This window comes from Bradyrhizobium sp. SZCCHNRI3043, assembly GCF_032377735.1.
Taxonomy (GTDB): Bacteria; Pseudomonadota; Alphaproteobacteria; order Rhizobiales; family Xanthobacteraceae; genus Bradyrhizobium.
The window spans coordinates 57672-107218 of record NZ_JAUHID010000019.1 but is presented as its reverse complement, the minus strand read 5'-3'; the positions used below and the strand labels follow the sequence as shown (position 1 = coordinate 107218).

Below are 49547 nucleotides of genomic sequence, written 5' to 3'. Positions count from 1 at the left end.
TCGATTCCCTTCGTCGTCGCCGCGCAGTCGCGCAAGACCGCGCTCTCGGTCGGCCTCGACGATCGCGGCCTGCTCGCGCCAGGCTACAAGGCGGATATCAACGTCATCGACTACGACCGGCTGCACCTGCATCCGCCCAAGGTGCATTACGACCTGCCGGTCGGCGGTCGCCGCCTGATGCAGGATGTCGACGGCTATGAGGCGACGATCGTGTCGGGCGTGGTGACGCGCAGGCAGGGCGAGGCGACGGGCGCGCGGCCGGGTCGACTGGTCAGGGGTGCGCGAAGCGGGGTGCAATAAGGGGAAAGCCAACCTGGACTTGCGCCGCATGACCCCAATGCGCGCCTCACATTCGGTGTCGTCCCGGGCAAGTCCCGACAATGCGCAGCATTGGCGGACGCCGACCCGGGACCCATACGCCGCGGCGGACGTGCTGGGCGAAAATGATTGACGATCGTGCCTCGAACAACTCCCTGGGGTTATGGATCCCGGATCTGCGCGCGCGTTCCGCGCGCTTGTCCGGGACGACAGCGAGGATTGATCGGCACGGCCTTGCCATAGCCAAACGACACTCGCAGCCGTCATGCCCCGCATAGGCGGGGCATCCAGCATCCGGCGGCTTATCGGCCCATGCACAACCGCCTCTGCATACTGAGTCCCCCGGTCAGGCCGGGGGACGACAGTCGAGATCATAGCAACCTGTGTTGCGCAAGGCCGCGTTAAGGCCGAGTTCTAAGGCAGCGCTCACGCAAATTCCGGCGCGACAGCCTGATGCGCCTGCAGGCGGGCGCGTTCGCTGTTCGGCCAGAGCAGGGCCAGGCCGAGGAGGCCGGAGATCACCATGATCACCGCGTTGATGGTGAAGCCCGACATGTAGCCTTCGAGCAGGCTGCCGGAGGCCTGGATCATCTTGCCCATCACGAGGGGCGCAACGATGCCGGCGAGCGTATAGAGCGCGCCGTAGATCGCCATGGCGGCGCCGCGCTGCGTGACCGGGGTGAATTCGCCGATCATCGGCGGGCAGACGACGTAGATCGAGCCGCACAATCCCGATCCGACCACGAGCAGTGCGATCTTTGCCGAAGCGGCGTCGACATGCGGCATCATCGCCATCAGCCCGCCGCCGATCACGAGCGGCGTCGCGCCGAGCACGCCACGGGCCATGCGCGTGGAGACGCCACGCGCCATCAGCGTCTGCGACACAAAGCCGGTGGTCAGCACCACGCACGCGCCGAAGATCCAGGGCAGGATCGAGATGAAGCCGGCCTGCTGCTGCGAGAAGCCGAGGCCTTTCACCAGAAACGGCGTGAACCAGGTCAGCCCGAGCGACAGCGCCCAATAGGCGCCGAAGGTCGCGGCGACGCAGCCGACGAAGGTCCGCGACGTCAGCAGTTGCAGATAGGGAACGCGCCGCTCGCGCAATCCGGCGAGCTCGACCTCCGCCAGCGGCCCTTCCTTGCCCAGCCACAGCCACGCCACGCTCCACATCAGCCCGACCACGCCGAGTGCGCCGAAGGCATAGTGCCAGCCGTGATTCACGATGATCCAGTTCAGCGCCGGCACCGCGAGAATGACGCCGAAGGCCGAGCCTTGCGACAGGATCGCCGTGGGCATCGCACGTTTCTCGTCGGGGAACCATTTGTAGACGGCGTGCACGGCGACCGACGCCGCGGGACCTTCGCCGGCGCCGAGAATGATGCGGCAGATCAGCAGCGTGGTGAAGCCGACGGTGCCGACCATCGGGAATTGCGCCAGCGCCCAGATCAGCGCCAGCACCAGCAGCACCCAGCGCGTCGGAACCCGGTTGACGACGAAGCCGACGACGATGGCCGAGATCGAGAACAGGAAGAAGAAGGACGAGCCCAGCAGGCCGAACTCCTCGGCGTTCAGATTAAGCTCGGTCATGATCGGCACGCCGGCGAGCCCGACCACGATCTTGTCGGCGAAGTTCACCAGCATGAACAGGAACAGCAGGAAGGTGATCTTCCAGGCGCCTTTCGGCGTCGCGCTTGCGCGGGATGTGCCCTTCAGCGTCGTTGGCGCGGCCATGGTCCTTCCCCATTCTGTCATGATCCGCCCCTGTCGTCCGGGCGTTTTGACGATGCTACCCACGAAGCGGCTTTGCAGGCAACCGGCTGGCGAGCTAACTTATTGCTGCAACGCGGGAATCCGCCCCCCTTGGGCTGCATCGCGATACCCTCGCAACCTGATTGCGCGCGGCCGGCATCACATCGGGGGCGTCACGAAGAACGAGCGCGTGATGTTCGCGTTGGCCCTTGTTATGTTGTGACGCAACAACCTCGATCATGCTCGTGCTCAGCGTCCGTCATCTCACCAAGTCCTATCGATCCGGCGGCGAGCCGATCCACGTCCTGCGTGGCGTCGACCTCGACGTCTCCTCCGGCGAGCGCGTCGCGCTGACCGGTGAATCCGGCTCCGGCAAGAGCACGCTGCTGCATCTCATCGCCGGGCTCGATGCCGCCGACGGCGGCGACATCCTGCTCGACGGCGCTTCGGTCGGCACGCTCGACGATGCTGGACGCGCGGCGGTCCGGCGCGAGCGGCTCGGCCTCGTGTTCCAGCAGTTCAATCTGGTGCCGAGCCTGTCGGTTCAGGACAATCTCAGTTTCCAGGCGCGGCTGGCCGGTCGACATGACCCGGCGTGGCACACCGAGCTTGTCGAGCGGCTCGGGCTGAAGTCGCTGCTCAAGCGCTATCCGGAGCAATTGTCGGGCGGACAGCAGCAGCGCGTCGCGATCGGCCGCGCGCTGGCCGTCAAGCCGGTCCTGCTGCTCGCGGACGAGCCGACCGGCAATCTCGACGAGGACACCGCCGACGAGGTGATGGCGCTGACGCGCGACCTCGTCGCGCGCACCGGCTGCGGCTTCCTGATGGTGACGCACAGCACCAGGCTCGCCGCAATGCTCGACCGCCATGTGCATCTGCATGCCGGACGCGTCGCATGAGACGCGCGCTCTGGATTCTGGCGGTGCTGCTCAGCCACTGGCGGCGGCATCCGATGCAGCTCGCGACCCTGCTGATCGGGCTGATCTCGGCCACGGCGCTGTGGAGCGGCGTGCAGGCGCTGAACCAGCAGGCGCGCAGCTCCTATGACCGCGCCGCCGCGGTCTTCGGCGGCGCGCGCACGCCGATGCTGGTCGCGACCGACGGCAAGATGCTGCCGCAGAGCGTGTTCGCGGAATTGCGCCGCGCCGGCTGGCCGGTGTCGCCGGTGCTCGAAGGCCGCGTGCAGATCGACGGCCGCTCGATCAGACTACTCGGCATCGAGCCGTTCAGCATTCCCAGGGAGGTCGGCGAAGCGCCGATGGTCGGCCGCAGCGAGCTCGAGGCGTTTCTGACACCACCGCATCGCACGCTGATCTCGCCGGAGACACTGGCCGATCTCGGACTCAAAGACGGCGCGATGCCGCGGCTCAGCAACGACGCCATGCTGCCGCCTTTGATGGCGCAGCAGCAGCTCGCACCCGGCGTGCTCGTGGTCGATATCAGCGACGCGCAGCGGCTGCTCGGCAAGCCCGGCCAGATTTCGCGGCTGCTGGTCGGCAAGACGCAAGGCCAGCGACAGCCGTTGCAGTCGTTGGCGGACGGCCGGCTGCAGCTCGTGCAGCCGGAGGCCGAGACCGACCTGGAGCGGCTGACCGACAGCTTCCACCTCAACCTCACCGCGTTCGGCCTGCTGTCCTTTGTCGTCGGCCTCTTCATCGTCAACTCCGCGATCGGGCTCGCCTTCGAGCAGCGCCTGCCGGTGTTGCGCACCCTGCGCGCCTGCGGCGTGTCGGCGCGCCAGCTCAATGGCGTGCTGATCGGCGAGCTCATCGCCTTCGCATTGGCGGCGGGCCTGGTCGGGCTGGTGTGCGGCTATTTCATCGCTGCGGCGCTGTTGCCGAACGTGGCAGCGTCGCTGCGCGGGCTGTATGGCGCGCAGGTGCCGGGCGAGCTGAGCCTGCAGCCCGAATGGTGGTTTGCGGGCCTCGTCATCAGCATCGCCGGCGCGCTCGCAGCCGCGACGACGAGCCTGATCAAATCGATGCGGCTGCCGATCCTCTCCACCGCGCAACCCTATGCCTGGCAGGAGGCGCAGCGGCGCTGGCTGCGATTGCAGAGCGCGGTCGCGCTCGCCTTCTTCGTTGCCGCCGGCCTGCTGCTGTGGCTCGGGCAGTCGCTGCTCGCCGGCTTCGGCGTGCTCGCAGCGATGATGCTCGGCGCCGCGCTGCTGCTGCCGGCGATCCTCGAGCTGGTGCTGCGGCTCGGCGAGCGCGGCGCGCGGGGAGCGCTGGCGCAATGGTTCTGGGCCGACAGCCGCCAGCAGATCTCGGGCCTGTCGCTGGCGCTGATGGCGCTGCTGATGGCGCTCGCCGTCAATGTCGGCGTGGCGACGATGGTGGAAACCTTCAGCCGCACCTTCCTGGTCTGGCTCGACGGCCGCCTCGCGGCCGACATCTACATCAGCGCGTCGGACGAAGCGCAGGCGCGCGACGTCCAGGCTTGGCTGCGCGCGCGGCCCGAGGTGCAGGCGGTGCTGCCGGGCGGCCGCGCCGAGGCGCAGCTTGCGGGCGCGCCGGTCGACATTCTCGGCCTGCCCGATCACGACACCTATCGCGACCACTGGCCGCTGCTGCAGGCCGTCGACAACGCGTGGAAGCAGTTGGTGCGTGGCGACGCCGGCTTCGTCAGCGAGCAGCTGGCGCGGCGGCTCAATCTATCCGTTGGCGACAGCCTGGACCTTCCCGCGCCCGGCGGCGATTGGCGCATCACCGTCGCCGGAATCTATGCCGACTACGGCAATCCCAAGGGCCAGATCACGGTCAACGTCGCCGCGCTGACACGCCGCTTCCCGGCGACGCCCATGACGCGCATGGCCGTGCGCGCGGCGGCCGCCGACGTGCCGGGGCTGATCACGGGGCTCACCAACAAGTTCGGCCTCGATAGTCGCAACGTCGTCGACCAGGCCACCGTGAAGCAGGAATCGAAACAGATCTTCAACCGCACCTTTGCGGTGACCGGCGCGCTCAACACCTTCACGCTCGGCGTCGCAGCGATCGCGCTGCTGACCAGCCTGCTGACCTTGGCGAACTCGCGGCTGCCGCAGCTCGCACCCTTATGGGCAATCGGGCTGACGCGGCGGCGGCTCGCCGAGGTCGAGCTGTTGAAGACGCTGTCGCTTGCCGGCCTCACCGCGCTGCTGGCGCTGCCGCTCGGGCTTGTGGTGGCGTGGTGCCTGATCGCGATCGTCAACGTCAAGGCATTCGGCTGGCGGCTGCCGTTCGACGTGTTTCCGTTGCAGCTCATTCGGCTCTTGCTCGTCACGCTCATCGCGGCGCTGATCGCCTCGCTGCTGCCGGTGCTGCGGCTGGCACGGATGCAGCCGGCCGATCTCGTCAGGACCTTCACCATTGAGCGCTAGAGCGACCATTTCGCGACGCATGCTGATCGGCGGGCTCGGCCTGCTGGCGCTGCCCCGCCTCGCGCGCGCGCAGGGCTTTGCGGGACTGAGCGATAGCGCCGACGGCTTTGCACCGGTGACGCCCGGACGAGAGTTCAGCTTCCCTGCGGATCACGGGCCGCACGACGATTTCCGAATCGAATGGTGGTACGTCACCGCCAACCTCGCCGATTCCAGCGGCAAGGCCTATGGCCTGCAATGGACCCTGTTCCGCTCGGCGGCCCGGCCGGGGCCGCAGGGCGAAGGCTTCGACAATCAGCAGCTCTGGATGGCGCATGCCGCGGTGACGCGTGCCGACAGTCACCGCTCGTCCGAGAAATTCGCGCGCGGCGGCGTCGGCCAGTCCGGCGTCGAGGCCAAGCCGTTCCAGGCCTGGATCGACGACTGGCAGCTGCGCGGCACCGCCGCGACCGACGATCGAGCGCTGGCGCCCCTGGACATGAGCGCCGTCGGGCCGGACTTCTCCTACGCACTGCATCTGGAGGCGGACCGTCCGGTGGTGCTGCAGGGCATCGGCGGCTACAGCCGCAAATCCGAGCGCGGCCAGGCGTCGTACTACTACAGCCAGCCGTTCTACCGCGCCCGAGGCCGCATCAGCTTCGACGATCAACCAGTCGAGGTCTCAGGGCTGGCCTGGCTCGACCGCGAATGGAGCAGCCAGCCGCTGGCCTCCGACCAGAGCGGCTGGGACTGGTTCGCGCTGCATTTTGCCGGCGGCGAGAAGCTGATGCTGTACCGGATGCGGCAGGGCAATGGCGACTACACATCGGGAACCTGGATCACGGCTGACGGCGCCTCGCATGCGCTCGGCCCCGGGGACATCGTCATGACGCCGACAGAGACGGTTGCGATCGGCGAGCGCAGGCTGCCGGTCGGCTGGCGTGTCGAAATATCAGCGCTCGGCATCGCCATCGACACCGCAGCGCTCAATCCAAACGCCTGGATGGGCACGCGCGTGCCCTATTGGGAAGGGCCGATCAGCTTCAAGGGCAGCCACACCGGGGTGGGCTATCTCGAACTGACCGGATATTAAGAAGCCGTCATCAGGGGGAACCGCGCATGTATCACTTCACCGCACTCGTCACCGTGCTCGCGCTCATGCTGTATTTCTACATGGCCGTCCGCGTCGCGCAGGCGCGCGCCAGGTTCGGCGTGAAGGCGCCCGCGACCACCGGCAATGCCGATTTCGAGCGCACCTTCCGCGTGCAGATGAATACGCTGGAATGGCTGCCGATCTTCCTGCCGGCACTGTGGCTGTTCGCGATCTATGTCAGCGATGTCATCGCCGCACTGATCGGCCTGGTCTGGATCGCCGGGCGCGGGATGTACATGGTGTCCTACGCCAGGGCCGCCGAGAAGCGCGGCCCCGGTTTTGGCGTGCAGGCCCTGGCAGGCTCGATCCTGCTGGTCGGTTCGCTCATCGCCATCCTCTGGCGCATGCTGCACGGCTGACCGCCCAGTCCCCCGCTGTCGTCCCTGCGAACGCAGGGACCCATAGCCACCGACGGATGTTTGTTGCGCGGCGGGTCGACGTGCAGCCTGCCCTGTTCAGAGATCACGCGGTATGGGCCCCGGCTTTCGCCGGGGCGACACCAATGTTCTGGCGCGCGATCACTTCGTCAGCGGACAGCCGCTCTCCTTGGCGGTGAAGAACGCCTTGTCGCCGGGCACCGTGGCGAGCTGCTTGTAGTAGTCCCACGGCTTCTTCGATTCGGACGGCTTCTTGACCTCGAACAGGTACATGTCGTGGACCATGCGGCCGTTGGCGAGCACCTTGCCTTGCGCGAAGGCGTCGTCGACCGGCAACTCCTTCAGCTTGGCCGCGACCGTATCGGAGTCCTTGGTTCCGGCGGCCTTGACGGCCTTCAGATAGGACAATGTCGCGGAATAGGTGCCGGCGTGGATCATGCTCGGCATCCGGCCGGTGCGCTTCATGAAGCGCTCGCTGAAGGCGCGGGACTTGTCGTCGCGATCCCAGTAGAAGCCTTCGGTGAGGATCAGGCCCTGCGCCGCCTCCAGCCCGAGGCCATGCACCTCCGACAAGGTCATCAGCAGGCCGGCGAGCTTCTGGCCGCCCTTGACGATGCCGAACTCGGCCGCCTGCTTGATCGAGTTGGTGGTGTCGAGGCCCGCATTGGCGAGCCCGATGATCTTCGCCTTCGAGCTCTGCGCCTGCAGCAGGAAGGACGAGAAGTCCGACGAGTTGAGCGGGATGCGCACCGAGCCCAGCACCTTGCCGCCCTTCGACGTCACGATGTCGCTGGTGTCCTTCTCCAGCGCATAGCCGAAGGCGTAGTCGGCGGTCATGAAGAACCAGGTATCGCCGCCGGACTCGACCAGCGCCCCGCCGGTGCCGACCGCGAGCGCGCGGGTGTCATAGGCCCAGTGGAAGCCGTAGGGCGTGCAGGCATCGCCTGATATGCGCGAGGTCGCGGCACCGACGACGATATCGATCTTCTTCTTTTCCTTCGACAGATCCTGGATGGCGAGCGCGACCGACGAGGTCGTCAGCTCCGTGATCATGTCGACCCCCTCGGTATCGTACCAGCGCCGCGCGATCGACGAGGCGAGGTCCGGCTTGTTCTGGTGGTCGGCGGTGACCAGCTCGACCTTCTGCCCCAGCACCTCGCCGCCGAAATCCTCGATCGCCATCCTGGCGGCCTCGACGGAGTACTTGCCGCCGTAGTCCGCGTAGACGCCGGACTGGTCGTTGAGGATGCCGATCTTGACCTGTGCCGACGCCGGCGCCGCCACGAGCAGCGCACCGACGGCAGCAACAGCCAGCAAGCCCGATTTCATATGATCTCTCCCGGAGTTTCTAGGCTTTGACATGTCATTCGTTGGAATGCCTAACCATGTTATGCCAGAACCCCGGCCGCGCCCATCCCTTCCCTCCTCAGCCAAAGGGCTGAGAGGCCTGTTGAGAGCCCGGAACCTGTCCGCTAGATTGGCCGCAAACAACGACATGCCGTCCCGTAAGGATGGTACGCGCGGAAGGAAACGGCCCGAGGGCGCGACGAGAACATCGTCGGCGTGACGTTTGCCCTGTGGCCCTCCACCACCGTACCTCCGGCCGGCGTCGGAAGGGAGGACACATGTACACCGGCAAGCACGCCCGGCTGCGCCCGTTGCAGCCCGCCTTCATCATGGCCTCGACCGGCGAGGCCGTGACCTATCGCGAGCTGGAGGCGCGCAGCAACCGGCTGGCGCATCTGTTCCGCAAGCGCGGCCTGAAGCGGCTCGACCACTATTCGATCTTCATGGAGAACAACAGCCGCTATCTGGAAGCGTGCGGCGCAGGCGAGCGCTCCGGGCTGTATTTCACCTGCGTGAACTCCTACCTCACGCCCGGCGAGCTGGCCTACATCCTCAACAACAGCCGGTCGCGGCTTCTGATCACCTCCCTCGCCAAGCTCGAGGTCGCGCGCGAGGCGCTGAAGGAGGCGCCCGACATCGAGCTCTGCATCGTCGCCGACGGCCCCGGCGAGAGCGAGCGGATCGTCGGCCTCGCGGAGGCCACCGCCGGCCTGCCGGCGACGCCGATTGCCGACGAATGCGTCGGCACCGCGATGCTCTATTCCTCCGGCACCACGGGCCGGCCGAAGGGCATCCTGCGGCCGCTGCCCGAGCAGCCGCCAGTGCAGCAGCTGCCGATCTTCGATTTCCTGGAGAAGCTGTGGCGCTATCGCGAAGGCATGATCTATCTGTCGCCGGCGCCGCTCTATCACTCCGCACCGCAGGCCGCGGTCAACCTCACCATCCGCGTCGGCGGCACCGCCATCATCATGGAGACGTTCGACCCCGAGCGCTACCTGCAACTGGTCGAGCAATGGGGCATCACGCATACGCAATTGGTACCGACGATGTTCTCGCGCATGCTGAAACTGCCGGAACAGATCCGCACGCGCTATGACCTCTCCTCGCTCGAAGTCGCGATCCATGCCGCCGCGCCGTGCCCGGCACAGGTCAAGGAGGACATGATCAAATGGTGGGGGCCGATCATCCACGAATATTACGGCGCCACCGAAGGCCTCGGCTTCACCGCCTGCGACAGCGCGGAATGGCTCGCGCATCGCGGCACCGTCGGCAAGGTGCTGTTCGGCGACCTGCACATCCTCGATGAGAACATGCAGCCGTGCCCGACCGGAACGGCCGGCACGGTGTGGTTCAAGACCGGATCGCCGTTCGAGTATTTCAACGACCCCGAGCGCACCAAGGAGGCACGCTCGGCCGACGGCACGATGAGCACGGTCGGCGACGTCGGCTATGTCGATGCCGACGGCTATCTCTATCTCACCGATCGCGCCACCTTCATGATCATCTCCGGCGGCGTGAACATCTATCCGCAGGAATGCGAGAACCTGCTGATCACGCATCCGAAGGTCGCCGATGCCGCCGTGTTCGGCGTGCCCAATTCCGATCTCGGCGAGGAGGTGAAGGCGGTGGTCCAGCCGATGTCGGGCATCATGCCTGGGCCTGAGCTGGAAGAGGAGCTGATCGCGTTCTGCCGGCAATCGCTGTCGCGACAGAAGGTGCCGCGCTCGATCGATTTCGAGAAGGAGCTGCCGCGGCTGCCGACCGGCAAGCTCTACAAGCGTCTGCTGCGCGACCGCTATTGGGGCAACAAGACTTCTAGGATCGTGTAGGGCGGCACGACCTCGGATTGATCCTGGTCAAGCGCGCGCGATGCCGCGCAGCTATTCTTCGCTGATTGCGATCGCAGCACGAGACGACGACATGCGCGCTCATCAAATCATGACCAGATCCGTGATCGCGGTGACGCCCGGAACCCCGGTGGCCGAGGCGGCGCGGATCATGCTGCGCAACCACATCGGCGGGCTGCCGGTGGTCGACGCGTCCGGCACGCTCGTCGGCATGGTCACGGACGGTGATTTCCTGCGCCGCGCCGAGCTCGGCACCGAACACAGGCAAGGCCGCTGGCTCGACCTCCTGGTCGGCCGCGGCCGCATCGGCGCCGACTTCGTCCATTCCCACGGCCGTACGGTCGGCGACATCATGAGCCAGCCTCCGGTCACAGTCAGCGCCGATGCCAGCCTGGCGGAGATCGCCGAGATCATGGAGAAGCGCAACATCAAGCGTCTCCCTGTGATGAGTGGCGACCGGCTGGTCGGCGTGGTGACACACACGGATTTCCTGCAAACCGTGGCCGACCTCGCCACTGCCGTTCCGGGCCCCACCCCCGACGATGACGGGATCCGCAGCGCCATTCTCGATTCGCTCGACCAGGCCGCCTGCAAGCATTGCCGCTTCAACGTCGTCGTCCGCAACGGCATCGCGCATCTCACGGGCGCGGTTCGCAACGAGAAGGAGCGGGCCACGGCGATCGTGGCGGCCAAGAGCGTCCAGGGCGTCAGGAACGTGCGCGACCACATGTGGGTCTATCCGCCGCCGGAGGACGAGTTCGGCGGCGGTGACATCGTCTCGCTGCAGGACCAGCCGTCGACCGACGACGACCAACCGCTGTGAGGAGAGCCGGGCGTGCGACGTGCCTCCGTACCATCACTGCTGCTGCTGGTCCTGCTCTCCGCCTCGGCGGCCGCCGAGGATCTCGACCACGGCCGCCGGCTCGCCGAGCGCTGGTGCGCCGCCTGCCATGCGGTGGCCACCGAGCCGACCAAGTTCCGCCGCGCCCGGCCGTTTGTCGCCATCGCGGCCAGGGACGGAGTGACGAAGGACATGCTGGTCAAGTTCCTCCTGCTTCCCCACGCGACGATGGCCAACAATCCGCTCAGTGCGAACGATGCGACCGACCTGGCAGGCTATATCCTCAGCCTTAGGAAGTAGTTGCTGCCAAATTCGCCTTTGGATTGCGCCGCCGCCCCGTGATCGGCGGCGTCCGGACGCAAGAGTGGGCCCTGGCGCCCGATGATACGGCACCTTCGCCGGCAATTTAGCAAGATCCTCCGGAACGAAACGCTCAAGCCTGCGTTCTGTGTGTTCGCCGTCGTGAGCTGGAGCACGTCGCATGGCCCCAAACGGGTCTGCTGACGGCAAATCGCCCTGTCCTCGTTGCCGGGAAGACCAACAACAAGCAGCGATCGAGATAGCCCTTGCATTTGCACACAAACAAGTTGGTAATCTGGTGCACGGCGTCTTCTCTACCGACCTGTTAGCAAGGAGCCTGCGACGTGCACGGAATGCCCGGCGCCTCCCCCGCCCCACGCGCGACCGACGACGACACGGCCTATCTGGCGGCGATCGTGGAGTCCTCGGCCGACGCCATTGTCAGCACCACCGCCGACGGCGTCATCCGCAGTTGGAACGCGGCCAGCGAGCGGATGCTGGGGTTCACCGCGGCTGAAATGATCGGCAGATCCGTCTCCGAGATCGTTCCCCCCGAGCTGGCGGAAGAGGCGAACGCCTTGCGCGCCAGGGTCAACGCGGGCGAAGCGGTCGAGAGCTTCGAGACCGTCCGGCTGACCAAGCAGGGACGCCCGATCGAGGTCTCCATCACGTTTTCACCGATCCGCAGCAGCACCGGCGTGATCGTCGGCATCTCCGGAATCATCCGCGACGTCACGCTGTCGAAGAAGGCCGAGCGTGCGGCGGCGATGCTCGCGGCCATCGTCGCCTCGTCCTCGGACGGCGTCGTCAGCAAGACGCTGGACGGCACGATCACCAGCTGGAACAAGAGCGCCGAACGCATCTTCGGCTTCTCGGAAGGCGAGATGATCAACCGCTCGATCCGCACGATCATCCCGCAGGAGCGCCAGGCCGAGGAGGACCGGATCCTCGCCACCGTCCTATCCGGCGCGATCATCGACAATTTCGAGACCATCCGCCTGCGCAAGGATGGTGCGCTCATCGACGTGTCGGTCACGGTCTCGCCGGTCCGGGATTCGAGCGGCCGGATCATCGGCGCCTCCAAGATCGTGCGTGACATCACCGACAAGCGCCAGACAAGGGAGCAGTTGCGCACCCTGCTGGCCGAGGTGAACCACCGCAGCAAGAACCTGCTGTCGCTGGTGCAGGCGATCGCCCGGCAGATGACCCGTCACGGCCGCCAGCTCGACCTCAACCGCTTTCTGGAGCGCCTGCAGGCGATCGCGAGCAATCAGGATCTCCTGATTCAGAACGATTGGCGTTTCATTCCACTCGGCGGCCTGGTCCGCTCGCAGCTCGGGGCGTTCAGCGACTTGATCGGCGACCGCATCGCGATCGACGGACCGCCGATCGAGCTGACGCCAGAGGCCGCGCAGTCGATCGGCATGGCGGTCCACGAGCTCGCCACCAACGCCGCCAAATATGGTGCGCTGTCGAACCACGACGGACGGATCGCGGTCCGCTGGACGCGCATCGACGACAGCTTCGACATGACCTGGGTCGAAAGCGGCGGACCTGAGGTCGCGCCGCCCGAGCACACCGGCTTCGGCAGCCGGGTGATTTCCGACCTGGTGCGCGCTGGCCTGGATGGATCGGTCGAGGTCCAGTTCCTGCCGGCCGGACTGCGCTGGCACCTGAGGTGCCCCCTGCAACGCCTCAGCCGCGACCATCATCATGCGCGCCAGTGAGAAGACTCACCTCCTGATCGTCGAGGACGATCCCCTGATCGGCTTCGACCTCGCGGTCGAGCTCGAAGCCGCCGGATTCACGGTGGTCGGCGTGGCGCCGACCGTGCACAAAGCCCTCCATCTGCTCGAGCGGAATCACTGCGATCTTGCCGTGCTCGACGTCAATCTCGGGCGGGAAACATCGGCGCCGATCGCGCGCGCTTTGGCCGCGGCCGGCGTGCCCTTCGTCGCCGTCACCGGCTATTCCGTCGATCAATGCCCGGAAGAATTCGCCACGGCACCGCTGCTGTCGAAGCCGTTCCAGACGTCACGGCTGGTCGCGGCGCTGAGGCGGCAATTGCATCCGTGAGGCGCGCGTCGGCCGCGCAACAGAGCCACGATCGGCATTGTTGCCGTTTGAAGGATTAGGGGTCGGCACCGCGCCCTTGAAACAGCGCAGTTGATTTCACGTCTTTGATGGCAGAATTGCCCCCTCGCCTCGACAGCAATGCACTCCCCTCCCCCTTGCGAGGAGGGGTCGCGGGTGGGGGTCCACGTGTCGCGCTCCACGTGATCTGCGCTCCCACCGTGGACGATGTCGACGATGATCTGCGCAACCGGCGAACCGCCTACTTTGAGTGTTGCAGAATGCAGCGGCGGGACGCTGCATGTCGCGAAGCGATGCCTCCGTGAGAATATCGAAGTCGCATACAACAGAGTTCAGCGCGCGCGGACCCCCGCCCCGCAAGCGGGAGAGAGGTGCAGCATGCCTCGAGCTAACTCACGCCCACTTGCGCGACGATCAGCCCGCAATCTCCACCACGATCCGACCCGTCGTCACCTGGTCGCCCTCGGCTACCTCGATCGCGGTCACCGTTCCTGCGATGCCAGCAGTATGAACGTGCTCCATCTTCATCGCCTCGAGCGTCACCACCGGCTGTCCCACAGCCACGCTGTCGCCCGGCTTCACCAGCACCGCGACCACGCGACCGTTCAGGGCCGCACGGACCTTGCCATCGCCTCCGGTGGCGGCCGAGGATTGCGGCCTCGCCAACGTCAGATCGCGCACTGCCAGCGTCTGACGGCGATGCTGGACGAACAGCCGATCGTCGTCACGGACGAAGCGCGCGCTCTCGACGATCTCGGCGTGATGAACGCGGATCGTGTCATCAGTGAGCGATACGATCTCGAAGCGATGCTCTGCATCGCCACGCGTCACGCGATAGCTTCCGTCACGCTCGCACAGTAGCTCGCACTCGGCCACCTCGCCGGCGATCTCGAACCGGAGCGGCGTCGCGAAGGCGGCCGCGAGCGAGCGGCCGCGGCGGACGGGATGTGCGAGCGGATGGCTGACGGAGAGCAGCAGCGCGACCGGCGCGAGGTCTGCCGCTTCGACGGCCGGCGCACGCAACTCGTCACGATGCGCCGCGATGAATGCGGTGGTTGCCTTGCCCGCGGCGAAGGCCGGATGCCGCAGACATGAAATCAGGAAGGCCCGGTTGGTCGGGACGCCCAAAGCAACGGCCTGCTCCAATCCGGCGATCAGCCTTGCGCGCGCCTCCTCACGAGTCGCAGCATGGCTGATCAGCTTGGCGATCATCGAATCGTAGTGCGGCGGGATCTCCGCGCCGGACTCCAGCGCATGCTCGACCCGGATCATCCCCGGCATCTGCCACAGCGCCATCCGCCCCGATTGCGGCATGAAGTCGTGCGCGGCATCCTCGGAGCATAGCCGCACCTCGATCGCATGACCCGAGAAGCTGATCTGGTCCTGGCGCAACGGCAGAGGCTCGCCGGCGGCGACACGCAATTGCCACTCGACGAGATCGAGTCCCGTCAGGGCCTCCGTCACGGGATGCTCGACCTGCAGCCGCGTGTTCATCTCCATGAAGTAGAACTGGCCGTCGGCATCGAGCAGGAACTCCAGCGTGCCGGCGCCCTCATAGCCGAGCGCCTTCACCGCCTGCACCGCCACGGCGCCCATGCGCGCGCGCAGCTCCTGCCCGACCGCGGGCGACGGCGCCTCCTCGATCAGCTTCTGGTGCCGGCGCTGCACCGAGCAGTCGCGCTCGCCGAGATGGACGGCATTGCCGTGGCTATCGCCGAATACCTGGATCTCGATGTGGCGCGGATTGGCGATCGCCTTCTCGAGGATGACGGTGCCGTCGCCGAACGCCGTCGCCGCTTCCGAGCGGGCGCTGCGCAGCAGGTCGGGAAAGGCGTCCGCATCCGTCACAAGCCGCATGCCGCGGCCGCCACCACCGGCGACGGCCTTGATCATTACCGGGAAACCAATGCGGCGCGCCTCGCGCAGCATCGCGTCGTCGCCCTGGTCCTCGCCCTGATAGCCGGGTACGCAGGGCACGCCGGCGCAACTCATGATCACCTTGGCGCCGGCCTTGTTGCCCATCGCCTTGATCGCCTCGGGCGATGGCCCGATGAACACCAGACCGGCCTCCTTGCACGCTTGCGCAAAATCCTCGTTCTCGGCGAGAAAGCCATAACCGGGATGCACGGCATCCGCGCCAGTCGCCTTTGCGGCGGCGATGATCGCTGCGATGTTGAGATAGGACTGTGCGGGCGGCGGCGCGCCGACGCGGACGGCCTGATCGGCGAGCCGCACATGCGGCGCATCGGAATCGGCGTCCGAATAGACCGCGACCACGCCGTGGCCCAGCCGGCGCGCGGTGCGCATGATCCGCAAGCCGATCTCACCGCGGTTGGCGATCAGCACCTTGTGGAACGGCCTGCGTTGCATTCCCGGCATCTCTCCGCTCATGGCCGCGCCACCGAGAACTGCATCCGCTGCGGCTCGCGCGCCTCCGCCTCGCGGCAGATCGCCAGCACTTCCGACAGCACCGCGCGGGTGTCACGCGGATCGATCACGCCGTCGTCGAGCACGCGCGCCGAGGTCGCGAACACGTCCATCTGGCTGTCGAACACGCCGATGATCTGCGCCTTCATGGCATCGAGCTTCTCGCGCTCCACCGGCTTGCCGCGCCGCGCCGCCGCCGCTTCAGTCACGATCGCCATCGTCTCCGCCGCCTGCTCGCCACCCATCACGGCGGTCTTGGCGTTGGGCCAGGAGAAGCAGAAGCGCGGGTGGAATCCACGGCCGCACATGCCGTAATTGCCCGCCCCGAACGAGGCCCCGCAATAGATCGTGATCTGCGGCACGCTGGCCGAGGTCACCGCCTGGATCATCTTGGAGCCGTGCTTGATCATGCCGGCCTCCTCATAGGCGCGGCCGACCATGTAGCCGGTGGTGTTGTTGAGATAGAGAATCGGCGTTCGGGTCTGGCAGCAGGACTGGATGAAGTGCGTCGCCTTGTTGGCGCCGGCCGGATCGAGCGGGCCGTTGTTGGTGACGATGCCGATCGCCTGGCTCTCGATACGGGCATGGCCGCACAACGTCGCAGGCCCGTAGTTTGGTGCCATTTCGACGAAGTCGCTGTCGTCGACGATCCGCGCGATGACCTGGCGCATGTCGACGGGGCGCTTGTGGTCGAGCGGCATGATGCCGAGCAGCTCCTCCTGGTCGTAGCGCGGCGGCTTCACCGGTGACGACTCGTGCGATGGCCGATCCCAGTTCAGCTTGCCCATGATCTCGCGCGCGATACGCAGGGCATCGCGGTCGTCCTCGGCGAGATAGTCGCCGAGGCCGGAGATCGAGGTGTGCATCTCGGCGCCGCCGAGCTCCTCCTCGGTGGCGATCTCGCCGGTCGCGGCCTTCAGCAGCGGCGGGCCGGCGAGGAAGGCGCGGGTGCGGCCGCGGACCATCACGATGTAGTCGGACAGACCAGTCTGGTAGGCGCCGCCCGCCGTGGACGAGCCGTGCGTCACCGTGACGACCGGCAGCCCCGCCGCCGACAGCCGCGCCAGGTTGCGAAAGATGTTGCCGCCCCGCACGAAGTCCTCGACGCGGTAGCGCAGCAGGTTGGCGCCGGCACTCTCGACCAGTTGCAGGTAGGGCAGCTTGTTCTCCAGCGCCAGCTCCTGCACGCGCAGGGTCTTGTCGAGCCCGTAGGGCTGCAGCGCTCCGGCATCGATGCCCGCGTCATTCGCCGAGACCATGCAGCGCACGCCGGACACGAAGCCGATGCCGGCGACGACGCCGCCGCCCGGCACGCTCTTGGCCGGGTCCGGCGTATCGAACATGTAGCCGGCAAGCGTCGACAGCTCCAGGAACGGCGCGCCGGGATCGAGCACCAAGGCGACGCGCTCGCGCGGCAACAACTGGCCGCGCTGATGGAAGCGCTCCTTTGCCGCCGCCGAGGCATTGCGCGTGCGCGCCTCGAGATCGCGCATCCGCGCGATCAGGACGAGCATGCCGTCACGATTGGCCTGGAAGGCGGCGCCAGCGGGAGAGATGGTGTTGTCGATGGTGGCCATCAGTTCATGCTTTCGTCATTCCGGGACACGAGTGCGCAGCAAGATGGACGGGCCATCTTGCTGCGCGGGAGCGAACCCGGAATCTCGAGGATCAACCCTCACGCGCTCTTCGCCACGAAATGATCGCCATAGGCCTGGCGCAGCTCGACCTTGCGCAGCTTGCCGGTGGCGGTCATCGGCATCTCCTCGAGCACCCGCACCAGCTTCGGCACCTGGAAGCCGCCAAGCGACTTGCGGCAGTGCTCAAGCAGCTCGGTCTCACTGGCCTGCGCGCCGGGCTTGAGCTTGACGAAGGCCGAGACCGCCTCACCCCATTGCGGATGCGGCAGGCCGACGACGGCGGCATTCTGCACCGCCGGATGCGCCAGCAGGGTCTCCTCGATCTTGACCGAGGCGACGTTCTCGCCGCCGGACTTGATCATGTCCTTCTTGCGATCGAGGAACAGCACCTCGCCCTTGTCGATGACCGCGAGATCGCCGGTGTGGTGCCAGCCGAACTTGCGGGCGTCCTCCGTCGATTTCGGATCCTTGTAGTAGCCCAGCATCACGTTGGGCCCGCGATGCACCAGCTCGCCGATCTCGCCGGGCGGCAGCAGGTTGCCGGCATCGTCCATGATCGCGGTCTCGTTGACGAACAGCGACTCGCCCCAGTAATTGCCGAAACGATTGAGCTGCACCTCGGGACGCGACATCGTCGTCGCCGGATACATCTCGGTCTGGCCGCTGGTCAGCACGAAGTTCGGGCACAGCTCCCTGATCGCGCGCTCCAACAGCGGCCGGCCCATCGGCGCCATCGTGTAGAGGCAAGTCCGCAAGTGGGAGAGGTCGAACTCCTTGCGGCGCGGATGATCAAGGATTGCCTGGTACATCAGCGGCAGGCCGACGAACACGGTGAGGCGGTCGCGCACGATCGCCTCCATGCAGGCGACCGGGTCGAAGCCACGCATCAGCGCCATGCGGCCGCCGACCGAGAGATAGCTGAGCAGCAGCACATGGCCGGCGCAGTGGAACAGCGGAAATTGTCCGGTGATGCCGTCGTCGCGCGAGAGCTGCATCTCGATGCAGTTGCTCATCACGGCCATCACCACGGCGAGGTGACAATGCATCGCGCCCTTCGGCCGCGACGTCGTGCCCGAGGTGTAGATGATCATCGCAAGATCGCGATCGTTGATCTCGATCTCGGGCTCGACGTCCGAATGCCCCTGGATGAGGTCGGTGAAGCCGGCGAGCCCCGCGGCCTTCGCCGTCCCGGTGAGATCGACGGCGATCAGCTCGACGCCCCGCTTTTCCAGCGCGGCGCGGCGGTCCGCCTGAGCAAACAGATTGTCATCGATGAGCGCGAAGCGAACCTCGGCATGGCCGAGGATGTAGTCCATGTCGGCGGGCCCGAGCATCGTATTGATCGGCACCCAGACGAGACCCGCGCGATGGATGCCGAACAGCGCTTTGACGAACTCAATCGAGTTGTTGCAGACGGTCGAGATCTTTTCGCCCGGCTTCAGCCCCTTGGCGACGAGATAGTTCGCAAACCGGTTGGCATCGCGCTCCAGCTCGGTGAACGTCACCTGACGGGCGCCATCGGTGATCGCCACCCGCTCGGGAAAGCGGCGCGCCGCGCGCTTCAGGAGATCGCCGATCGCGACCCGGCCGATGCGGCCGGGACCGGACACGCCGCCGGTGGCATCGAGATTGGTCATTGGTCTGTTCCCTCCCCATCCACGTCATTGCGAGGAGCCGAAGGCGACGAAGCGATCCAGGGCGTCGTGCAGAACTCTGGATTGCGTCGCTGCGCTCGCAATGACGGCGTATGCCGCGTCAATTCACCGTGCCAAACATCTGCCGGGCCTCGGCGGGACTTGCGATCTCGCGGCCCGCGCGCCGCGCGCACGCCGCGATGGCCTCGATCAGTTGGCCGTTCGAGGTCACCTTGGTGCCGTCGCCGAGATAGAACGTGTCCTCCAGCCCGGTGCGGAGATGGCCGCCGAGTTCGGCGCAGCGCTGGTGCAGCGGCCAGATCTCCGCGCGGCCGATTGCCGTGACCTGCCAGTGCGCTTCGGACAGCTTCAGCTTGAGCAGGATCGGCAGCAGCTCGGGATCAGCCGGCATGCCGGAGGCAACGCCCATCACGAAATTGTACTCCAGCGGACCGCCATACATGCCGGTCTGGCGATACATCGCGACACAGCGCACGATGCCGACGTCGAAGCATTCGAATTCCGGGATCGTGTGCGCGTCCTTCATCGCGGCGAGATAGTCCTGGATCTTCTCGACCGAGTTGTCGAACATCATCGGCGGCCAGGCCCAGTTGTTGTCGGCCTTGACCTTGAGATAGTTCAGCGAGCCGGCATTGCAGGCCGCGATCTCCGGCCGGGTCTGCCGGATGCAGTCGAGCGCACCTTGATAGTTCGGTCCCGACACGCCCGAGGTGTGATTGATGATCACGCCGGGACAGGCCTCGCGGATCGCCTGCTGGATCTCGCGGGAGACGTCGACGTCCCAGGACGGCAGATGCCCCTTGCCCGGCGCCTGCTGGCGCAGATGGATGTGCATGATCGCAGCACCGGCGTCATAGGCGCGCCGCGCCTCGCGCGCCATCTCCTCGGGCGTGACCGGCACATGATGCTGCCTGGGATCGGTGAGCACGCCGTTCAGCGCGCAGGTGATGACGGCTTTGTCGCTCATGGCACTCGTTCGATGGCTTCGCGCAAGCGGCGCTGTGCTGATCCGGCCCGTATATGACGGCGTCTCCGCCTGATCTGCTTGCGTTGACTCGCTGGTTGGAGGCCGCGCAACCCGCTATTGCTCTGCATCAAGCGCCCGGACGGGATCGGCGCTAACTGGTTCCCATGTTTCTCGTCACGGGGCGTGCAATGCCGATCGACACACAACCGGCGCCGACATTTCCGAACGGCCTGAGCGCGGCCGAGGCGGCACGGCGTCTGACGGCGGAGGGATTCAACGAGCTGCCGCAGACCGGCAAACGCTCGATCCTGCGCCTCGTCGCCGACGTGCTGAAGGAGCCGATGCTGCTTCTGCTGCTCGCCGGCGGGGGCATCTATCTCGCGCTGGGCGACGCGGCGGAAGCGATGCTGCTCGGCGTGTTCGCCTCGGCCTCCGTCTTCATCACCATCGTGCAGGAGGCGCGGACCGAGCGCGTGCTGGAATCGCTGCGCGATCTCTCCAGCCCGCGCGCGCTGGTGATCCGCGACGGCGAGCGCATCCGCATCGCCGGCCGCGAGGTGGTGCACGGCGATCTCATCGTGCTCGCCGAGGGCGATCGCGTCGCGGCCGATGCGGTGCTGCGGGAGTGCGACGATCTGCTGACGGATGAATCGCTGCTGACAGGCGAATCCGTGCCGGTGCGCAAGCGCCCCGCCCCGGCCGAGCCGATCGACACGCCCGCTGCGGCGGCCGGCGGCGACGACCAGCCATTCGTGTTCTCCAGCAGTCTCGTCGTCCGCGGCGGCGGCATTGCCGAGGTGACGGCGACCGGGCCGCACACGGCGATCGGCAGGATCGGCCAGTCGGTGACCGCCCTGGAGACCGAGACGCCGCGGTTGCGGCAGCAGACGCGACGGCTGGTGCTGGCGTTCGCCATCGGCGGCGGCATCGTGGTTGCGATCACGGTCGTGCTCTATGCGGTGTACCGCGGCGGCTGGCTGGAGGGAATCCTCGCCGGCATCGCGCTGGGCATGTCGATGCTCCCCGAGGAATTCCCGGTGGTGCTGACCGTGTTCCTGGCGATGGGCGCCTGGCGCATCTCGCAGGCGCGCGTGCTGACGCGGCGCGCTTCGGCGATCGAATCGCTCGGCGCCGCCACCGTGCTGTGCACCGACAAGACCGGCACCCTGACGCAGAACCGCATGATGGTGGCCCGGCTGGTGCTGCCGGACGGCAGCGTGCTGCAGCCTGCGACGGCGACGCCGGATGCCATCGCGCCGCCCTTCCGCGATCTCGTCGCCACCGCCGTGCTCGCCTGCGACCCGCAGTCGCATGATCCGATGGAGAAGGCGCTGCACGCGCTCGGCGCCGACGCCACCGCAGGCGCCACGTTGCAGCGACGCTACGGCTTGCGCCCCGACCTGCTGGCGATGACCAACGTCTGGTCGCGCGACGGCGCCGGCCTCGTGGCGGCCAAGGGTGCGCCGGAAGCGATCGCATCGCTCTGCGGCGTCGACGGCGGCGAGCTGGCGGCGCTGCAGGCGCGCGTCGAGACGCTCGCCGCCGAGGGCCTGCGCGTGCTCGGCGTCGCCCAGGCGAGCTGGAGCGGCGAGGCGCTCCCCGACATACAGCAGGACTTCGCGTTCTCGTTCCGCGGTCTCGTCGGCTTCGCCGACCCGCTGCGTCCGGAGGTGAAGGATGCCGTCGCCGAGTGCCGCTCCGCCGGCGTCCGCGTCATCATGATCACCGGCGACTATCCCGCGACGGCCACCGCCATTGCGCGGCAGGCCGGGATCGATCCCGAGCGCGTCATCGCGGGCCCCGAGCTTGCCGATCTCGACGACGACGCCCTGGCGCTTGCGGCGCGCGTGCCGACGGCGTTCGCCCGCATCATGCCGGAGCAGAAGCTGCGCATCGTCACCGCGCTCAAGGCCGACGGCGAGATCGTCGCGATGACCGGCGACGGCGTCAACGATGCGCCGTCGCTCAAGGCGGCGCATATCGGCATCGCGATGGGCGGCCGCGGCACCGACGTCGCGCGCGAGGCCTCGGCGATCGTGCTGCTCGACGATGATTTCGGCTCGATCGTCAAGGCGATCCGGCTCGGCCGGCGCATCTACGACAATCTGCGCAAGGCGATGAGCTTCATCCTTGCCGTGCACTTTCCGATCGCCGGACTGGCGCTGCTGCCGCTCGTCACCGGCCTGCCGCTGCTGCTCGGGCCCGTGCACATCGCCTTTCTCGAGATGATCATCGATCCCGTCTGTTCGCTGGTGTTCGAGGCCGAGACCGAGGAGAGCGACATCATGCGGCGGCCGCCGCGCGATCCGCAGGAGCCTCTGCTGCCGCGGCCGCTGGTGCTGTGGGGGGCGCTGCAGGGCATCCTGGCGATGCTCACCACGGGCGGCGTCCTGCTGCTGGCACACCGCAACGGCATGCCGGACGACGAGCTCCGCGCGCTGGTGTTCTTCACCCTGGTGTCGGTGATCGTGAGCCTGATCTTCGTCAACCGCTCGTTCTCGAGCTCGCTGCGCGAGGCGCTGCTGCGGCCGAACCGCATGCTGCTGCTGGTGATCGGCTTCGTCGTCGCCGTGCTCGCGACCAGCCTGACGCTGCCCGCCGCCGCGGCGCTGTTCCGGTTCGGACCGCTGCATGTCGACGATCTCGCGCTGACCGCGGCAGCCGCGCTGACCACGCTGATCATGCTCGAACTGTCGAAGTTCCCGCTGCGCGCCGCGCTCGCGCGGCACGCAGCCAGGAAAGATCAGGTCAAGGCCGCCTCGCCGGCGCGGTAGATCGCGAGATCGCGCGAGCCGGAGAAGATCGCGCGCGGCTTCAGCCCGTAGAAGCGGCGGATCGAGTGGCTGAAATGCGTCGAGTCGGGATAGCCGATGTCCTGCGCGAGATGCGCGAGGTTGAGGTCCTGGTTGGCGTAGTTGAGCAGATGCCGCGCGCGCTTCCAGGCCCGGAACGAACGGAAGGAGATGTCGGTCTCCTCCTTGAACAGATGCAGGAAGCGCGACGTCGACAGCCCCACGGCGGCGGCGCAGCTCTCGGCCGTGGCCGGCTCGCCGGAGAAGCGGCTGATCAGACCGATCGCCTTGACCACGCGCGGATCGAGCGTCCGCTGCGGCAGCACCTCGCCGAAGCAGAGCCGGTCGAAGATCGCGCTGGTGACGTCGCCGCTCAGCGGCCGCTGCACCAGCTCCTCATAGGCGGCGCGAATGCGGCAGGCGAACGCCTCGGCCTCGCGGGCGACGCGGCTGGCGAAGCGGTCCAGCGTGCCGATCGGCACGCTCTCCGGCTCGATGGTGACGACGATGACGGTGCGATAATCGCTCTCGATGGTGTGCGGCCGGTTCGGCGGCACGACCAGCAGCTCGCCGCTGCGCTCTTCGGCTCCTTCGGCCAGCAGCCGCAGGCTGCCGGTGAGCGCGACGTAGATATGGCACGCGCCCGAGCAGCGCTGGCGCGGACGGCCGAGCAGCCCGGCGTAGAAGACGCGCTCGGGCGTGATCAGCATGAGATGGCCGGAGTCCCGGCGGGTCACATCCATGGTCTTCCTCCTGAGGCGCGGCTCTGGCGGCCGCTTCTTTGGAGGAGAACCATAGCGCAATTCGCGCCCCTGTCATCGGCGACGACTGCCGATTTTTGTCGCGGTTAATTCACCGATTCGAGATGATCGTGATTCCGGGTTCGATGCTCAAGCATCGCCCCGGAATGACGTCCCCAAAGCTACGGCCTGACCCGCGGCTCGATGCCCTGCTCCACGCCCGCACGCTGCTCGGCGGCGCGTGCCCGCTGATAGCCCTCGCGCTGCTGCAATCGCACCCAATAGGCAGCCACATTCGGCCCAAAATCCTTGGCGAGCCCAAGCGTGTCTGCGAGACGCAATGCATAGCCGATCACGATGTCGGCCGCGGTGAAACGACCCGCGCACAAGAACTCGGCATTCGCCGTCGCTGCCTCCACGGCGCGCAGCCGTCCCAGGAACCACTTGGCATAGTCGGTGGCGACCTGCGGCGAGCGCCGCTCCTCCGGCTCGAGCTGAGTGTATCGCAATACCAGCGTCTGCGGGAATGTCAGCGTCGCGTCGGAAAAATACATCCAGTTCAGGAACGCGCCGTAGTCCTTTTCCTCAGGCCCGACCATCAGCGGCGTGGGACCGTGCTTGACGCCGAGGTAATGGCAGATGCCCGAGGACTCCGTCATCTTCGTCTCGCCGTCGATCAGAAACGGGATCGTGCCGAGCGGATTGATCGCCAGATACTCCTTCGCCAGCACCCGCGGCGGGAACGGCAGCATCTTCAACTCGTAAGCGAGACCGAGCTCTTCCAGCATCCACAACGGGCGAAACGAGCGGGCGCCGTCGCAATGATACAGCGTGATCATCAGGCGTTCCCCGCTTTGCCGCTGCCTGGCAAGGTCCCCATCATCTTGCACAGGATGGTCAACATGACCTCGTCGGCGCCGCCGCCGATCGAGCTCAGGCGCGAATCGCGATAGGCGCGGCTGACCGGGGTCTCGTTCATGAAGCCCATGCCGCCCCAATATTGCAGGCAGGCGTCGGTGAGCTCGCGCCCCAACCGGCCGGTCTTGAGCTTCACCATGGTCGCGAGCCGTGTCACGTCCTCGCCGGCGATCAGCGCCTCCGCGGCCTGGTAGGTCAGCGCGCGCAGCAGCTCGACCTCGGTCTGCATTTCCGCGAGCTTGAAGTGGACGACCTGGTTGTCGAGGATCGAGCGACCGAACGCCTTGCGGTTGCGGGTGTACTCGATGGTCGCATTGATGATCGCTTCATGCGCCTTCAGGCAGGCCGCGCCGGCCCACAGCCGCTCCTCCTGGAACTGCATCATCTGATAGGTAAAGCCATGGCCCTCCTCGCCGATGCGGTTACGCTTGGGGACGCGAACGTTGTCGAAGAAGATCTGCGCCGTGTCCGACGAGCGCATGCCCATCTTGTCGAGCTTGCGCGCGACCTGCACGCCCTTGCTCTTCATCGGCACGCAGATCAGCGACTTGTTGCGATGGACAGGTCCGTCGCTGGTGTTGGCGAGCAGGCAGATGAAGTCGGCCTGGGTGCCGTTGGTGATCCACATCTTGCCGCCATTGATGACGTAGTCGTCGCCATCGCCGCGCGCCTGGGTCTTGATCGAGGCGACGTCGGAGCCCGCGCCGGGCTCGGAGACGCCGATGCAGGCGACATAGTCGCCTGAGATCGCGGGCGCCAGAAACTCCTTGCGCACCTCGTCGGAGCCGAACCGCGCCAGCGCCGGCGTCGCCATGTCGGTCTGCACGCCGATCGCCATCGGGATGGCGCCGCAATTGATGGCGCCGAGCTCCTCCGCCATCATCAGCGCGTAGGAATAGTCCAGCCCCTGGCCGCCGAACTCGACCGGCTTGTTGAGGCCGAGAAAGCCGAGGTCACCGAGCTTCTTGAACAGCTCATGCGCCGGAAAGATGCCGGCTTCCTCCCATTCGTCGACGTGAGGATTGATCTCGGCGGCGATGAACTTCTGCAGGATGCGGCGCGGTTCGTCATGGTCGGCGGTGAAGAGCATGTTTCATTCCCTGTCATTCCGGGCGGGCGCGCAGCGACCGAACCGGGAATCTCGATATGGCCTCATTTGACTGAGTCACGCTCGTCATTCCGGGGCAAGGCCGCAGGACTTGAACCCGGAATCCAGAGATTGCTTTGCGTTCGTTCCAACAACCTCGAGATTCCGGGTTCAGCCCTGCGGGCTGCCCCGGAATGACGTGCGCTGAGAAGGCACGCGTCACAATCCCATCTGCCGGCTGGCCAGATCCTTCATGATCTCCTCGGTGCCGCCGCCGATCGCGTTGACCTTCACCTCGCGATAGATCCGCTCGACCCGGATGCCGCGCATGAAGCCGGCGCCGCCGAAGATCTGCACCGCTTCGGAAGCGCAGTAGGCCATCGTCTGCGTCGCCTGGTTCTTCATCATGCAGATCTCGGCGACCGGATTGTCGCCCTGTTCGAGCCGCCACGCCAGCATTTCCAGCATCGCCTGCGATGCCGCCACGCGCTGCGCCATGTCGACCAGCTTGTGGCGGATGACCTGGTGCTGCGCGAGCGGCTTGCCAAAGGTCTGGCGCTCCTTGGCGTAGGCAATCGCATCGTCGAGGCAGACACGGGCGTAGGCCGTGCAGCTCGCCGCCATGCCCATCCGCTCGCTGTTGAAATTGTGCATGATCAGCTTGAAGCCCTGCCCCTCCTCGCCGATCAGGTTCTCGACGGGGACGCGGCAGCCGTCGAAATGCAGGGTCGCAGTGTCCGACGCCCACCAGCCCATCTTGTCGAGCTTGGTGCGCGTCAGCCCCGGTGTGTCACCGGGAACCAGCAGCAGGCTGACGCCCGCCGGCCCCGGTCCGCCGGTGCGCACGGCGACAGTGATGTAGTCAGCGCGCATCCCGGAGGTGATGAACGTCTTCTCGCCGCTGACGACGTAGTGATCGCCGTCGCGGACCGCCTTGGTCCTGAGATTGGCAACGTCGGAGCCGCCGCTTGGCTCGGTGATCGCCAGCGCCGAGATCTTGCGCCCCGCCAGAATCTCCGGCAGCACGCGCGCCCTCACCTGCGGCTGCGCGGCGCGCGCGATCGGCGGCGCGCCGATCGTGTGGCTCATCACGCTGGCGCTGATGCCGCCGGCACCCGCACGCGCCAATTCCTGCGACGACACGATCTTCATGAACTGGTCGGCCGGCACGCCGCCGAATTCCTCCGGGAAGCCGAGTCCAAGCAGGCCGATCTCCGCCGCCTTCAGATAAAGCGCGCGCGGAAATTCTCCGGCCTCGTCCCACGTGCTCGCGAACGGCGCGATCTCCTTGTCGACGAAGCGCCTGATGACGTCGCGGAAGGCCTCGTGCTCGGCCGTGTAGAACGGGCTCTTGGTCATGGCGGCGCCGGGAGGATCCTGCTTCGTGCGCGGGAGAAGATGCGCCGGAAACGCCCGTATCAACTTGCGTGGAGTGGCTGGCCGGCAAAATCACCTGCGGCGCGCCCGATCGGCCCCCGCCAGGTTCCCAAGGCCAGCGCCTGGACGCAAGACAGTGCATTGCACACATCTGCCCACTCGATTGCGGTGAGCGGCCTCCCATGGTCACCATCGCCGCAGGCCAAGAGCAAAAACGACAATCACGGAAATTCAACCGAGGAAGCCCAGGGATGTTGCCGATGACGACCAGGACTCTGCTCTCATTCGCGGCCGCAGCCGCCTTTTCCGTACTGGCGAGCCAGAGCGCGCTTGCGCAGAAGAAATACGACACCGGCGCCACCGACACCGAAATCAGGATCGGCAACGTCGAGGCGTATAGCGGCCCGGCCTCGGCCTACGGCATCATCGGCAAGACCGAGGAAGCCTATTTCAAGATGATCAACGATCAGGGCGGCATCAACGGCCGCCGGATCAACTTCATCTCCTATGACGACGGCTACAGCCCGCCGAAGACGGTCGAGCAGGTGCGCAAGCTGATCGAGAGCGACGAGGTGTTCCTGGTGTTCAATGCGCTGGGCACGCCGACCCAGACCGCCGTGCAGAAATATCACAATGCCAAGAAGGTGCCGCAGCTGTTCCTGGCCACCGGCGCCAGCAAATGGAACGACCCGAAGGAATTCCCCTGGACCATGGGCTTCCAGCCGAGCTACCGCGTCGAGGCGCGGATCTTCGCCAAGTACATCCTCAAGGAGAAGCCGAACGCGAAGATCGCGATCTTTTATGCCAATGACGATTTCGGCAAGGACTACGTCCTCGGCATCAAGGAGGTGCTCGGCGACAAGGCCAAGACCATGATCGTCGCCGAGGAGAGCTACGAGACCACCGAGCCCTCGATCGATTCCCATATCGTCAAGCTGAAGGGAACCGGCGCTGACGTGTTCGTCAACATCTCCACGCCGAAATTCGCAGCCCAGGCGATCAAGAAGATCGCCGAGCTGGAATGGAAGCCGATGCATGTCATGACCGACGTCTCGATCTCGATCGGCGCGGTGATGAAGCCCGCCGGCCTCGATGCGTCCGAAGGCGTGCTGTCCGCCGGCTATCTCAAGGATCCGTCGGACCCGCAGTGGAAGGACGACGAGGGCATGAAGAAGTTCATGGCCTTCATCGACAAGTACATGCCGGGCGCCAACATCTCCGACGCCAACCTCGCCTATGGCTATGCCGCGGCCCAGACCATGGTGCAGACCCTGAAGCAGTGCGGCGACACTCTCACCCGCGACAACGTCATGAAGCAGGCGGCCAGCCTGAAGGATTTTGCGCCCGACACCCTGATCCCCGGCATCAAGGTCAATACCGGCCCCAATGATTTCGCCCCGATCGAGCAGCTCAAGATGATGCAGTTCAAGGGCGGCAAATGGGACCTGTTCGGCGACATCATCAGCGCGGACGTGGGGGGATAGGCGGACAAGATCGTCCCGTGTGCTTCAGCCAACCCGTTTCGCTGGTCTGAGCACACGGGCTTGGCATTGGCCTCGCTCTCGCAACGACGGCAGTGTGCTCCCCCCCCTTGCGGGGAGGGGTTGGGGGTGGGGGTCCACGCGCACCGACCCGCATGAAGGCCCCCGCGCCTATCGACGTCGTCGCTCGATATATCAGGCGCTCTGGACCTCAGCCCCCCTCGCCCCTGCCGCGAAGCCGTGCTCGCGTCTCTCAGAGATCCTCCCTCATCACATCGAGCACGACTCGTTGGACCCCCACCCCCTCCCCGCAAGGGGGAGGGGAGCTGACCGACATCGCGGCAAGAGCCTGCTCTTCACGAAGAAAACCGATGTTCGGCTTGCCTCCGGATTCTGATAAAAATAATTTACTTGCGATTTTTCGGAATTCATGATTGTATCCCTGCATCCCGCCTCACCGCAGAGGGGCGTTGCGCGCGATCGTCACGACACGCGAGGTGGGGATGCGATGGCCGCGAGAGATCGCAGCATTCTCCTCAACGAGGATGCGGACGAACGATCGCTTGCGGACGTGAAGTCGCAGCGTCCTGACACCCCGATGCTGGTGTCCCGCGCAATGCGCAAGCATTGTCGCGAATGGTGGCCAACAAGCCCGGCGCACCAGGGAGACTGCGTATAAGCGTGAAGACCGTCGCGCAGGGAATGCCGGTTGAATCGGCTTTGCCTGTGGTACCTGCCGCCTGCATTTTTTGAGCAGGCGGGCCATGGGTGAGGCCTTCACCCGGCATTCCCTGCGCCCTCTGCATTTGAGGAGGGACGAACTGATCGCAGACCTCGGGCATGATGTGCCGCGGGAATGCGTCGACATGTCCGTCGTCTGCTGTTCGATCCGTTCTGCTGTTTAGGCCTTCTGCTGTTTGAGCCGTGAATCCGCCCACCCACCGCTGTCGTCCCGGCGAACGCCGGGACCCATACTCCGCGGCGGTTGTGTTGGGCAAAATGCCAATGACCAGCCAGCCTCAAACCCCTCCCTGGGGGTATGGGTCCCGGCGTTCGCCGGGACGACAGCGTATTTGTAGGAGCACCGCGTCTCCCACACGCACCGTCCTAGCGAACGCGGCGACGGAGTCAGCTGCCGTAGGGTGGGCAAAGCGGACGCCCGCAGGGCGGTTGCGTGCCCACCGTCCGTCGGCGCATTCGGAGCGAATGGTGGGCACGGCGCGCGGTGGAGCGCAGCATGCAACACGCACCGGGGCGCGCCTTTGCCCACCCTACACCTAACAACTCACGGCACGCCTTGCACGAACAGTGCGAACGGCTCCTCGACCGTCTTGCGCAGATGCTCGCGGTACACCCCATAGTGTCGATCATCCGTGCCGAGTCTGCCGAAGCTCGGCTCCACCACATTGCGCAGCGGAAGCAGCGCGATGGGCGCCGCGATCGGCGTCAGCAGCGAGCCGCGGCCCGCCAAGAGCGTCGTGATGATGCCGTACATCTCGCCGGTGATGGTCGGCCGTGACACGGTGATCAGGCGGTGCTGACCGTGGCGGTTGGTGACGAGGTAGACGAAGCCGGACTGGTTGGGCACGGCGACCTCGCCGAATTGCGTGAACGCCGCATCGAGCCGCGCGCCCTCGCGAAACACCAGCGACGACGCCGCATCGTCCCAGGCGATGTCGGTGCGGTAGGCGTAGATCGCGTCCTTGTCGCCGAATGACGGCCGCAAGGTGACGTAGGTGCCCTCGATCCATTCCACCGCCCGCCGCGAATAGGAGCCGAGACTGTCCGGCGCGATGCCGCCGCTCGTGGCAGGCGCGGCGAGAGGCGCGCTCGGCGCCTTGCGCAGGGACATGCCGAGCGCCTGCTCCAGCCGGACGATGGTCGCCAGCGTGAACGGGCGGCGGCCGCCGAGCGCCTTCTCGAGGGTCGACAGGCTCAGCCTGGCCTGCTCGGCGAGGGCCTGCCGCGACATCCGGCGCCGCGCGATCTCCTCGCGGATCGTCTCCGCGACCTGCCGGCTCTGCTCGTCGGAAAGCTCGCTGTTGTCCGGGTTCGACATCCTGTCCCCTGCCGCGTGACGCCCACCTCTTCTAGCAGACGGACAAATCGGCACAAACCCGGACAGATCAGCCGCGCTCTCGACCACCACCGGACAGACGCGGGCGGGCCGCGGCCAAACAAGACCGACCATTCCGCTCGCGGCGCCGGCGCGCTGCGCTCAGTGTCGGCATGCCGAAATTGTTCGTTGCGGAGCCAATGATGAGCGAGACGATCGACCACGATATCAGAAGCAGCACCCATCCGGTCCGGTCGTGGATCGTGACCATGCTGCTATTCCTGCTGCTGCAGGCCGCCGCCGTGCTGCTGGTCGGCTTCACGGCGCTGTTTCTCAGCGTCACCCCTGGCTGGTCCGCCGAAGGGCCGCTGGCGCCGCTGACCAGGCCGGGCGATGCCCGCTCCGGCGCGCTGCTGTTCAAATCCGACGGCAGCTATGCCGAGGCGCCGCGGCTCGGCATCGACGTCGACATCGTCGTTTCAGGCCCGACTGCGCGGGCGCGCGTGACGCAGCTGTTCAAGAACACGAGCTCGCAATGGATGGAGGCGCTCTATGTCTATCCGCTGCCGCCCGACAGCGCGGTGGACACGCTGAAGATGATCGTCGGCGACCGCGTCGTGGTCGGCGACATCAAGCCGCGCGAACAGGCCAAGGTGATCTACGAGCAGGCCAAGCGCGACGGCAAGACCGCGGCGCTGACCGAGCAGGAGCGGCCGAACATCTTCACCAACTCGCTCGCCAACATCGGCCCCGGCGAGACCGTGCTGGTGCAGATCGAATATCAGCAGCCGGTGGCACAGGCGGCCGGCGAATTCTCGCTGCGGGTGCCGCTGGTCGTGGCGCCGCGCTACAATCCGGCGCCGATCGTGCAGAGCGTCGATTTGCGCCCGGGCGGCAACGGCTGGGGCGCCGCTGCGAACGATCCGGTACCGGACCGCAACCGCATCTCCCCGGAGGTGCTCGACCCCGCCAAGAGTGATCCGGTCAACCCGACCAAGATCACGGTGCGGCTGCAGGCCGGCTTCGCGCTCGGCGAGGTCAAGAGCCACCATCACCAGGTGACCATCGACAGCCCCGATGCGAGGACGCGTGTCGTGACCCTGGCCGAGGGCGTGGTGCCGGCCGACCGCGATTTCGAGCTGACCTGGAAGCCGGCGGCGGTGGCGATGCCGTCGGTCGGGCTGTTCCACGAGCAGGTCGGCGACGCCGACTATCTGCTCGCCTTCGTCACGCCTCCTGCGGTGACGGCGTCAGCGCAGCGCCCGCAGCCGCGCGACGTCATCTTCGTGATCGACAATTCCGGATCGATGGGCGGCACCTCGATCCGCCAGGCCAAGGCCAGCCTGCTCTACGCGCTGGGCCGGCTACAGCCGGGCGATCGCTTCAACGTGATCCGTTTCGACGACACCATGACGGTGCTCTTCCCCGCCTCGGTGCCGGCCGATGCCGAGCATGTCGGCAGCGCCACCAGCTTCGTTAGTTCGCTGGATGCGCGCGGCGGCACCGAGATGGTCCCTGCGATGCGCGCGGCGCTGACCGACGACGGCAGCGACAGCGCGCGCGTGCGGCAGGTGGTATTCCTCACCGACGGCGCCATCGGCAACGAGCAGCAGCTATTCGAGACCATCACCGCAATGCGCGGCCGCTCGCGCATCTTCATGGTCGGTATCGGCTCGGCACCGAACACCTATCTGATGACGCGCGCCGCCGAGCTCGGCCGCGGCGCCTTCACGCATATCGGCGCGGTCGAGCAGGTCGAGGAGCGCATGCGCGGCCTGTTCGCCAAGCTGGAGAACCCTGTCGTGACCGCTCTGGCCGCGACGTTTTCGGAAGCCTCAGCGGATCTCACGCCCGCGGTGCTGCCGGACGTGTATCGCGACGAGCCGCTGGTGCTCGCCGCGAAGATCGACCGTCTCGCTGGATCGCTGCAGCTCAAGGGCCGCATCGGCGACCAGCCCTGGACCATCACGCTGCCGCTGTCAGGCGCCGCCGAAGGCAAGGGCCTCTCCAAGCTGTGGGCCCGGCGCAAGATCGGCGATGCCGAGGTGGCACAGACGATGCGGCAGATGACATCAGAGGAAGCCGACGGCGCGATTCTGAAGCTCGCGCTGGAGCATCAGCTGGTGACGCGCCTGACCAGCCTCGTCGCCGTCGACAAGACGCCGCGGCGGACCGATGGCGAGCCGCTGAGGCTCGCCGAGCTGCCGATCAACCTGCCGGCGGGCTGGGACTATGAGAAGGTGTTCGGCGAGCGCGGTGGGATGCCGGCGATGCGGAAGGACCGCCGCGCCGAAGCCGACGGCGACGTTCAGCTCGCCGCGCTGAAGCGACCTGTGGTGCCGGCGGCGCCTGCCACGATCACGCTGCCGAAGACGGCAACCGATGCCGAGCTCAGCATGCTGCTCGGGCTGGGGATCCTGATGCTCGAACTGATCTGGCTCGCTGCCCTTCGGCGGCGGCCTGCCAACTAACTAACGGCGTCATTGCGAGGAGCCGAAGGTGACGAAGCAATCCAGGGCCGGGTGCGCGACTCTGGATTGCTTCGTCGCTTCGCTCCTCGCAATGACGAAAGGAGAGTTCATGCCTCGTGTCCTCATCCCGCTCGCGATTGGCCTGGCCGGCCTCGCCCTGTTCGGTCACGGCGCTCTCATCCACGCCAAGGCGATCGTCGCACAAGTACTGCTCGACCGCGCCTTCACTAGGACCATCGCGACGGGACATCCGGTCAAGCCGTGGTCCTGGGCCGACACGGTCCCGGTGGCGCGGATCGAGGTGAAGCGCCTCGGCGTCTCCACCATCGCGCTGGCCGGCTCCAGCGGCCAGGCGCTCGCCTTCGGCGCCGGCCATGTCGAAGGCAGCGCCGAGCCGGGCCAGCCGGGCATCGCGGTGTACTCCGCGCACCGCGACACGCATTTCCGCTTCCTGCGCGACATCAGGATCGGCGACGAGATCGACGTAATCAGGCGCGACGGCAAGGCCTTCCGCTACCGCGCCGATGCGGCCAAAGTCGTCCGCTTCGATGCCTCCGGCATCGATCCGGCGAGCGACGGCCCGGAGCTGGTGCTGTCGACCTGCTGGCCATTCGACGCTCTGACCGAGGGACCGGAACGCTACGCGCTGCATGCCACGCTGATCGCGGCGGACAGATGAACGCGCGCATCGCTGGGCTTGGGAACCCGGCGACGAATGCCCATTTGTCACCGTGTCGCCCGCGTGGGATGCTCCGTCGGCGACAGCCCGGTCCACATCTCAAGCGCTTTCGACATGCATTCCCAGGTTCAATATCTGCCGATCACGCCGGCCTTCTTCGCGATCCTGGTGCTGGCGTTCGGCGTCCTGATCGTCCTGATCCAGCTCGGCATCCTGCGCTACGCCTACATGAAGCTCGGCGTCAGCTCGGGCACCGCGATGCTGCTGCTGTTCGGATCGCTGATCGGCAGCTATTTCAACATTCCGATCACCATGCTGCCCGGGCAGGTCGCGCGCTCCGGCGAGATCATCGACTTTTTCGGCATGCAGTATGTCGTGCCGCTGGTGCATCAATGGCCCGGCACCCTCCTCGCCGTAAATGTCGGCGGCGCCGTGATCCCGACGATCATGTCGACCTATCTCGTGCTGCGCTACCAGCTCTGGCTGCGCGCGGCGATCGCGGTGCTGGTGATCGCCGTGATCATCCACGCGATGGCAACGCCGGTGCAGGGCGTCGGCATCGCCGTGCCGGTGTTCGCGCCGGTCGTCGTGACCGCGATCCTGGCGTTCCTGCTGTCGCGCGAATATGCCGCGCCGCTGGCCTATATCGGCGGCTCGATGGGGACGCTGGTCGGCGCCGACCTGATGAACCTCGACAAGATCGGCAGCCTCGGCGCGCCCGTGGCCTCGATCGGCGGCGCCGGAACCTTCGACGGTATCTTCCTGACCGGGATTCTTGCGGTGCTGCTCGCGGGCCTCGCCGCCCCGTCCCGGCCCGGGCTCGCGCGCTGAGCTTCCAACCGGAAGACTTAACGGCTAAAATCGAGCAGAGGCAGCGACGGACACGGAATGCGCGCGATCAATCTCATCGTCGGAACCCTGACGATCGCGGCCGTTGCGGCCGGGATCAGCGGCGTCCTGATCAAGCAGAAGGCGCGGATCGCCCAGCAGCGCAGCGTCATGCGCGTCGTGTTCGACGGCGGCTCGGCGGCGGGCCTGCGCAAGGGCGGCCCGGTGAATTTCGACGGCGTGCAGGCGGGGCAGATCCTCTCGATCAACCTCGAAAGCCCGCGCAAGATCGTTGCCATGATCACGCTCGACAATTCCGCACCGATCCGCAAGGACACCACGGCCGGCATCGAATTTCAGGGCCTGACCGGCATCGCCGCGATCTCGCTGGTCGGCGGCGCGCCGACGGCGCCGCCGGTGCCGTTCGATCGCGACGGGGTGCCGGTACTGACGGCCGACCTCAAGGACCAGGAGACGATGGTCGAGACGGTGCACAACGTCGACAAATTCATCGTCAGCAATGCACCGGCCATCAAGGAGGCGCTGCAGACCTTCGAATCCGAGACCGCCTCGCTGCAGGAGAAGACGGCAGCGATCGACGCCGCGATCGACAAGGCCGAGGACGTGTTCAAGGGCTTCGACACGCTCGTGACCAGGATCGACGGCGCCATTCCCGGCTTCGCGGACGGCAATCCCGGACAGCTGTTCGATCAGATCAAGTCGATGCGCGAGCTCGTCGACAGCTTCAAGCGCAAATCGGCCAAGGTCATCGACGAGAGCCGCAAGACGCTGCTCGACATCAGCGACGGCGCCAATGCGATGACCGTCAAGTTCGGCGGCCAGCCGGCGGCTGGGCCGGGACCGCGCCGCGTGCCGGCGTCACGCTGAGGGACGGCGGATCGCGCCGCCCCTCGCGCTCAATGGCTGATCATCCACGGCCGCGCCGTCGGAAAGCCCTTGGCGCCGCTCCTGGTCTTGGTCATCAACCGCGGCTGCTTCTTCGGCGAGCAGCAGCCGCAGCCCGGCCCGTGCTTCGCCTTGTATTCCGCGACCGTCTGCGGCGCGTGGCGGCTGCGCTCGTTGGTGGCATGCGCCGTGCGCCGCTCCGCCGGCATGCAGGCGAAGGCGGGTGCGGTAAGGATCACGCGCGGCGCCATGTCCTGGCATTGCGGACAGACCTGCGGCTCATCACATTCAGCCATCGGGCGCATGTCGGTGAATGGTCCGCATGTATCACAGAGATATTCATAGACCGGCATCGTCTCGTCTCCTGCGCAACAATCATCTCCATCTCACGCGGCGGATGCGGGGCGGCGGATACGCTGCCGTCCCGCACCCATCGCGCAGGGAGACCGCTATTTGTCCGGCGAGATCGGCATCTGGATGTCGCCCGTGATGTGCTTGATCGGCCCCGCCGACGACGGCATCACGTCGAAGTCGAAGATCTCGGTCGGCAGCCACAGCGTGGCGCAGGCATTGGGCACGTCGACCACGCCCGAGATGTGGCCCTGCACCGGCGCGGTGCCGAGGATCGAGTAGGCCTGGGCACCGGAGTAGCCGAACTTCTTCAGGTACTCGATGGCGTTGAGGCAGGCCTGGCGATAGGCGATGTGGACGTCGAGATAGTGCTGCTTGCCGGCCTCGTCGACCGAGATGCCCTCGAAGATGAGGTAATCGCGATAGTTCGGCGTGATCGGCGACGGCTTGAAGATCGGGTTCTTGATGCCGTATTTCGCCACGCCGTCCTTGATGACGTCGACCTTGATGTGCAGCCAGCCGGCCATCTCGATGGCGCCGCAGAAGGTGATCTCGCCGTCGCCCTGGCTGAAGTGCAAATCGCCCATCGAGAGGCCGCCGCCGGGCACGTAGACCGGGAAGTAGATCTTCGAGCCGCGCGACAGGTCCTTGATGTCGCAATTGCCGCCATGCTCGCGCGGCGGCACGGTGCGGGCGCCCTCGGCACCGATCTTGGCCTTGGCGTCGCCCTTGGCCTGTCCGGCATGCGCGGTCGGCGCGAACGGCGGGTTGGCGAGACCGGGCACGCGGGTCGGGTTGGTGGCGATCAGCGCGGTCTCGCGCTCGTTCCAGGTCGCGAGCAGCTTCGGATCGGGCAGACAGCCGATCAGGCCGGGATGGATCAGGCCGGCGAAGTTCACGCCCGGCACGTGACGCGACGAGGTGTAGAGGCCCTTGATGTCCCAGATCGACTTCTGCGCCAGCGGGAAGTGATCGGTCAGGAAGCCGCCGCCGTTCTGCTTGGAGAAGAAGCCGTTGAAGCCCCACAGGCTCTCCTTCAACGGACCGACGTCGAGCAGGTCGACGACCAGGAGGTCGCCCGGCTCGGCGCCCTTGACGCCGATCGGGCCGGACAGGAAATGCACGATCGACAGGTCGATGTCGCGCACGTCATCGGCGGAGTCGTTGTTCTTGATGAAGCCGCCGGTCCAGTCATAGGTCTCGATGATGAAGTCGTCACCCGGATTGACCCACTCCACCATCGGAATGTCAGGGTGCCAGCGGTTGTGCACCTTGTCGTTCTCATAGGCCGATTTGGTCAGATCGACCTTGATCAATGTGTCTGGCATCAGAAGCTCCCCTTGTTGCTTGCTTGGACGGAGTGGTTAGACGGACAGATATTTCGAGACCTGCGCGGCATCGACCTGATCGCGCGGATCGTCGCGGACGATCTCGCCGTTCTCGATCACCAGCACGCGGTCGGCGATGTCGAGCGCGAAGCTCAGCACCTGCTCGGAGACGACGATCGACAGCCCCTTCTCGTCGCGGATGCGTTTCAGGGTGCGCGCCATCTCCTTGATGATCGACGGCTGGATGCCCTCGGTCGGCTCGTCGAGCAGCAGCACCTTGGGCTTGGTCGCGAGCGCACGGGCAATCGCGAGCTGCTGCTGCTGGCCGCCGGAGAGATTGCCGCCGCGGCGGCCCTTCATCTCCAGCAGCACCGGAAACAGCTCGTAGATGTCGGCGGGCACCTCGGACTCGCCGGAGACCACGAGGCCGGTCTCGATGTTCTCCTTGACCGTCATGGTGGAGAAGATCATGCGGCCCTGCGGCACGTAGGCGAGGCCCTTGGCGACACGCTCATAGCTCTTCAGGCTTGCGAGCTCGGCGCCGTCCATCGCGATCGAACCGCTCTTGGCCGGCAGGATACCCATCAGCGACTTCATCAGCGTGGTCTTGCCCATGCCGTTGCGCCCCATGATCGCAACGATCTCGTTGGGCGCGACCTTCACGTTCAGGCCATGCAGCACCTCGCTCTGGCCGTAGGCGACATGGAGATCGGAGATTGCGAGCATCAATGGCTCCTGCAAAGTGATGAACTTGGATGAGGCTGCAGCAACATCGGCAGAGCGCTCCCTCCCCCCTTGTGGGGGAGGGTTGGGGAGGGGGGTGGCCCCAAGCGAGACTGCCGCCGTGGGCCCCCTCCCTTAACCCCTCCCCACAAGGGGGAGGGGAACGCGGCGTCATTCGGAGCGAACAGGATCGCGATCATCGCTCAGTGCCCCAGATAGACTTCGACGACCTTGGGATCGTTCTTGACCCGCTCCATCGTGCCTTCGGAGAGGATCTGCCCCTGGTGCAGCACCGTGACCTTGTGGGCGATGTCCTCGACGAACTTCATGTCGTGCTCGATGACCAGCACCGAGCGGTCCTTGATGATGCGGTTGAGCAACTCGGCGGTCTTGGCGCGCTCGCTGACGCTCATGCCGGCCACGGGCTCGTCGAGCATCAGCAGGTCCGGGTTCTGGATCAGCAGCATGCCGATCTCGAGCCACTGCTTCTGGCCGTGGCTGAGCTCGGCGGCCGAGGTCTTGAGACGGTCCTTGAGGAAGATCATCTCGGCGACCTCCTCGACGCGGTCCTTGACGACCGCGTCGCGCTGGAAGGTCAGCGAGCCGAACACGGTGCGGCCGCGCGGAAACGAGATCTCGAGATTCTCGAACACGCTGAGATCCTCGAACACCGACGGCGTCTGGAACTTGCGGCCGACACCTGCCTTGACGATCTCGTTCTCGCGCAGCTTCGTCAGCTCCTTGCCGCGGAACTGGATCGAGCCCGAGGTCGCCTTGGTCTTTCCGCAGATCAGGTCGAGCACCGTGGTCTTGCCTGCGCCGTTCGGGCCGATGATCACGCGGATCTCGTTCTCCTCGACATAGAAGGAGAGATCGTTGACCGCCTTGAAGCCGTCGAAGGAGACCGTGAGCGCTTCGACCGCGAGCAGGAAGTCCTTGGGCTGATGACCGATGAGCATCGCTGTCTCCTCACTCTGCAGGGGCGCCGTTGGCGACGAGCCCGCCATTGCCGGATTTCTTGGTGCGGGACGCCAGCAGGCGATCGATGCGCGGCTGCACGTGATCGCCCCAGATCCCGGCGAGCCCGTTCGGGAAGGCAAGAACCACCGCGATGAAGAGCGCACCGAGGCCGAACAGCCAGAGCTGCGGGAAGGTTTCCGACAGACTGGTCTTGGCAAAGTTGACGAGGAGCGAGCCGTAGACCGCACCGAAGATCGACAGCCGGCCGCCGACCGCGGTGTAGATCACCATTTCGATCGACGGCACGATGCCGACGAACGACGGCGACATGAATCCGACTTCCAATGTGAACAGGGCACCGCCGACCGCGGCGAACACCGCGGCAGCGCAGAAGGCAAAGATCTTGAAGTTGGCGACGCTGTAGCCGGAGAAGCGGACCCGATCCTCCTGCTCACGCATCGCCACCAGAATGCGGCCGAGCTTGGTCAGGCGGATGAACTGCGCCACCAGGATGGCGACGAACAGCAGGAACACTTCGACGAAGTAGAGGATGAGTTTGGCGTGATCGGTGCGGATGTCCCAGCCGTGCAGGGTGCGCAGATCGGTGATGCCATTGATGCCGCCGGTATAACCCTGCTGTCCCACGATCAGAATGGTCAGGATGGCCGCGATGGCCTGGGTGATGATCGCGAAATAGACGCCGCCGACGCGCCGCTTGAACATCGCGGCGCCGATGATGAAGGCGAAGATCGCCGGCACCAGGATGATCGCGGCGATCGCGAACGAAAAGCTCTGGAACGGCTTCCAGAACAACGGCAACTGCGTCAGCTGATTCCAATCCATGAAGTCGGGAATGCCCGGCGTCGACTGGATCTTGGTGTTGGCGACGCTGGAGGCTTCCAGCTTGAGGAACATCGCCATGCAGTAGCCACCAAGGCCGAAGAACACACCCTGGCCGAGGCTCAGGATGCCGCCATAGCCCCAGCACAGCACCAGGCCGATCGCGACGAAGGCGTAGGTCAGATATTTCGCGACCAGGTTGAGGCGGAACACATCGAGCGCCAAGGGCAGGATGACGACGAGCAGGAGCAGCAGCGAGACGAAGCCGATGAGTTCTGATCGGTTGAAAAAGCGCGAGTTGATGATCATGACCGTGCTTTCTTGTTGGGCTGTCGGAGCTGGCTCACTTGCGGACCTTGAGGGCGAACAGGCCCTGCGGCCGCATCATCAGGATGGCGACGATCGCAAGCAGCGTGAGCACCTTGGCCATCGAGCCGGACATGAAGAACTCCATGGTCGACTGCGCCTGGGAGATGGTGAAGGCGGAGGCGATGGTGCCGATCAGGCTGGCGGCGCCGCCGAACACGACGACCAGGAAGGTGTCGACGATGTAGAGCTGTCCGGCCGTCGGACCCGTCGAGCCGATCATGGTGAAGGCCGAGCCCGCGACGCCGGCAATGCCGCAGCCGAGGCCGAAGGTGTAGCGGTCGACCTTCTCGGTGTTGATGCCGACGGCGCCGGCCATCACGCGGTTCTGCACCACGGCGCGAACCTGCTTGCCCCAGCGCGACAGAAACAGGACGTAGGCCACCACGAGCGTGATCAGGATGGTCAGGCACATCACGAACATGCCGTTGATCGGGATCTGGATGGCGTCGGTCGCCTGCCAGGAGCCCATCATCCACTCGGGGAGCTCGACGCCGACCTCGCGCGCACCAAACACCGAGCGGTAGGCCTGCTGCAGGATGAGGCTGAGGCCCCAGGTGGCGAGCAGCGTATCGAGCGGCCGCTTGTAGAGTCGGCGTATCATCGCCCATTCGACCAGCATGCCGAGCGATCCGGAGGCGATGAAGGCGAATATCATCGCGACGAAGAAGTAGCCGGGAAACAGCGAGGGGAGGAAATGCTGGAAGGCGTTCGACGTCATCCAGGTGACGTAAGCGCCGAGGATCATGAACTCACCATGCGCCATGTTGATGACGCCCATCTGGCCGAAGATGATGGCGAGCCCCAGCGCCATCAGCACGTAGACCGAAAACAGGATGAGGCCCGCGAAGCCCTGCATCGCGAAGATGGCCCCGAGGTCGCCGATGGAATAGTCACCGAACATGATCCGTCCTCTCGTGATGCCCTGCAGGAAATGGATCGGCGTGCGGCACAGCGTGTCCGCGGCCAAGATCGTTCCCTCCCCCCTTCTGGGGGAGGGCTAGGGAGGGGGGCCTCCGCGCCGAGCTGTGGGTGGGGTACCCCCCTCCCCAACCCTCCCCCACAAGGGGGGAGGGAGCGCACCGTCAACGGCGCGCCAGAGACGCAGGCTTACTGATAGCCCTTCGGGAACGGATCGGGCTCGACCAAGTCGGCGGTCTCGTAGATCAGCTCGTACTGACCGTCCGCCTTGGCGCGGCCGACGCGGGTCTTGGACCAGAGATGGTGGTTCTCGTGGATCCGAACATAGCCTTCCGGCGCGCCCTTGAACTCGATGCCGGGCGAGGCCGCCGCGACCTTGTCGATGTCGAAGCTGCCGGCCTTCTCGACCGTCAGCTTCCACAGCCACGGGCCGAGATAGGCAGCCTGGGTGACGTCGCCGATCACGGTCTTCTCGCCCCACATCTTCTTGAATTCGGAAACGAAGGCCTTGTTGTTCGGATTGTCGAGCGACTGGAAGTACTTCATGCAGGCATAGGCGCCAGCGATGTTCTCACCGCCGATCCCGTCGATCTCGTCCTCGGTCACGGAGATGGTGAGCAGCGTCTGCTTCGACATGTCGATGCCGGCTGCCTTGAGCTGCTTGTAGAACGCGACGTTGGAGCCGCCGACGATGATCGCGTAGATCACGTCCGGCTTGGTCAGCTTGATCTTGTTGATCACCGAGTTGAACTGGGTGTGGCCGAGCGGGAAATATTCCTCGCCGACGACCTTGGCGCCCTGCAGATGGCCCTCGATGTGCTTGCGCGCGATCTTGTTCGAGGTGCGTGGCCAGATGTAGTCGGAGCCGAGCAGGTAGAAGGTCTTCGCGCCCTTGGTCTTGTTGACCCAGTCGAGGCCGGCGATGATCTGCTGCGTGGCCTCCTGGCCGGTGTAGATGACGTTCTTCGACTGCTCGAGGCCTTCGTAGAAGGTCGGGTAATACAGCATGCCGTTGTACTGCTCGAACACCGGCAGCACCGCTTTGCGCGAGGCCGAGGTCCAGCAGCCCATGACGGCGGCGCATTTGTCGTTGACCAGCAGCTTCTTGGCCTTCTCGGCGAAGGTCGGCCAGTCGGAAGCGCCGTCCTCCTGGATATACTTGATTTTGCGGCCGAGCACGCCGCCGGCGGCATTGATCTGCTCGATGGCGAGCTTCTCGGCTTGCACCGAGCCGGTCTCCGAGATCGCCATCGTGCCCGTGACCGAATGCAGAATGCCGACGGTGACTTCGCTATCCGTGACTGCAAGGCCGGTGGTGTTGACTGCAGAGGTTGCAGGGCCTGCGCCGAAGGACGGCCGCGGCATCATGGCGAGCGCCGGGATCGCGGCCATTCCCATCAGCAATTGGCGCCGAAGTGGCGACTTCAGGCCCTTTTTGGTTTCGTCTGACATGAGCACCCCATTCATTGGTTCGAGGACACGCGTTGGGTCGGACGAAGGATGGCGCGCTTTGTGCAACGCACGGATACGCAAGATTGCGTATACTGCACCGCAAAAGCGCGACGTAGGCTCTGCGTAGGTCTTGCGAGCGGCAGGACAAAGCGTGCGGGCGATCCGCTTCGCGTGAGGAGTTCGAGAGTGGCAGGGCGGCAGCGGATCGACCGCGTCAGGCGCCAATACAACCAGTGGGTCGCCAACCAGACGTTGGAGGACTATGCACTCCGCTTTACGGCCAAGAGCGCGCGGCGCTGGTCCGCCGCCCGCGTCGCCAACACGGCGCTGGGCGCGATCTCGTTCCTCGCACTTGAGGCGATCGGCGGCACCATCACCTTGAACTATGGCGTCACCAACGCGACCGCCGCGATCCTGGTCGCCAGTGTGATCATCTTCTGCTGCGGCCTGCCGATTGCCTACCATGCGGCCAAATGCGGCATCGACATCGACCTGCTGACCCGCGGCGCCGGCTTCGGCTATATCGGCTCGACCATCACCTCGCTGATCTACGCGTCGTTCACCTTCATCTTCTTCGCCATCGAGGCGGTCATCCTGGCTTCGGCGCTGGAGATGTGCTTCGGCATTCCCCGGCCGATCGGCTATCTCATCAGCGCCGTTGTCATCATCCCGCTCGTCACCTACGGCATCACGCTGATCAGCCGCTTCCAGCTGTGGACACAGCCCCTGTGGGTCGTGCTGCACATCCTCCCCTTTGCCGCGATCGCCTATGCCAGCCCGCACTCCTTCGTCGAATGGCAGCAGTTTCCCGGCGAGCACGGCGATCCCATGGGCCATCTCGATCTGGCGCTGTTCGGGACCGCCGCGGCGGTCGTGTTCTCGCTGGTCGCCCAAATCGGCGAGCAGGTCGACTTCCTGCGCTTCCTGCCGCGTGACCGCCGCACGTCCAAACGGTCGTGGTGGATCGCGCTGTTGTCGGCTGGCCCCGGCTGGATCGTGCTCGGGGCACTGAAGCTGCTGGCAGGCTCGTTCCTCGCCTTCTTCGCGCTGAGCCACGGCGTCTCGGCCGAGCACGCCGCCGAACCGGCACACATGTATCTGGAGGCGTTCCGTTATGTACTGGCCCGGCCGGACTTGGCGCTTGCGTTGACCGGCACCTTCGTGATCGTCTCCCAGATCAAGATCAACGTCACCAACGCCTATGCCGGCTCGATCGCCTGGTCGAACTTCTTCTCGCGCCTGACGCACAGCCACCCCGGCCGCGTGGTTTGGCTCGTGTTCAACGTCGTCGTCGCGCTGCTGCTGATGGAGATCGGCGTCTACAAGGCGCTGGAGCAGACGCTGGCGCTGTACTCCAACATCGCGATCTCCTGGGTGGGCGCGCTGGTGGCCGACCTCGTGATCAACAAGCCGCTGGGCCTGCGCCCGCCGCAGATGGAGTTCAAGCGCGCCCATCTCTACGACATCAACCCGGTCGGGGTCGGCGCGATGACGATCGCGACGATCGTCTCGATCAGCGCCTTCTATGGCCTGTTCGGGCCGACCGGAAAGGCGCTATCGACCTTCGTCGCGCTCGGCGTCGCGCTCGTCACCGCGCCTGCGATCGCCTATCTGACCGACGGCAAATACTATCTGGCACGCAAGCCGAAGCGGAGCTGGCAGAACATCGAGCAGATCCAATGCTGCATCTGTGAGCATCACTTCGAACCGGAGGATACCGCCTCCTGCCCGGCCTATGCCGGTCCGATCTGCTCGCTGTGCTGCTCGCTCGATGCGCGCTGCCACGATCTGTGCAAGCCGCACGCGCGGGCCCATGCTCAGGTCGCAGCGGCGCTCAGCGGCATGCTGCCAGAGTCGTTGCTGGCCAAGTTCAACTCGCAGCTCGGTCATTATGTCGGTGTATTTCTGACATCGGCCGGGCTCGTCGCGCTGACGCTCGGCATGATCTATCTGGAGACGTCGGCGGCGCTGCCGGGCTTCAAGGGCATCATCTCCGATGTGCTGTGGAAGGTGTTCTTCGCCCTCTCCATCATCATCGGTGTCGTGACGTGGCTGTTCGTGCTGGCCCAGCAGAGCCGCCGTGCGGCCGAAGACGAGACGCGGCGGCAGACCCAGCTGTTGATTCAGGAGATCGAGGCGCACAAGCGCACCGATGCAGAGTTGCAGCGCGCCAAGGAAGTTGCGGAATCAGCCAATCTCGCCAAGAGCCGCTATGTGGTCGGCCTCAGCCATGAGCTGCGCTCGCCGCTGAACGCGATCTCCGGCTATGCGCAACTGCTCGAGCAGGACACGAGCCTCGCACCGAAGCCGCGGGACCAGGTTCGCGTCGTCCGCCGCAGCGCCGATCATCTGTCCGGCCTGATCGACGGAATTCTCGATATCTCCAAGATCGAAGCCGGGCGGCTGTATCTGTCGCGCGACGAGGTCCGTCTCAGCGAATTCCTGGATCAGCTCGTGGGCATGTTCCGATTGCAGGCCGCGGCGAAGGGCGTCGACTTCGTATTCAAGCGGCCGGCGGTCCTGCCGCTGGTCGTCTATGCCGACGAGAAGCGGCTGCGCCAGATCCTGATCAACCTGCTGTCGAATGCCATCAAATTCACCGGGGAAGGCAGCGTCCAGTTCGCCGTGCACTATCGGAGCCCGGTGGCCGAGTTCGAGGTGGTCGACACGGGTCCCGGCATCCAGCCTGACGATCTGGAGCGAATCTTCGCGCCGTTCGAGCGTGGCGCGCTCGGGGCCGCGCAGCCGCAGACCGGCACGGGACTGGGCCTGACGATCAGCCGTCTGCTCGCCGGTGTCATGGGCGGCGACATCAAGGTCGAGAGCAGCGTCGGCGCCGGCAGCACCTTCAAGGTCAAGATCCTGCTGTCCGAGGTGACAAACCCGACGCGGCATGCGCCGGTGAAGGCACCGGTGGCCGGCTATCTCGGGCCGCGCAGGACGATCCTCATCACTGACGATGATCCTGTGCATCGCGACCTCCTGCGCGAAGTACTGACGCCGCTCGGCTTCATCCTGCTGAGCGCGCCCGACGGTCCCGCCTGCCTCGCGCTCGCACAACACTGCCAGCCGGATCTGTTCATTCTGGACATCTCGATGCCCGGCATGGACGGCTGGACAGTGGCCGAGACCTTGCGCAACAGCGGTCATCACCAGGCCCGGATCCTGATGACATCTGCGAGCGCGCTCGAAGCTCATGGGCGGCCGTTGGCGCAACCCTTTCACGACAGCTACCTGATGAAGCCGATCGACATCCCAAGGCTGCTGGAGGCAATACGTCAGTTGCTGAAGCTCGAATGGAGCTACCAGACCGACACGCCCGTGGCCCCGCCACGCTGGCGGCCGGACACAGGATCCCGGCCGCCGCTCAAATATGTCGAAGAGCTGATGAGCCTCGGCCAGATCGGTTACATCAGGGCCATTCAGCTCAAGCTCGACGAGATCCGCAACGCGCATCCCGAGCATGCCGACTTCGTCGCCCAGATGCGCACGCTCATCGACCGCTTCGATCTCGATCAGTACATGGCAACTCTGAAGACCTTGCACGCCTATGAGCATTGACAGCAAGAAGCGCGACGTCGCTCTGGTCGTCGACGACTCGCCGGAGACGCTTCGGCTGCTCACTGACGCGCTGGATGGGGCCGGCATGACCGTCATGGTTGCGCTCGATGGCGCCGCGGCCATGCGCATTATCGACCAGATCACGCCGGACATCATCCTGCTCGATGCGGTCATGCCCGGCATGGACGGCTTCGAGACCTGCCGCAAGCTCAAGCGCGAGACAGGCCTCTCCAACGTCCCCGTGATCTTCATGACCGGGCTCGCCGACACCGAGCACATCGTGCAGGGACTGGAGGCCGGCGGAGTCGACTACGTCACCAAGCCGATCGCCGTCTCGGAGATGCTGGCGCGCATCCGCGTGCATCTCGCCAACGCCCGGATGACGCAGAGCGCGCGCGCCGCGCTCGACGTCTCCGGTCGCTTCCTGCTTGCCGTCAACCGTGAGGGACGGCTGATGTGGGCAACGCCGCAGGCGCAGAAGCTGCTGTCGGACAGTCTTGGCACCGCCGACGACCTCGTGCTGCCGGAGGCGCTGCGGCTGTGGCTGGATCAGGCGCAGAACGGCAAGGGCGGTGCGAAGGCCGCCGCTTCGATCCCGGATCATCCCGAACTGCGCCTCTACTACATGGGCGGAGCCGGATCCAACGAGTTCCTGCTGCGGCTCGCCAAGGAGTCCTCCGGTGAGCTGCCCAAGCAGTTCTCCAGCGCGTTTGGTCTCACCACGCGCGAGGGCGAGGTGCTGTCCTGGCTGTCCAAGGGCAAGACCAACCGCGACATCGCGCAGATCCTGGGACTGAGTCCGCGCACGGTCGACAAGCATCTCGAGCAGATCTACGCCAAGCTCGGCGTCGAGAACCGCACCGCCGCCGCGGCGATCGCGACCGGTGTGGCGCGGCGGGAGAATTGAGGCGAGCCGAATCGCGCGTCCCTACAAGACTGTCGTCCCGGGCAAGCTCGGCGACGCGGAGCGTCGACGGGCGCCGACCCGGGACCCATACCGCGTGATGTGTCTTGAGGCAGGACGAAAGTTGACGTTGTGCCCAGCACACCTGCCGGTGGCTATGGATCCCCGCTTTCGCGGGGACGACGCCGTCTTTGGAGCGGCACACCGGCCGTTAACAGCTCACCCGTACACGAACGCCGGATCATCCAGATCGATCGCCGGGATCTGATCCTTCTCGCTCCAGTAGTCCTGGCTGTGCTGCCACTCCGGCTTGTCGCCGCGCTTAGGCAGCAGATGCATGTTGCGCATCATGTAGCCGGGGTTGAAGTTCTCCGGGTCGATCCATGGCAGCAGCGGCATGTTGTGATCCTCCGGGCGCAGCGCCGGCACGACCTTGCTCACACCTTTTTCTTTCATGTGCGCGAGCAGGCGGCACACGAAATCCGCGACAAGGTCCGTGCGCAACGTCCAACTGGCGCGGAAATAGCCGAACACCCAGGCCAGGTTCGGCACGCCGGTGAACATCATGCCGCGATAGGTCACGGTGTCAGCGAAGTCGAGCGGCTTGCCGTCGATCGTAAACGCGATGTCGCCAAGCACGCAGAGATCGAAGCCGGTCGCGGTGACGACGATGTCGGCGTGCAGCTCGTCGCCAGACTTGAGCTTGATGCCTGTCTCGGTGAACCGCTCGATCTCGTCGGTCACAACCGAGGCTTTGCCGCTCTTGATGCCCTCGAACAGGTCGGCATCCGGCACGAAGGCGATGCGCTGCCGCCACGGACGGTAGCTCGGCGTGAAGTGCTTGGCCGTGTAGTCGGGTCCGAGGATGGCGCTGATCTGGCCGATCAGCTCCTTCTTCACCTGGTCGGGCTCGGTCAGGCAGCGCTTGGTGAACCAATCCTGTTCGAACAGGATCTTGCGCCTGACGATCTCATGGATCCATTCCTCCTTCACCTGCAGTCTCCGCAGCTCCTCGGCCAGCTCGATCGCATTGCGGCCGACGCGGAAGTAGGTCGGCGACCGCTGCAGCATCGTCACATGCGCGCATTGGCCGGCGATCGACGGCAGGATGGTCGCGGCCGTCGCACCGGAGCCGATCACCACGACCTGCTTGCCCGTGAGATCGAGATCCTCGGGCCACAGCTGCGGATGGACGATGCGGCCCTTGAACTTCACCATGTCCGGCCACTCCGGCGTGTAGCCCTTGGAGTGTCGGTAGTAGCCCTGGCACATCCAGAGAAAATTCGTTGTAAAGGTGACGGGCTGCTGATCCCTGCCCTTCACCGCATGAACCGTCCAGAGATTGGTCGCGCTCGACCAGTTCGCGGACAGGATGCGGTGGCCATAGCGAATGTGGCGGCCGAGGTCGTTCTCCTCGATCACGTCGCCCATGTAGTTGAGGATTTCTTCCGCAGTCGCGATCGGCGGCCCGACCCATGGCTTGAAGCTGTAGCCGAACGTATGCAGGTCACTGTCGGATCGGATGCCGGGATAGCGGTGCGTCCGCCAGGTGCCGCCGAAGCTGTCCTGGCTCTCCAGGATCACGAAGCGCTTGTCAGGCATCTGCTTGGCCAACTGATAGGCGCTGCCGACACCGGAAATGCCGGCTCCGACGATGAGCACGTCGAAATGTTCGGTCGCGTGAGAGGACGCGGCCTCCCGGATGGGCGCGATGACGTTCATGGGAGTCCCTGGGCTTTGGTCTTGATGTTGTTTCCTCGCGCGACAGGCTGAACCCGATCACGACGATGGTCAACCCGCGACCGCGAGCCGCAACCCAGCCCTGAACGATCTCAATTTCCGCTGAGCGGCATGCCCCATTGCCGCGCGGTCTGTGCGACCCAGTCGCGATATAGCGTGAGCGGCGTGACGCCGGTCATGCCGCCGCAGCCGTCGCCGAGATTCGGTCCGGTCGACCATGAGATGACGCCGATCAGCACCTGACCTTGCGGCTGCGTCTCGAAAGCAGGCCCGCCGGAGTCGCCGGTGCAGCCGCCCAATCCGGGCCGCACGCCTTGCGTCGCCGGATCGACGAGCCGGATCTGCAGCGTGCCCGGTTTGCCCGTCGCAACCAACGCCGCCCCGCGCACCATGCCGCCGCTCTTTCCGTCGCCTGGGACAGCGACACCGATCCCTGCGACCGTGAACGCGTTGCCGGCGGCAAGCGGCGGCTGCGGCACGCCAAGCGCCGCTGGCACGCGCTCTTTCACGGGCACCTCCAATTCCAGCAGCGCGACATCGGCGGTGGCGCGATGCGCCACGATGGCCTGCACGCTGAAGCTCGGATGCACCGCCACCCGTCGGACCGTCTTGAGAACCGGCTTGCGGTCACGATCGTATTCCACGATGCGGTAATCGAGCCCCGGCTGCACGCAATGTCCGGCGGTCAGCACCAGCTTCGGAGCAATCAGCGCGCCGCTGCAAAAATTGCCGCGCGAGCCGACGATCGTGACCACGGAGCGCCCGACACCATCATTCAGCGCCGGCGCGTTGCCGACGATCGCAAGGGTTGGCGATGGCGCCAGCAGGACGGCGGCTGCAATGATTGCGTGAGACGGCTTCATCGCGGCAGCAATAGCGGCTGCGACCGATATCGCCAAGTGCGGCGTCCCATGCTAGCGATCATCCGGGGATCGAACGAGGATGGGACTGACATGGTCGAGGCGGTGATCTTTGATTTCGGTGGCGTCATGACGACATCGCCGTTCGAGGCCTTCG

At 65.9% G+C, this 49547-nt stretch carries 39 protein-coding genes (1 of these 39 only partly in view); 19 read left to right on the top strand and 20 right to left on the bottom strand.

The genetic code is table 11. The features are described 5' to 3' along the window. On the top strand, positions 1-300 hold a 300-nt coding region (locus QX124_RS27240), incomplete at its 5' end, for an amidohydrolase family protein (RefSeq protein WP_315798785.1). Positions 301-744: 444 nt separating this feature from the next. On the opposite strand, the gene QX124_RS27235 is transcribed toward QX124_RS27240, so the two are convergent. After that, entirely contained in the window at positions 745-2049 is a 1305-nt protein-coding gene (locus QX124_RS27235; RefSeq protein WP_315798784.1) for an MFS transporter, read from the bottom strand. Between the two features lie 257 nt (positions 2050-2306). On the opposite strand from QX124_RS27235, the gene QX124_RS27230 reads away from it, so the two are divergent. The 4 genes from QX124_RS27230 to QX124_RS27215 are packed head-to-tail and all read left to right on the top strand — an operon-like array spanning position 2307 to position 6916. Continuing rightward, complete coding sequence (locus tag QX124_RS27230) at positions 2307-2966, top strand: ABC transporter ATP-binding protein (protein ID WP_315740573.1); 660 nt, start codon at positions 2307-2309, stop codon at positions 2964-2966. Next, a complete protein-coding gene (locus QX124_RS27225; protein WP_315798783.1) occupies positions 2963-5425 on the top strand; it encodes an ABC transporter permease in 2463 nt (820 codons plus the stop codon). The genes QX124_RS27230 and QX124_RS27225 overlap by 4 nt, the downstream gene beginning before the upstream one ends. Further along, positions 5415-6497, top strand: coding sequence for a lipocalin-like domain-containing protein (locus tag QX124_RS27220; RefSeq protein ID WP_315798782.1), 1083 nt, complete (start codon positions 5415-5417; stop codon positions 6495-6497). The genes QX124_RS27225 and QX124_RS27220 overlap by 11 nt, the downstream gene beginning before the upstream one ends. A 26-nt stretch (positions 6498-6523) precedes the next feature. Continuing rightward, positions 6524-6916 (top strand): MAPEG family protein, encoded by a 393-nt coding sequence (locus tag QX124_RS27215; protein WP_315798781.1) that lies wholly within the window; start codon positions 6524-6526, stop codon positions 6914-6916. A 159-nt stretch (positions 6917-7075) separates the two neighbouring features. Here QX124_RS27215 and QX124_RS27210 read toward each other — a convergent pair whose 3' ends face one another. Beyond that, entirely contained in the window at positions 7076-8263 is a 1188-nt protein-coding gene (locus QX124_RS27210) for an ABC transporter substrate-binding protein (RefSeq protein WP_315798780.1), read from the bottom strand. 296 nt (positions 8264-8559) lie between these two features. Between QX124_RS27210 and QX124_RS27205 the strand changes: the two genes are divergently transcribed. From QX124_RS27205 to QX124_RS27185, 5 genes are all read left to right on the top strand, one after another. Next, positions 8560-10110 carry an AMP-binding protein gene (locus QX124_RS27205; RefSeq protein ID WP_315798779.1) on the top strand — a complete coding sequence of 517 codons (1551 nt, stop codon included), beginning with the start codon at positions 8560-8562 and terminating at the stop codon, positions 10108-10110. Positions 10111-10201: 91 nt separating this feature from the next. Continuing rightward, positions 10202-10951, top strand: a complete 750-nt coding sequence (locus QX124_RS27200) for a CBS domain-containing protein (protein ID WP_315798778.1) — start codon at positions 10202-10204, stop codon at positions 10949-10951. 12 nt (positions 10952-10963) lie between these two features. Then, positions 10964-11269 (top strand): cytochrome c, encoded by a 306-nt coding sequence (locus QX124_RS27195; RefSeq protein ID WP_315773747.1) that lies wholly within the window; start codon positions 10964-10966, stop codon positions 11267-11269. Between the two features lie 344 nt (positions 11270-11613). Continuing rightward, entirely contained in the window at positions 11614-12996 is a 1383-nt protein-coding gene (locus tag QX124_RS27190; RefSeq protein WP_315798777.1) for a PAS domain S-box protein, read from the top strand. After that, on the top strand, positions 12983-13345 hold the full coding sequence (locus QX124_RS27185) for a response regulator (RefSeq protein ID WP_315740582.1): 363 nt from the start codon (positions 12983-12985) through the stop codon (positions 13343-13345). Before QX124_RS27190 ends, QX124_RS27185 begins: the two co-directional genes overlap by 14 nt. A 432-nt stretch (positions 13346-13777) precedes the next feature. On the opposite strand, the gene QX124_RS27180 is transcribed toward QX124_RS27185, so the two are convergent. The 4 genes from QX124_RS27180 to QX124_RS27165 form a co-directional block, all read right to left on the bottom strand. After that, positions 13778-15733 carry an acetyl-CoA carboxylase biotin carboxylase subunit gene (locus QX124_RS27180; RefSeq protein WP_315798776.1) on the bottom strand — a complete coding sequence of 652 codons (1956 nt, stop codon included), beginning with the start codon at positions 15731-15733 and terminating at the stop codon, positions 13778-13780. A 17-nt stretch (positions 15734-15750) separates the two neighbouring features. After that, positions 15751-17367, bottom strand: a complete 1617-nt coding sequence (locus QX124_RS27175) for an acyl-CoA carboxylase subunit beta (protein WP_315798775.1) — start codon at positions 17365-17367, stop codon at positions 15751-15753. Positions 17368-17465: 98 nt separating this feature from the next. Then, the gene (locus QX124_RS27170; protein ID WP_315798774.1) at positions 17466-19064 is read right to left on the bottom strand and encodes an AMP-binding protein; all 1599 of its coding nucleotides are present in this window, start codon (positions 19062-19064) and stop codon (positions 17466-17468) included. 118 nt (positions 19065-19182) lie between these two features. After that, complete coding sequence (locus tag QX124_RS27165) at positions 19183-20049, bottom strand: 3-keto-5-aminohexanoate cleavage protein (protein ID WP_315773754.1); 867 nt, start codon at positions 20047-20049, stop codon at positions 19183-19185. Between the two features lie 188 nt (positions 20050-20237). On the opposite strand from QX124_RS27165, the gene QX124_RS27160 reads away from it, so the two are divergent. Then, entirely contained in the window at positions 20238-22823 is a 2586-nt protein-coding gene (locus tag QX124_RS27160; RefSeq protein WP_315798773.1) for a cation-translocating P-type ATPase, read from the top strand. On the opposite strand, the gene QX124_RS27155 is transcribed toward QX124_RS27160, so the two are convergent. The 4 genes from QX124_RS27155 to QX124_RS27140 form a co-directional block, all read right to left on the bottom strand. Beyond that, positions 22793-23584, bottom strand: a complete 792-nt coding sequence (locus QX124_RS27155) for a helix-turn-helix domain-containing protein (RefSeq protein WP_315798772.1) — start codon at positions 23582-23584, stop codon at positions 22793-22795. The two genes, QX124_RS27160 and QX124_RS27155, sit on opposite strands and share 31 nt — an antisense overlap. A gap of 179 nt (positions 23585-23763) precedes the next feature. After that, positions 23764-24420: a glutathione S-transferase family protein gene (locus QX124_RS27150; protein WP_315798771.1), complete on the bottom strand. Its 657-nt coding sequence runs from the start codon at positions 24418-24420 to the stop codon at positions 23764-23766. After that, on the bottom strand, positions 24420-25589 hold the full coding sequence (locus tag QX124_RS27145) for an acyl-CoA dehydrogenase family protein (RefSeq protein ID WP_315798770.1): 1170 nt from the start codon (positions 25587-25589) through the stop codon (positions 24420-24422). Before QX124_RS27145 ends, QX124_RS27150 begins: the two co-directional genes overlap by 1 nt. Before the next feature lie 216 nt (positions 25590-25805). Then, positions 25806-26945, bottom strand: a complete 1140-nt coding sequence (locus QX124_RS27140) for an acyl-CoA dehydrogenase family protein (RefSeq protein ID WP_315798769.1) — start codon at positions 26943-26945, stop codon at positions 25806-25808. A 269-nt stretch (positions 26946-27214) separates the two neighbouring features. Here QX124_RS27140 and QX124_RS27135 point away from each other — a divergent pair, with 269 nt between their 5' ends. Further along, the gene (locus tag QX124_RS27135) at positions 27215-28447 is read left to right on the top strand and encodes an ABC transporter substrate-binding protein (RefSeq protein WP_315781338.1); all 1233 of its coding nucleotides are present in this window, start codon (positions 27215-27217) and stop codon (positions 28445-28447) included. A gap of 1282 nt (positions 28448-29729) precedes the next feature. On the opposite strand, the gene QX124_RS27130 is transcribed toward QX124_RS27135, so the two are convergent. Further along, positions 29730-30503 (bottom strand): helix-turn-helix transcriptional regulator, encoded by a 774-nt coding sequence (locus tag QX124_RS27130; protein WP_315798768.1) that lies wholly within the window; start codon positions 30501-30503, stop codon positions 29730-29732. A 200-nt stretch (positions 30504-30703) separates the two neighbouring features. Between QX124_RS27130 and QX124_RS27125 the strand changes: the two genes are divergently transcribed. The 4 genes from QX124_RS27125 to QX124_RS27110 all read left to right on the top strand — a co-directional run bounded on the left by QX124_RS27125 (position 30704) and on the right by QX124_RS27110 (position 35366). Beyond that, on the top strand, positions 30704-32971 hold the full coding sequence (locus tag QX124_RS27125) for a marine proteobacterial sortase target protein (protein WP_315798767.1): 2268 nt from the start codon (positions 30704-30706) through the stop codon (positions 32969-32971). A 109-nt stretch (positions 32972-33080) separates the two neighbouring features. After that, entirely contained in the window at positions 33081-33650 is a 570-nt protein-coding gene (locus tag QX124_RS27120; RefSeq protein ID WP_315798766.1) for a class GN sortase, read from the top strand. A 114-nt stretch (positions 33651-33764) separates the two neighbouring features. After that, positions 33765-34481, top strand: coding sequence for a DUF1614 domain-containing protein (locus QX124_RS27115; protein WP_315774210.1), 717 nt, complete (start codon positions 33765-33767; stop codon positions 34479-34481). A gap of 57 nt (positions 34482-34538) precedes the next feature. Beyond that, positions 34539-35366 (top strand): MlaD family protein, encoded by an 828-nt coding sequence (locus QX124_RS27110; RefSeq protein WP_315798765.1) that lies wholly within the window; start codon positions 34539-34541, stop codon positions 35364-35366. A gap of 29 nt (positions 35367-35395) precedes the next feature. On the opposite strand, the gene QX124_RS27105 is transcribed toward QX124_RS27110, so the two are convergent. The 7 genes from QX124_RS27105 to urtA all read right to left on the bottom strand — a co-directional run bounded on the left by QX124_RS27105 (position 35396) and on the right by urtA (position 42325). After that, positions 35396-35737 carry a zinc ribbon domain-containing protein gene (locus QX124_RS27105; RefSeq protein WP_315798764.1) on the bottom strand — a complete coding sequence of 114 codons (342 nt, stop codon included), beginning with the start codon at positions 35735-35737 and terminating at the stop codon, positions 35396-35398. A gap of 96 nt (positions 35738-35833) precedes the next feature. After that, positions 35834-37063: a formamidase gene (gene fmdA, locus QX124_RS27100; protein WP_315740599.1), complete on the bottom strand. Its 1230-nt coding sequence runs from the start codon at positions 37061-37063 to the stop codon at positions 35834-35836. Between the two features lie 36 nt (positions 37064-37099). Next, a complete protein-coding gene (urtE, locus tag QX124_RS27095; RefSeq protein WP_315798763.1) occupies positions 37100-37789 on the bottom strand; it encodes an urea ABC transporter ATP-binding subunit UrtE in 690 nt (229 codons plus the stop codon). A 200-nt stretch (positions 37790-37989) separates the two neighbouring features. Beyond that, on the bottom strand, positions 37990-38745 hold the full coding sequence (gene urtD, locus QX124_RS27090) for an urea ABC transporter ATP-binding protein UrtD (protein WP_315759547.1): 756 nt from the start codon (positions 38743-38745) through the stop codon (positions 37990-37992). A 10-nt stretch (positions 38746-38755) separates the two neighbouring features. After that, the gene (gene urtC / locus QX124_RS27085) at positions 38756-39895 is read right to left on the bottom strand and encodes an urea ABC transporter permease subunit UrtC (RefSeq protein ID WP_315798762.1); all 1140 of its coding nucleotides are present in this window, start codon (positions 39893-39895) and stop codon (positions 38756-38758) included. 34 nt (positions 39896-39929) lie between these two features. Beyond that, the gene (gene urtB / locus QX124_RS27080) at positions 39930-40856 is read right to left on the bottom strand and encodes an urea ABC transporter permease subunit UrtB (protein WP_315740603.1); all 927 of its coding nucleotides are present in this window, start codon (positions 40854-40856) and stop codon (positions 39930-39932) included. Between the two features lie 206 nt (positions 40857-41062). After that, positions 41063-42325 carry an urea ABC transporter substrate-binding protein gene (urtA, locus tag QX124_RS27075; RefSeq protein WP_315798761.1) on the bottom strand — a complete coding sequence of 421 codons (1263 nt, stop codon included), beginning with the start codon at positions 42323-42325 and terminating at the stop codon, positions 41063-41065. Between the two features lie 186 nt (positions 42326-42511). Between urtA and QX124_RS27070 the strand changes: the two genes are divergently transcribed. Both QX124_RS27070 and QX124_RS27065 read left to right on the top strand, forming a co-directional pair. Beyond that, positions 42512-45886: an ATP-binding protein gene (locus QX124_RS27070; RefSeq protein ID WP_315798760.1), complete on the top strand. Its 3375-nt coding sequence runs from the start codon at positions 42512-42514 to the stop codon at positions 45884-45886. After that, positions 45876-46793: a response regulator transcription factor gene (locus QX124_RS27065; RefSeq protein WP_315798759.1), complete on the top strand. Its 918-nt coding sequence runs from the start codon at positions 45876-45878 to the stop codon at positions 46791-46793. The genes QX124_RS27070 and QX124_RS27065 overlap by 11 nt, the downstream gene beginning before the upstream one ends. Positions 46794-47009: 216 nt before the next feature. Here the strand turns inward: QX124_RS27065 and QX124_RS27060 are convergent, their stop codons facing one another. Further along, positions 47010-48512: an NAD(P)/FAD-dependent oxidoreductase gene (locus tag QX124_RS27060; RefSeq protein ID WP_315778499.1), complete on the bottom strand. Its 1503-nt coding sequence runs from the start codon at positions 48510-48512 to the stop codon at positions 47010-47012. A 110-nt stretch (positions 48513-48622) separates the two neighbouring features. Then, entirely contained in the window at positions 48623-49393 is a 771-nt protein-coding gene (locus QX124_RS27055; protein WP_409997758.1) for a S1 family peptidase, read from the bottom strand. A gap of 90 nt (positions 49394-49483) precedes the next feature. Here QX124_RS27055 and QX124_RS27050 point away from each other — a divergent pair, with 90 nt between their 5' ends. After that, positions 49484-49547: the start of an HAD-IA family hydrolase gene (locus QX124_RS27050; RefSeq protein WP_315798757.1), read on the top strand. Its footprint extends 572 nt past the window's final position; only the first 64 of its 636 coding nucleotides appear in the window; it begins with the start codon at positions 49484-49486; the stop codon falls past the right edge of the window.

Coding starts and splice junctions, on each gene's coding strand:
- QX124_RS27110 (WP_315798765.1), top strand. CDS start 34,539: ATGCGCGCGATCAATCTCATCGTCGGAACCCTGACGATCGCGGCCGTT.
- QX124_RS27060 (WP_315778499.1), bottom strand. CDS start 48,512: ATGAACGTCATCGCGCCCATCCGGGAGGCCGCGTCCTCTCACGCGACC.
- QX124_RS27055 (WP_409997758.1), bottom strand. CDS start 49,393: ATGAAGCCGTCTCACGCAATCATTGCAGCCGCCGTCCTGCTGGCGCCA.
- urtA (WP_315798761.1), bottom strand. CDS start 42,325: ATGTCAGACGAAACCAAAAAGGGCCTGAAGTCGCCACTTCGGCGCCAA.
- QX124_RS27135 (WP_315781338.1), top strand. CDS start 27,215: ATGTTGCCGATGACGACCAGGACTCTGCTCTCATTCGCGGCCGCAGCC.
- QX124_RS27165 (WP_315773754.1), bottom strand. CDS start 20,049: ATGAGCGACAAAGCCGTCATCACCTGCGCGCTGAACGGCGTGCTCACC.
- QX124_RS27115 (WP_315774210.1), top strand. CDS start 33,765: ATGCATTCCCAGGTTCAATATCTGCCGATCACGCCGGCCTTCTTCGCG.
- QX124_RS27175 (WP_315798775.1), bottom strand. CDS start 17,367: ATGGCCACCATCGACAACACCATCTCTCCCGCTGGCGCCGCCTTCCAG.
- QX124_RS27225 (WP_315798783.1), top strand. CDS start 2,963: ATGAGACGCGCGCTCTGGATTCTGGCGGTGCTGCTCAGCCACTGGCGG.
- QX124_RS27120 (WP_315798766.1), top strand. CDS start 33,081: ATGCCTCGTGTCCTCATCCCGCTCGCGATTGGCCTGGCCGGCCTCGCC.
- QX124_RS27210 (WP_315798780.1), bottom strand. CDS start 8,263: ATGAAATCGGGCTTGCTGGCTGTTGCTGCCGTCGGTGCGCTGCTCGTG.
- fmdA (WP_315740599.1), bottom strand. CDS start 37,063: ATGCCAGACACATTGATCAAGGTCGATCTGACCAAATCGGCCTATGAG.
- urtB (WP_315740603.1), bottom strand. CDS start 40,856: ATGTTCGGTGACTATTCCATCGGCGACCTCGGGGCCATCTTCGCGATG.
- QX124_RS27170 (WP_315798774.1), bottom strand. CDS start 19,064: ATGACCAATCTCGATGCCACCGGCGGCGTGTCCGGTCCCGGCCGCATC.
- QX124_RS27235 (WP_315798784.1), bottom strand. CDS start 2,049: ATGGCCGCGCCAACGACGCTGAAGGGCACATCCCGCGCAAGCGCGACG.
- QX124_RS27200 (WP_315798778.1), top strand. CDS start 10,202: ATGCGCGCTCATCAAATCATGACCAGATCCGTGATCGCGGTGACGCCC.
- QX124_RS27150 (WP_315798771.1), bottom strand. CDS start 24,420: ATGATCACGCTGTATCATTGCGACGGCGCCCGCTCGTTTCGCCCGTTG.
- QX124_RS27140 (WP_315798769.1), bottom strand. CDS start 26,945: ATGACCAAGAGCCCGTTCTACACGGCCGAGCACGAGGCCTTCCGCGAC.
- QX124_RS27215 (WP_315798781.1), top strand. CDS start 6,524: ATGTATCACTTCACCGCACTCGTCACCGTGCTCGCGCTCATGCTGTAT.
- QX124_RS27145 (WP_315798770.1), bottom strand. CDS start 25,589: ATGCTCTTCACCGCCGACCATGACGAACCGCGCCGCATCCTGCAGAAG.
- urtC (WP_315798762.1), bottom strand. CDS start 39,895: ATGATCATCAACTCGCGCTTTTTCAACCGATCAGAACTCATCGGCTTC.
- QX124_RS27205 (WP_315798779.1), top strand. CDS start 8,560: ATGTACACCGGCAAGCACGCCCGGCTGCGCCCGTTGCAGCCCGCCTTC.
- QX124_RS27125 (WP_315798767.1), top strand. CDS start 30,704: ATGAGCGAGACGATCGACCACGATATCAGAAGCAGCACCCATCCGGTC.
- urtE (WP_315798763.1), bottom strand. CDS start 37,789: ATGCTCGCAATCTCCGATCTCCATGTCGCCTACGGCCAGAGCGAGGTG.
- QX124_RS27230 (WP_315740573.1), top strand. CDS start 2,307: ATGCTCGTGCTCAGCGTCCGTCATCTCACCAAGTCCTATCGATCCGGC.
- QX124_RS27180 (WP_315798776.1), bottom strand. CDS start 15,733: ATGCAACGCAGGCCGTTCCACAAGGTGCTGATCGCCAACCGCGGTGAG.
- QX124_RS27065 (WP_315798759.1), top strand. CDS start 45,876: ATGAGCATTGACAGCAAGAAGCGCGACGTCGCTCTGGTCGTCGACGAC.
- QX124_RS27130 (WP_315798768.1), bottom strand. CDS start 30,503: ATGTCGAACCCGGACAACAGCGAGCTTTCCGACGAGCAGAGCCGGCAG.
- QX124_RS27105 (WP_315798764.1), bottom strand. CDS start 35,737: ATGCCGGTCTATGAATATCTCTGTGATACATGCGGACCATTCACCGAC.
- urtD (WP_315759547.1), bottom strand. CDS start 38,745: ATGCTCATCGGTCATCAGCCCAAGGACTTCCTGCTCGCGGTCGAAGCG.
- QX124_RS27155 (WP_315798772.1), bottom strand. CDS start 23,584: ATGGATGTGACCCGCCGGGACTCCGGCCATCTCATGCTGATCACGCCC.
- QX124_RS27185 (WP_315740582.1), top strand. CDS start 12,983: ATGCGCGCCAGTGAGAAGACTCACCTCCTGATCGTCGAGGACGATCCC.
- QX124_RS27160 (WP_315798773.1), top strand. CDS start 20,238: ATGCCGATCGACACACAACCGGCGCCGACATTTCCGAACGGCCTGAGC.